The organism is Caulobacter sp. P4_E5 (assembly GCF_056401555.1).
This window is the reverse complement of the sequence record NZ_JBFUJD010000036.1, coordinates 1-45,970: the sequence shown is the minus strand read 5'-3', so window position 1 is coordinate 45,970 and position 45,970 is coordinate 1. Positions and strand designations below refer to the sequence as shown.

Annotated in this window: 31 protein-coding genes; 14 read left to right on the top strand and 17 right to left on the bottom strand. The window is 66.7% G+C overall.

Annotated elements, in window-relative coordinates; all coding sequences use genetic code 11:
• The 3 genes from AC1DSO_RS12955 to AC1DSO_RS12945 form a co-directional block, all read left to right on the top strand.
• On the top strand, nt 1-192 hold a 192-nt coding region (locus AC1DSO_RS12955), incomplete at its 5' end, for a hypothetical protein (protein WP_477069208.1).
• Between the two features lie 140 nt (nt 193-332).
• A complete protein-coding gene (locus AC1DSO_RS12950; protein ID WP_477069207.1) occupies nt 333-1,775 on the top strand; it encodes a GMC oxidoreductase in 1,443 nt (480 codons plus the stop codon).
• A gap of 9 nt (nt 1,776-1,784) precedes the next feature.
• The gene (locus AC1DSO_RS12945) at nt 1,785-2,234 is read left to right on the top strand and encodes a hypothetical protein (protein WP_477069206.1); all 450 of its coding nucleotides are present in this window, start codon (nt 1,785-1,787) and stop codon (nt 2,232-2,234) included.
• 296 nt (nt 2,235-2,530) lie between these two features.
• Here AC1DSO_RS12945 and AC1DSO_RS12940 read toward each other — a convergent pair whose 3' ends face one another.
• The gene (locus tag AC1DSO_RS12940) at nt 2,531-6,382 is read right to left on the bottom strand and encodes a glycosyl hydrolase family 95 catalytic domain-containing protein (RefSeq protein WP_477069205.1); all 3,852 of its coding nucleotides are present in this window, start codon (nt 6,380-6,382) and stop codon (nt 2,531-2,533) included.
• Between the two features lie 295 nt (nt 6,383-6,677).
• Here AC1DSO_RS12940 and AC1DSO_RS12935 point away from each other — a divergent pair, with 295 nt between their 5' ends.
• The 4 genes from AC1DSO_RS12935 (at nt 6,678) to AC1DSO_RS12920 (ending at nt 15,480) form a co-directional block, all read left to right on the top strand.
• Complete coding sequence (locus tag AC1DSO_RS12935) at nt 6,678-7,853, top strand: SGNH/GDSL hydrolase family protein (protein ID WP_477069204.1); 1,176 nt, start codon at nt 6,678-6,680, stop codon at nt 7,851-7,853.
• 246 nt (nt 7,854-8,099) lie between these two features.
• Complete coding sequence (locus AC1DSO_RS12930; protein WP_477069203.1) at nt 8,100-11,069, top strand: TonB-dependent receptor; 2,970 nt, start codon at nt 8,100-8,102, stop codon at nt 11,067-11,069.
• A gap of 123 nt (nt 11,070-11,192) precedes the next feature.
• Nucleotides 11,193-13,670, top strand: a complete 2,478-nt coding sequence (locus AC1DSO_RS12925) for a glycoside hydrolase family 3 N-terminal domain-containing protein (protein ID WP_477069202.1) — start codon at nt 11,193-11,195, stop codon at nt 13,668-13,670.
• Nucleotides 13,671-14,151: 481 nt separating this feature from the next.
• Complete coding sequence (locus tag AC1DSO_RS12920) at nt 14,152-15,480, top strand: Gfo/Idh/MocA family protein (protein WP_477069201.1); 1,329 nt, start codon at nt 14,152-14,154, stop codon at nt 15,478-15,480.
• A gap of 329 nt (nt 15,481-15,809) precedes the next feature.
• Here AC1DSO_RS12920 and AC1DSO_RS12915 read toward each other — a convergent pair whose 3' ends face one another.
• The 4 genes from AC1DSO_RS12915 to AC1DSO_RS12900 form a co-directional block, all read right to left on the bottom strand.
• On the bottom strand, nt 15,810-17,219 hold the full coding sequence (locus AC1DSO_RS12915; RefSeq protein WP_477069200.1) for a glycoside hydrolase family 27 protein: 1,410 nt from the start codon (nt 17,217-17,219) through the stop codon (nt 15,810-15,812).
• Nucleotides 17,220-17,488: 269 nt separating this feature from the next.
• Nucleotides 17,489-18,352 carry a glucosamine inositolphosphorylceramide transferase family protein gene (locus AC1DSO_RS12910; protein ID WP_477069199.1) on the bottom strand — a complete coding sequence of 288 codons (864 nt, stop codon included), beginning with the start codon at nt 18,350-18,352 and terminating at the stop codon, nt 17,489-17,491.
• A complete protein-coding gene (locus AC1DSO_RS12905) occupies nt 18,345-19,313 on the bottom strand; it encodes a hypothetical protein (protein WP_477069198.1) in 969 nt (322 codons plus the stop codon). Before AC1DSO_RS12905 ends, AC1DSO_RS12910 begins: the two co-directional genes overlap by 8 nt.
• Nucleotides 19,310-20,476 carry a glycosyltransferase gene (locus AC1DSO_RS12900; RefSeq protein WP_477069197.1) on the bottom strand — a complete coding sequence of 389 codons (1,167 nt, stop codon included), beginning with the start codon at nt 20,474-20,476 and terminating at the stop codon, nt 19,310-19,312. Before AC1DSO_RS12900 ends, AC1DSO_RS12905 begins: the two co-directional genes overlap by 4 nt.
• Nucleotides 20,477-20,669: 193 nt before the next feature.
• Between AC1DSO_RS12900 and AC1DSO_RS12895 the strand changes: the two genes are divergently transcribed.
• The 5 genes from AC1DSO_RS12895 to AC1DSO_RS12875 all read left to right on the top strand — a co-directional run bounded on the left by AC1DSO_RS12895 (nt 20,670) and on the right by AC1DSO_RS12875 (nt 27,359).
• Nucleotides 20,670-21,947: a glycosyltransferase family 4 protein gene (locus tag AC1DSO_RS12895; protein WP_477069196.1), complete on the top strand. Its 1,278-nt coding sequence runs from the start codon at nt 20,670-20,672 to the stop codon at nt 21,945-21,947.
• A gap of 13 nt (nt 21,948-21,960) precedes the next feature.
• Complete coding sequence (locus AC1DSO_RS12890; RefSeq protein ID WP_477069195.1) at nt 21,961-23,154, top strand: LptF/LptG family permease; 1,194 nt, start codon at nt 21,961-21,963, stop codon at nt 23,152-23,154.
• A gap of 152 nt (nt 23,155-23,306) precedes the next feature.
• Entirely contained in the window at nt 23,307-23,834 is a 528-nt protein-coding gene (locus AC1DSO_RS12885; RefSeq protein ID WP_477069194.1) for an RNA polymerase sigma factor, read from the top strand.
• Between the two features lie 112 nt (nt 23,835-23,946).
• A complete protein-coding gene (locus AC1DSO_RS12880) occupies nt 23,947-24,924 on the top strand; it encodes a FecR family protein (protein ID WP_477069193.1) in 978 nt (325 codons plus the stop codon).
• A gap of 2 nt (nt 24,925-24,926) precedes the next feature.
• A complete protein-coding gene (locus AC1DSO_RS12875; protein WP_477069192.1) occupies nt 24,927-27,359 on the top strand; it encodes a TonB-dependent receptor in 2,433 nt (810 codons plus the stop codon).
• Nucleotides 27,360-27,460: 101 nt separating this feature from the next.
• Here AC1DSO_RS12875 and AC1DSO_RS12870 read toward each other — a convergent pair whose 3' ends face one another.
• Nucleotides 27,461-28,342, bottom strand: coding sequence for an MlaA family lipoprotein (locus tag AC1DSO_RS12870; protein ID WP_477069191.1), 882 nt, complete (start codon nt 28,340-28,342; stop codon nt 27,461-27,463).
• 458 nt (nt 28,343-28,800) lie between these two features.
• On the opposite strand from AC1DSO_RS12870, the gene AC1DSO_RS12865 reads away from it, so the two are divergent.
• Together AC1DSO_RS12865 and AC1DSO_RS12860 are read left to right on the top strand one after the other, a co-directional pair.
• Nucleotides 28,801-29,559: a MipA/OmpV family protein gene (locus tag AC1DSO_RS12865; RefSeq protein WP_477069190.1), complete on the top strand. Its 759-nt coding sequence runs from the start codon at nt 28,801-28,803 to the stop codon at nt 29,557-29,559.
• A gap of 5 nt (nt 29,560-29,564) precedes the next feature.
• Nucleotides 29,565-30,260, top strand: coding sequence for a response regulator transcription factor (locus tag AC1DSO_RS12860; RefSeq protein ID WP_477069189.1), 696 nt, complete (start codon nt 29,565-29,567; stop codon nt 30,258-30,260).
• Here the strand turns inward: AC1DSO_RS12860 and AC1DSO_RS12855 are convergent.
• The 11 genes from AC1DSO_RS12855 to AC1DSO_RS12805 all read right to left on the bottom strand — a co-directional run.
• Complete coding sequence (locus AC1DSO_RS12855; protein WP_477069188.1) at nt 30,212-31,330, bottom strand: sensor histidine kinase; 1,119 nt, start codon at nt 31,328-31,330, stop codon at nt 30,212-30,214. The genes AC1DSO_RS12860 and AC1DSO_RS12855 overlap by 49 nt on opposite strands.
• Nucleotides 31,327-31,875 (bottom strand): ABC transporter substrate-binding protein, encoded by a 549-nt coding sequence (locus tag AC1DSO_RS12850; RefSeq protein WP_477069187.1) that lies wholly within the window; start codon nt 31,873-31,875, stop codon nt 31,327-31,329. The genes AC1DSO_RS12855 and AC1DSO_RS12850 overlap by 4 nt, the downstream gene beginning before the upstream one ends.
• A 7-nt stretch (nt 31,876-31,882) precedes the next feature.
• Nucleotides 31,883-32,671, bottom strand: a complete 789-nt coding sequence (locus AC1DSO_RS12845) for an MlaA family lipoprotein (RefSeq protein WP_477069186.1) — start codon at nt 32,669-32,671, stop codon at nt 31,883-31,885.
• Between the two features lie 240 nt (nt 32,672-32,911).
• Nucleotides 32,912-34,024, bottom strand: coding sequence for a hypothetical protein (locus AC1DSO_RS12840; protein WP_477069185.1), 1,113 nt, complete (start codon nt 34,022-34,024; stop codon nt 32,912-32,914).
• A gap of 129 nt (nt 34,025-34,153) precedes the next feature.
• Entirely contained in the window at nt 34,154-34,846 is a 693-nt protein-coding gene (locus tag AC1DSO_RS12835; protein WP_477069184.1) for a response regulator, read from the bottom strand.
• Nucleotides 34,847-34,853: 7 nt separating this feature from the next.
• Nucleotides 34,854-37,532 carry a DUF4118 domain-containing protein gene (locus AC1DSO_RS12830; protein WP_477069183.1) on the bottom strand — a complete coding sequence of 893 codons (2,679 nt, stop codon included), beginning with the start codon at nt 37,530-37,532 and terminating at the stop codon, nt 34,854-34,856.
• Between the two features lie 4 nt (nt 37,533-37,536).
• Nucleotides 37,537-38,109, bottom strand: coding sequence for a potassium-transporting ATPase subunit KdpC (kdpC, locus tag AC1DSO_RS12825; protein WP_477069182.1), 573 nt, complete (start codon nt 38,107-38,109; stop codon nt 37,537-37,539).
• Between the two features lie 27 nt (nt 38,110-38,136).
• Entirely contained in the window at nt 38,137-40,251 is a 2,115-nt protein-coding gene (kdpB, locus tag AC1DSO_RS12820) for a potassium-transporting ATPase subunit KdpB (RefSeq protein WP_477069181.1), read from the bottom strand.
• A 27-nt stretch (nt 40,252-40,278) separates the two neighbouring features.
• Nucleotides 40,279-41,991: a potassium-transporting ATPase subunit KdpA gene (gene kdpA / locus AC1DSO_RS12815; RefSeq protein ID WP_477069180.1), complete on the bottom strand. Its 1,713-nt coding sequence runs from the start codon at nt 41,989-41,991 to the stop codon at nt 40,279-40,281.
• A 1,089-nt stretch (nt 41,992-43,080) separates the two neighbouring features.
• Nucleotides 43,081-45,588, bottom strand: coding sequence for a TonB-dependent receptor domain-containing protein (locus AC1DSO_RS12810; RefSeq protein ID WP_477069179.1), 2,508 nt, complete (start codon nt 45,586-45,588; stop codon nt 43,081-43,083).
• Between the two features lie 179 nt (nt 45,589-45,767).
• Nucleotides 45,768-45,970 (bottom strand): hypothetical protein (locus AC1DSO_RS12805; protein WP_477069178.1); only part of this gene is annotated, 203 nt, incomplete at its 5' end.

The following is a 45,970-nucleotide window of genomic DNA, read 5'->3' as shown; positions in this document are numbered from 1 at the left end:
ACGCTTGATCATCAAATACTTGATTCAATGGACCTACAAGCTGCGCAATACGCCGATCATACACTTGTAGCGCTGCGTACGATTTTACCCAGAGAAGGAAGGCCAAGCCACACAGTAAACGCTGCCATTTGTGTCGAGATTTCTGCAAAAATTACAACGACTTCGGCAAAATACACCGATGTTAGTGCATAGTAAGATGCCAAGTTAAGCCGATATACCTATATGCGCCCAATTTTTGCTTCATTTTAGAGAGTCATATTCACAACATCGTAAAATCGACGGCATGATTGTTGGACTAGATCGGCCAAATTTGACCTTTCACGGAGTTCGCCATGCTATCGCGCACCGATCCGGCGACGATCGACGGACAGCATTTCGACGTCGTGGTCATCGGATCGGGATTTGGCTCGGCGTTCTTCGTAAGGAAATTGCTGCAACGCAAACGCCAGCGAATACTTATCGTCGAATGGGGCGACCACCACCCGCACGACTGGCAAATCGAGAACAACCGCAACTCGGCCATCCGGGACGACGAGACCTACGTCTCGGCCTCGGACAAGCCCTGGAACTACACCATTGCGCTGGGCGGCGGCGCCAACTGCTGGTTCGCGCAGACGCCCAGGTTCCATCCCACCGACTTCAGGCTCCAGAGCCTCTACGGCGTCGGCGCCGACTGGCCGATCGACTATGACGACCTCGACCCCTACTACGGCGAGGCCGAGGCGATCATGTCCGTGTCCGGCGATCCGGACATGACCCGCGTCCTGCCGCGTTCCACGCCCTTTCCGCAACCGCCCCACCGCCTGTCGTCGGTCGACCGGGTGATGAAAACCGCTCGCCCCGACCAGCACTTCGCGATGCCCACCGCCCGGGCGCGGGTGGCGACCGAGAGCCGACCGGCCTGCTGCGCCTCGTTCCGCTGCCAGCTCTGTCCGGTGGACGCTAAGTTCACGGCCAATAACGGGCTGATGGACGTGTTCTCCAATCCGGCGGTGACCCTGTGCCTGAAGACGCGCGCGGCGAGGTTCGAGTCCGACGCCTCCGCTGTTCAGCGCCTGGTCGTCGAGCACGCCGGGCGCGAGCACAAGGTCAGCGGCGACCTCTTCGTCCTGGGCGCCAACGCCATCCAGAGCCCCGCCCTGCTGCTGCGCTCGGACATGGGTGGCGGGCGCACGGGCCTTGGCCTGCACGAATCCTATGGCGTCCATGTCGAGGCCTTCCTGGACGGGCTCGACAATTTCGACGGCAGCACCATCACCACTGGCCTCAACTACGGCCTCTATGATGGCGCGTTCCGCAAGGACCACGCCGGCGCCCTGGTCTATTTCGATAACCGCTGGACCCATGGGTTGCGGCCCGAGCCCGGTCGCTGGCGCCAAACCCTGCCGTTGATGCTGGTCACCGAGGACCTGCCTTCGGACGCCAATCGGGTGGCGGTCGACAGCCAAGGCCAGGCCGAGGTGATCTACACCTCCGCCTCGACCTACGCCCGCGACGGCATGGACAAGGCGCTGGCGCGGCTGCCCGACCTCCTGGCGCCGCTTCCTGTCGAAAAGATCGCCTTTCGCCGCGCGCGGCCGACCGAGTCCCACCTCCAGGGCACGCTGCGCATGGGCCGAGACCCGAAAACCTCGGTCATTGACCAGAACCAGATCCATCACCGTTGGCGCAATCTGGTCGTCGTCGGCTCTTCCACCTTCGCCAGCTGTTCGTGCGCCAATCCCAGCCTGACCGTGGCCGCCCTGTCCCTCAGGGCGGCGTCACAACTCGCCTAGGAGATTCCCATGCCCCGCCCGGTCAGTCGAAGGCAGGCCCTGGCGCTCGGGGCCGGCGGCGCGGTCATCGCGGCCGTTGGCGGCGGCGTGATCGTCTCCGCGAATCTCGACAAGGCCGATCTGGCCCGCGCCGTCCTGGTTCGCCTGGTCGGCCCCTTCCGCATGTCGCCCGCCGACTTCACGGCCTTCGTCGACGCCTTCGACGCCGCGCCGGGCTTTCCGGCGGGGCTGAAGGGCGACTTCCTGACAATGGCCCAGACGCTGACGCGCGGACGCGATGTGGCCAGCCTGCTGCCGGGCCAAACCGGCGCGCGGTTCGAGACCTTCGAGCGTGACCTGCTCACGCGGTTCGTGATGACGACCGACCTGGTCCGCGGGCGCGCCACGCCGGATGACGAGGTCCGCTATCTGGGCCTCAGCCCGGCCTGCTCCAGCCCCTTCGCGCGCTTCGAGCGCTAGGGCCGGCGCCTCGAAGAGGACGAGGTCGGCGACTTCGGCCATATCCGTGAAGTCCGTTCACGAGACGCTGGTCGCCACGGTGGAAGAGTTGGACTAGCCGCCGTCTTGAGCATCCGGGTCGAAACCCCATGACCTGAGCCGCCGTGCTGGAAGCGGCGACTTAGCGGCAATATGGTCAAGGGCGCTCCTCGGCGGATCACGCATAGGCGTGATGGCTTCCGAACCGTTGCCCGCTAAACGAAGCGCGGCCTGAACGATCCTGCGAAGTGCAGACCAGCGGCGCTCATGCAAGGCGATCAATGGCCGAGACTTGGAAACACCTGCACCTCCGACAGGTTGAGCTCCTGCCGCGTCGCGCCCCACACCCTGACGTACCGACCTGGCTTTTGGACGACGGCCCTGCCGTTGGACGCGGACGTCGCCGCGAGATGATAGACGCCGACGTCGGCCCGCTTGGCGGCCTCGGCGAGATCAAGGTCGACGATCGGCGTTCGCGACACCATGACGACGAGATCGGGCAGCGCGGTGCGACAGCAGGTGTCGATTCTCGGCCACACGACGACGTCGCCGATCTGCTGCTCCGAGCCGAGATCGACTTCCCACCAGGGATGGTCCTCGACCTCGCTGCTGGTCACCGATCCGGCCTCGATCTGACCGAGGGTCCGGCCATCGACCGCACGCGCGGCCCCCTCGCCGCGCACGGTGCTGGACTGCCTGGCTGGCCGGCCGATCGCCAGGTTCGGGACGCGGATTTCGATGCTGGAGGCCGTGGTCACCGCGCCGTCGCCGCCAGCGAGGGTTGCTTCGACAGGATAGCGGCCGTCGACAACGGTTTCCGGCGGCTCGACATCGAATTTCGCCACCGAGGTTTTCCCCGGAGCGATAGGCTCCAGCTCGACGTTCGCGGGCGTCGCGCGCCAGCCGGCCGGAAGGCGTAGCGTCATCGTGGAGGCGGCGAGCGCCTGGTCGACGGCGCGAACCGTGACGGCGACCGTCACCCGACCGAATGATGGAGTCGGCTCGGTCGCGACCGTAACAACCGCTTGCGCGGCGATGCGGTAGGCTGTCCCGGCTTGCGCATCGAATGTGACGCCGTCGCCAGATCGGGCGAACGAAAGCCGTTTTCCCGACCCGTCAAGGATCTCGACGGGTCCACGAAACAAGGGCGATCGCAACCGAACCTGGCCCGAGCTCCCAGGCGTCAGACGCACCTCGGTAAGGTTGCCTTGCGTCCAGGCCAGATCAGCGCCGTAGCGGCCGTCGGACATGGAAGCGCGCAAGGCGCCGTCGCCGGCGTCGTAGGCGACAAGATCGTCATCCACGCGAAGGTATCGGACATCGCCCTGCGCGGGCCGGTCTCGGAAGACGCTCTCGCCGGCCACCATCTTTCCGGCGGCTGTCATGCCGACGATGCGATAGCGAAGATGCTGAGCCGCGCCGACCGACGGGGACTTGTCCACGTAGCGCGACTGGATGAGGCCGCTGGCGATCCGCTCGTAGGTCGCGGAATCGCCGACCGCCCGCTCGACGGCGTAGGTCTTGAACCGGGAAGCCTCGCGCCAGTTCAACAGCACGGCGTCGTAGCCGTCGACGGCGATCTTCACGTCCTCGACGGGTGAGATTTTGGGCGCCGACGGGATGGACGTCACCACATAGGTTTCGCCTGGCTTGGTGTCGAAGCTGACGTCGCCACGAGCGTCGGGGCGCTGGGAGACACGCTGGCCGTCGCGCGTGTGGAACGTCGCCTGGGCGACGCCCGGGTATCGCAGCGTCAAGGGCCCGCCGACCTTCGAGGAAATCTCCAGCCGGGTCGCGTGTCCCTTGGACCAGGCTGCGGAGACTTCGAAGCCTCCACGCGCCAGCAGGCCGCGATAACGTCCGTCGGGCCAGGCGCTCGGCAGCGCCGCCAGAGGTGCGACGACACCGTCCGCGCTCTGCAGAAGCATTTCCCCCACGCCCGCGCTCACACCGAAATTCCCGTCGATCTGGAACAATCTCGTCGTGAGGGAGTCCCTGTGATTGTTCCACAGGTTGGACATGGCGTGATGGCTCATCCAGTACCGGTAAAACTGGTAGGCCGTGTCGCCCTCGCCCAGCCGCGCCCACGTCTCGATCCGCTCGGCCTGGGCCCACCCGGTGCCCCCGACCGGTCCGCGGCCTCGCAAGGAAACCTTGGCGGCGTCCTGCCAGGCAGGCGTCTCGCTGGTGATCAGCCGCCCGGGATAGACGCCAAGCAGTTGCGAGATGTGCCTGTGCTTGGGGTCGCCGATCGAGCCGTAGGTCGTTTCCTCCCGGTATTCCTTGATCTGGCCCGACGCGCCGATGAGAATCGGGTCGAGCTTGTCTCGTTGCGCGGCGATCCTTGCGATCACCGGATCATCGGCGACGCCCAGCAGCCCCGCCGCGGCGATCGTGTCGCGGTAGTTCTCGAAGATCATCTGCTGGTCGAACGTCGTGCCGACCGACTGCAGGCTCCCGGCATTCTCCGGGGACGACGAGGGCGCGGCGAGGAGCTTGCCGTCCTTCTCGGTCAGGAAGCGTGACAGGAAGTCCGCCTGCCCGCGCATGGCCGGATAGACCACATCGCGCAGCAGCGCCTTGTCGCGGGTGAAGTCGTACCGATCCCAGAACAGCATGGTCGTCCACGGCCCGGTGCCGAAGCCCGAGTGAGCGACCTTGCCGCTGGGTTCGAAGGGACGCATGGAGTTGCCCATGGCCCAGCCATTGTCGCCATCCGGCGAGAGGCCGGCGGGATGATACTCCTTGAGGTACTGCGTGGCGCGCGCCTGATGCGCGGGCAGGTAGGCCTTGTAGAAATCGATATAGCCGTCGAAGAGCTCCGGCAGGTTGGTCACGAACGCCGGCCAGTAGTTCATCTGCTGGTTCACATTATGCCAGTAGCCCGCCGACCAGGGCGCATCCTGATAGACGTTCCAGACGCCTTGCAGGTTGGGCGGCAAGGCGCCGACGCGCGAGGACGAGATCAGGAGATAGCGGCCAAACTGGAATGCCAGTTCATCCAGATACGGCGTCGCCTCTCCCCGCCGCGCGCCTTCCAACAGGCGGTCGGTCGGGATCGCGCGCGGGGTGTCGCCCAGGTCGAACAGGACCCGCCCAAAGAGCGCGCCGTAGTCGGCCTGGTGCCGCGCCTTCAGGTCGGCGAACGACCGCTTGGCGGCGGCGTCCAGGATCGCCGTCACCTGGTCGTGGGGGTCAGGGAAACCCTTGAGCTTCGCCGACGGGTCCTTTTCGGAGAAGACCTGGGGAACGAGCCGATAATTCGTCCCGAGCGCGACAAGGATCACGGCGCTGTCGGCGCCGCGGACCGAGATGGCGCCGCCATCCTGGTCGTTGCTGGCGCTGAGGACGCCGCCTTGCGGGACGACCTTGAACTGCGCTTCGAACTTGATCCCATAGTAGTCCATCACGCCGTTCAGCGTGATCAGATCGCCCTGCGCCTTGACGGTCGCATGCTTGCCGCGCCGGTCGCCTTCGGTGCGGCGGAACGGCGTCAGGTAGGGAGCCTTGGGTCGAAGCGTGAAGTCCAGGGCGCCGGGGCGAGAGGCCGCGAGCCGGATCGCCATGACCCGATCGGGGTAGCTGGTGAAATATTCCCGCGTGAACACGACGCCGCCGTCGCGATAACGGACATGAGCGGTCGCGGTATCGAGATCGAGGTCGCGGCTATAGTCCCGCGGCGCGGCATGCGGGAATTCCAGCGCGACTTCCGCGAAGTTGTTAAGGCCGCCAATGCGGTCGCTAGGCGTATCGACCAAGCTGTTTTCGGTGATCTGCAGACGCTCGCGAGCGACGCCGCCGAAGACGTTGACTCCGAAATAGCCGTTGCCGAGCGGCAGGGACTGATCCAGCCATCCTTGGACACTGTCGGCCGCCGGGCTCTGGTACCAGAGCCGCATGGGCTTCGCGCGCGCCGCCGCCACGGAGGGATCGGCGGGCCGGGCGGCATGCGCTTGGGCGCCTATCGCTATGCCGACGGCCAAGACCACGACCCGCATCCACAGTTTCATGACTTGTCTCGCTTTCGCCGCGGCCTTCGACGTCTGGGCGGTGGTCGACGTCGCGAGCGCTGCCTGGAAGGCAGGGCTGATAACCGCCGTCGAACCGGCGAGACCCAGCTTGGTGCGCACTCCATCCCCCCGTGATTTATGTCGTTATCCGCTTGTCGCCCCGCCCTATTCACTTGTCAATTTATGTTTTACTTATAAACTAACCGACAGGTTGGTGGCGCCGCCAGCTCAGGCGCCGGCCAAGTCGATGAGCGGACGAGCCCRCCCGGGACCGCGCGCCCACCAGCTGAGATGCCGACGGTCCGACCGACCATTCCTCCCACAGGCGCATACCGCTTGGATGGAAATTTTACCTGCGACTTCCTATTTCGCATATAAATCACGACTGCGCCGCCGGGTGTGAATGGGAGAAACGATGAGGATCGCCGCCTTCGCCGCCGCTTTGATGCTGTCCGCGGGCGCGGCGCAGGCAATGGCCGCGCCCGTCATCCCGGCCTGGATTTCCTCGACCTCGTTCAAACCGACGAAGGCGAAAGAGGGAGAGGTGCTCGCCTATGACGGACAATCGGTGAGGCAAGACATCCGCCTCCAGGCGCCAACGACCCGGATTTCGCTTCGGCTGACGAATGAGCTCGGCGCCAAGCCCGTAACGCTCGACAGGGTCGAGGTTCGCCCTGTCTACCCGGACGGGGCACTCGGGGAGCCGCGACTGGCGACGTTTGGCGGCGTACAGGGCGCGACGCTTGAGCCAGGACTTGTCAGATACACCGACCTTATCGAACTGCCGCTCCCGGCGTTCAGCGATGTCGCGATTACTGTCCACTATCCCGGCCCGGCGGAGCCCGTCGCCCACCGCGCGATGGTGCGCGTCGCTCAAGGCGCCGTTACGCCGGGCCGCGACGTCAATCCCGTGCGCGGCGCGGCGATCGTTTCCGCCGTCGAAACCTTGGCCCCCAAGTCCGCCTGTCGTCGCGTCGTGGTCGCACTGGGCGACTCCATAACCGAGGGATCCGGTTCAACGCCCCACAACAATTGGCCAAGTCGCGTCGCCCGCCGCCTGTCCGGAAAACGCTGCGAGGTCGTCGTCGTGAACGCGGGGATCAGCGGCAACAGGGTTCTTTCGGACGGCGGCTCGCCCGGCCTGCTCGTGCGGCTTGATCGGGATGTCTTCGCCGTGCCGGGCTTGACCGACATCATCTTCGCCGAGGGCGTCAACGATATCCGCGCCGCCGAGACCACGACCTTTGATCCCGACGCTTTCGCCCGCCAGATATTGGAGGGCTACCGCCAACTTGTCGTGCGGGCCCATGCTCACGGCGTTCGGGTCATCGGCGGGACGCTGACGCCGTACAAGGGCACGAACAATCAGACAGAAGCAGGCCTGGCCACGGTTGAGCGGATCAACGCCGCTATAAGATCTGGCGAGGTGTTCGACGCCGTGGTCGATTTCAACCGAGCTATCGCCGATCCGACCGATCCGCAGCGCATGCGCCCTGAATTCCAGAAGGGTGATTGGCTGCACCCGAACGACAGCGGTTACGCGGCGATGGCCGCGGCCATTCCGGAAACGCTATTCGCGTCGCGCCCTTAGGCGCATCCGTCGTCGGTCGTCCCGACCGGCTGCACCCCAACGACGAGGGTTATGCGGGGATAAGCCGGGCGATCGGTCTGGCGCTTTTCGGCTGCCGAAGAAAGCGCGCGCCCCGATACCTCCGCCCTGAATCCGAAACTCAGTTGATTTTAGCAGCAAAATCCATATTCACTTATGAAGAAAATTGTTGACGAGGCGGTGCTCAACGCGCCAGCTCGATCACATATAAAACAGGGGGGAATGAACATGCGTTTGCACGAGTCGATGCTGTTAGCATCTGTCAGCGCCGCGAGTCTGATGGCGGCCTCGCCCGCCTTGGCGCGACAGAGCGCGCCGAACACCGAGACCGTGAGCGAGGTCGTCGTCACCGGCTTCAAGCAGAGTTACGCCAACGAGGTTCGCACCAAGCGCACAGCCATTGAGATCACCGACGGCATCTCGTCGGATGACATGGGTCGCATCCCGGACCTCAACATCGGCGAAGCGCTGCAGCGCGTGCCTGGCATCCAGATCAATCGCGAGGCCGAAGGCCGCGACGCGACCATCAACCTGCGCGGCCTGCCCGGTGAGTTCGCCCGCACCACCCTGAACGGCGTGGCCTTCGCCGAGCCGATCCTGCAGTCGTCGACCCCTCTGGGCGCTTTCCTATCGGACGTGTTCAGCGCCGTGCGCATCGAGAAGTCGCCCATGGCCCACGGCCAGTCCGGCGGTGTCAGCGGCAATATCGACCTGCAGATCCAAGGCGCCTTGTCGCGCCGCGACGGCGGCCGCCTGAAGGCCTCATACGACTACAACGTGCTCGGTAAGCGCGGGGAGCCCAGCTTCACGCTTGGCTACAACAAGCACATCACCGACAACTTCGCGGTCTTTGGGATCGTGGCGGTCAAGCACGAGAACTTCCGTCGCGACTCCGTGCTGTTCAACAGCTACGGCACGCTGACGACGACCCTGACGCCGGACCTGATCACCCGCTATGCCGACTACTACGCGCCGGCCGGCAGCTGCGCGACCACCTATGCCAACGTGTCCGGCTGCGTGGCTGTGGCCGGCGGCACGGGCAAGTTGGCCCAGACCGGCGTCCAGTACGTCGCCCAAAGCCGCCAATACTCGCGCGTCAACATCGGCGACCAGTTTTCGGGCGCCGGCGGCGCCGAATGGAAGGTGAGCGACGAGCTCAAGGTCGGCGTCACAGGCCTCTTCACCCGCCGCACCCAGAGCAACACCAGCCAGAACTTCAGCACGGTCAGCTATTCGGGGACCGGGGCGAGGATCACGCCGACCGGCGACCTGCACCGCGGGCCCAACGGCTCGTACTACATCCAGGGTTTCGACTTCTCCGGCGTCAATCTGGTCGAGGACTCGCGCCTCTTCCCGCAGACCCAGAAGGCCTGGGGCCTCAATCCCACGCTGGAATACAAAAACGATCGCTGGCGGCTATCGACGATCGCCACGATTTCCAGCGCCAAGAACGCCTCGGAAGAACAGTACGTCACCTTCAACCGCGTGCAGGTCGCCACTGGCAATGGCGTCAACGGCAGCTTCTCCAGCGGCGGCGGCGACTTCTCGAAGTACCGCATGGCGTTCACCAGCAGCGCGCCGATGTTCAACGTCGACGGCAATCCGACGTGGATCCAAGGTTCGGCCGCAACCAGCAGCGCCGAGTTCACCAACTGGTACAATTCGCCGGTCGGGACGCCCAACCGGCTTCGCTTCCAGATCACCGGCATCCAGGCCTACGCCAACAGCAAGATCAAGGCGATCCAGCAGGACATCGAGCGCCAGACCCAGTTTGGTCCGCTCTCGTCGATCCAGTTCGGCGGCCGCTTCGAGCGGAACGACTACGCCTCGCGCGGTTCGAAGATCAACGCGGTCGGCATCCAGTCGCAGAACCTCAAGGACAGCTATCGCCAGACCAGCCCCACCGTCGACGACTTCTTCGGCGGCTCGCTGCCCGGCATGAACACCAACTGGCGGATCACCGACGTCAAGGCGCTGTTCTCGGCCCTGCAGCCGGTCACGCCATACGAGGGCGCGCCGCTGGCGTTCAACGGGTTCAACCAGACCCTGAACGACGACGTGAACATCGGCCGCTACAATTTCACCAGCCAGACCGACGTCGCGTCCGGCTATGTCGAAAGCAAATACGCCAGTCACCTGTTCTCGATCCCGGTGCGCGGTTCGGTCGGCCTGCGCTACGAGCACACCGACAAGACGACGAACACGCTAAACCGCATCAAGACCTCGACGACCACGCTGGGCAGCCTCTCGGACTACGCCTACCGCCAGTACAAGGACAGCTACGGCCAGTGGCTGCCATCGGCGATCGCGGTATTCGACGTGACGGATGATTTCATCGTCCGCACCGCCGCCTACCGCACCTATGTGCGCCCGCATCCGCGTCAGTTCTCGCCGGTCACCCTGGTGGGCACGCCCAACGACTCCAACGTCATCACCGCCACCCTCGGCAATGCCGAACTGCAGCCCTACACCGCCACGTCGCTAGACCTGTCGATGGAGTGGTACAATCGCCCAGGCGGCCTCGTGGCCCTGACGATCTTCCAAAAGCGCCTGCACAACTTCGTCCAGCAGGTCAGCGGCGCCAAGGCGCTGTGCCCGGCGGACGGCGGCACCCTGGGCCTGGGCCCGCTCAGCCTGCAGGGCGACCTCTGCTATACAAGCGCTGGCGCCGACGCGAGTGGCGACCTGCAGACGGTGGCCCTGACCGGCTACATCAACTCTTCCACGCCCTACACCCTGCGCGGCGCCGAGTTCAACGTGCAGCAGAACCTGGATTTCCTACCCGGCTTCTGGAGCCACTTCGGCGGCGCGTTCAACTACGCCTACACGACGGTCGAAGGCGTCGGCCCGACGGGCGCCAAGGTCTCGCTGCCGGGCATCTCCAAGCATAACTTCAACGTCATCGGCTACTATGAGACCGACCGCTTCGGCATGCGTCTGACCTACAACTACCGCACCGATTACGACGTGCCGGACGCGGCCATCTTCGGCTTCGGCGGCGCGGCGCGGCGGGTCATGGCGCGCGGCCAGCTCGACGGCTCGGCCTCGTTCAACATCCGCGAGGGCGCCAGCATCTCGATCAGCGCCTTCAACATCACCAATGCGGTGCGGCAGGAGTACCAGGGCGTCGAGGACATGGCCCGGCGCCAGGACTATGACGGCCGCACCTATCGCGTCGCCCTGAACATGAAGTTCTGATCGCCGAGAAGACGTTCGCCGGGCAGACGCCCGGCGGACGGGAGGGCAGCGATCCCGCGAACAGGGGGCAGGCGTTCAGGTGACACCTTACATTTACCGGCTGTGCGCCGGGGAGGCCAACTCATGAACATTCGTCGTCGAGTAGCGGGCGTCGCCCTTTGCCTTGTCCCTGCGCTCGGAGCAGGCGCGCTTGCACTGGCGCAATCCACGCAAGACGAGGTCAAAGCCTCCAAGGAATTTCCGACCACGACGAGCCTGACCGCCAAAGTGGCGCCAGTCTTCGCACCGCGGCGTGACCTCTATCGGCGCGGATGGACTGACCTCAACAAGAACGGCGGAAAAGATATCTACGAAGACTCGACGCAGYCGACCGAGCGCCGGATCGATGATTTGCTGTCGCAAATGACGATGGACGAGAAAACGGCGCAAATGGTGACGCTGTACGGGTTCGGGCGTGTGTTGCGTGACGAGCTGCCTACCGTCCAGTGGAAGCAGAATATTTGGAAAGACGGCATCGGCAATATCGATGAGATGCACAATGGCTGGGGCCGGGGATCGCGGAGCATCTACGCGACCGATATTCAAAAGCACGTCTGGGCGATGAACGAAGTCCAGCGCTTTTTCATCGAGCAAACCCGGCTCGGCATTCCCGTCGACTTTACGAACGAAGGCAATGGCGGACTCGAAGCCGTCCACGCCACGAGTTTCCCGACCCAGATCGGCGTCGGCCATACCTGGGACGCGCCGCTTGTCCGCGATATCGGCAGAGTCGTCGGGCGCGAAGCCCGGGCGCTCGGCTACACCAATGTCTATGCCCCCATTCTCGACGTCGCCCGCGACCAGCGCTGGGGGCGCATGGAGGAAGTCTATGGCGAAGACCCGTTCCTCGTGTCGCGCCTGGGCGTCGAGATGGTCAGCGGCCYCCAAGAGGACCTGACCGTCGCGTCCACCGCCAAGCATTTCGCGGTCTATAGCGCCAACAAGGGCGCACGTGAGGGCGAGGCGCGCACGGATCCGCAATTGTCGCCGCGCGAGGTCGAGAACATCCATCTGCCGGCGTTCGAGGCCGCGATCCGCGAAGCCAAGCTGATGGGGATCATGAGTTCCTATAATGACTATGACGGCATCCCCGTCACCGGCAGTCATTATTGGTTGACCGATCGCCTGCGCACCGAGTTCGGCTTTCGCGGCTATGTCGTCTCGGACAGCCGCGCGGTCGAATATCTCTACAGCAAGCACAAGGTCGCCGCTGGCCCGGTCGAGGCGGCCGCCATGGCGGTCAATGCGGGCCTGAACGTTCGCACCGATTTCACGCCCCCCGAGCATTACGTGACGCCGCTGCGCGCGGCCGTCGCGCGCGGGCTGGTGGCGCCGTCGACAATTGACGACCGGGTGCGCGATATCCTGCGCGTCAAGTTCGCGCTCGGCATCTTCGACCGGCCCTATGTGAAAGACGCCGCCGTGACGGCTCGCCTGGTTGGCGCACCCGAACATCGCGAACTTGCCCTGCGCGCCTCGCGAGAAAGCCTGGTGCTGCTCAAGAATAAGGACGCGGCGCTGCCGTTGAGCAAGGCGACGGACATCGTCGCCGTCATCGGGCCGAACGCGGACAACGCAAGCTATGCCACCCGCCGCTACAACCCGCATGGCGGCAAGGCTATCACCGTCCTTGAAGGGATACGGGCCAAGCTGGGCGGCAGAGCCGAGGTGCGTTACGCCAAGGGCGTCGATGTGGTCAGCCCGAACTGGCCCCGTACCGAAACCTTGCCAGAGGCGCTGCCCGACGCGGCGAGGACCGGCATCGATGAGGCCGTCGCCGCCGCGAAGGGGGCCAAGGTCGCCGTCGTGGTCCTGGGCGACAACGGCCTGACCGTCGGAGAAAGCCGCAGCCGCACCAGCCTCGACCTGCCGGGGCATCAATTGGAACTGCTGAAGGCCGTACAGGCGACCGGCACACCGGTGGTGCTCGTCCTCATCAACGGTCGCCCGCTGTCGATCAATTGGGCTGACGAGAATGTGCCGGCGATCCTGGAGGCCTGGTTCCCCGGCGAGCAAGGCGGCACGGCCATCGCGGACGCGTTGTTCGGCGATTACAACCCAGGTGGCAAGCTCACGGTCACCTTCCCACGCACCGCCGGGCAGATTCCGCTTAACTTCCCGACCAAACCCAATGCGCAATGGGAGGGCGAGTTATCGCGGACGAACGGCGCCCTCTACGCCTTTGGCCATGGGCTAAGCTACACACAGTTCACCTACAGTAACCTCGCCCTTCAGCCGGCGGCTCCGAACGGAGACGCGATGGTGACGGTGGCGTTCGACCTCACGAACACCGGAAGCCGCGAAGGCGATGAAGTCGCGCAGCTTTACATCAACGACGTGGTGAGCTCGGTCATCACCTATGAGCAGCAGCTTCGCGGCTTTCAACGCGTGCACCTGAAACCGGGCGAGCGTCGCCGTATCGAATTCACGTTGCGGCGGAAGGATTTGGCGCTCCTGAATGAGAAGCATCAATGGGTGGTCGAGCCGGGCAAGTTCAAGATCATGGTCGGCGCGGGATCGGATGACATAAGGCTGACGGACATTTACAGCGTGGGTCAATGATCGCGGCTTCAGTAACGCTGTCCCATCGCCGTCACCGCCATTAGGTTTTTAGCGGCCGGCGCACTCGAGAAGCTTTTTTCTATCTTGCGATTACTTGGCGGCACGACGGGCAGGTCATTGACACGACATCGCACCCGACAACCCGGATCGGAACGCCTTTGTGGAGCGCTTCATCAGCGGCGGCCTGGCTACAACGCGGTCAGACCGCACGCTAAACTGGCGGGCGCACCCTGCCCCAGTGCGGGCTGACGGGGTCCAAGACGCGCTCGGACCAATTTGCCAGTCCGTTGGCCACCACCCTTCAGTCTCAAGGATGTAGTTTTAAGCGCTACTGGGGTCAGGACCGCCTCGCGCCGCTTCCGGACTCTCGGATCGTTCCAGGAAGCGGACCTTGAGGTCAGCGTGTCAGCACTCATTGCGGCCTTGCGAGGAGACGTTTTACCGCTACCAATATCGCAACGATAACCAGGGGGAGACCAGGATGACCGCCAGCTTCGATCGCCGCACCCTTCTTGTCGGCGGCCTCGCCGCTTCAGCCGCTACCGCGACTCCCCTCAGCGAGGCCTTCGCCCAGCGCCGCCGCCGCGTGTCCGCCAACGACAAGGTCCAGGTGGGCGTGATCGGCTGCAAGGGCATGGGCTGGTCGAATCTCACCGCGATGATCAAGGGGGCCGACGTCACGCCGGTCGCCCTCTGCGATGTGGACGCCGGGATCCTCGCCGGCCGCGGCGCCGAGTTGCAGAAGGCCTCTGGCCGCGCGCCACGACTTTACGACGACTACCGCCGCATGCTGGACGACAGATCGGTGGACGCGGTGATCATCGCCACGCCCGACCACTGGCACGCGCTTCAGCTCATCGACGCCATGTCGGCGGGCAAGGACGCCTACTGCGAGAAGCCGCTCGGCAACTCCATCGCCGAGTGCCGCGCGATGGTCGCCGCCAAGGAGCGCCACAACCGCGTTGTCCAGGTCGGCCAGTGGCAGCGCAGCAACCAGCACTGGGCCGACGCGATCGCCCACGTGCATTCCGGCGGCATCGGCCGCGTGCGGAAGGTCAAGGCTTGGGCCTATATGGGCTGGATGAAGCGTGTTGCGCCTCAGCCGGACCAGGCGCCGCCTGCGGGGGTCGACTACGACCGCTGGCTCGGCCCGGCGCCGCAGCGCGCCTTCAACCCCAACCGCTTCCACTTTAGCTGGCGCTGGTACTGGGATTACGCGGGCGGCCTGATGACCGACTGGGGCGTCCACCTGATGGACATCGCCCTGCTGGGCATGAAGGCCCAGGCGCCGAGTTCCGTCAGCGCACTGGGCGGCGCGTACGGTTATCCGGGGTCGGCCATGGAGACTCCGGACACCCAGACCGCCATCTTCGACTTCGGCGACTATTCGGTGGAATGGGAACATGCGGTCGGCATCAGTCGCGGCCCGTTCGGCGGCCATGACCATGGCGTGGCCTTCGTGGGCGAGACCGGCACGCTGGTGGTGGACCGCAGCAAGTGGTGGGTCTCGCCGGAGATGAGGGACGGCAAGGCCTTGACCCCGGAAATTCCCGTCACCAAGGCCTCGGACAACGGGCTTGATCGGCACACGGCCGACTTCATCGCCTGTGTGAAGGATCGCGCACGCACGCCGGCTTGCCCCATCGAATCGGCGGCCAACACCGCCACCGTCTGTCAGATGGGCAACGTCGCCTGGCGCACGGGCCGCAGGGTCCACTGGGACGCCACGGCTGGCCAGTTCAAGGACGACGCCGAAGCCAACGCCCTGATCACGCCCCGCTACCGGGCGCCTTACCGCCTGCCGGCGTAAGCAGCGTCGCGGGCCAGGGACGTCGCCCCTGGGCGTCGACGCACAATCCGGCGAAGCGGTTCTCGCTCTCCTGCGGCTGAACAAGCCTGCTGCCGGCGGACGCCGGTCGTCCTGCTTCTTCGTAGGGTAATCAGCACCATTTATCCCGGCCAGCATCTGGCCATACTCATTCGCGATTTTTTCTCGGTTCGGATCGCCACGTCTCGACGGGCGTAGCGCGGAATAGCGCGCCCAGCCCCTGGGTCGCATCGGGCTGTTTGGCGCCGAACGCTTCCCAGGACGGAATCTCCCGAACTGAACTCGCGAGCTGAGGCGCGCCAGCATGGGCCCTATGGCTTGACTCGAAGCATGACCACGCCATGCGACGGGACCTCGGCGGAGAAACCGCCCTTGATCCGGCCGAGATCGCGATGCGCCCACAGATCGCGCACCGTAACCTGCAGCGCGTCGGGATAGCCGTGCTCGGACCATTTCGTCGCTATGCGCGCGCGGTTGCCCGAGCGGTTGAAGAGCAGCACCGCCCGGCCGCCATCGGCGAGCGGTTTCGACCACACTTCGAGATCGCCGTCGTCGCGGACACGGCGGCCTTGCGCGCCAAGCTGGTCCTGGTCGACCGTAGTGACTTCCTTGTTGAGAAGGATGTTCTTCGTCGCATCGTCCATGATGGTCAGGTCATTGCCCGCGATCAGCGGCGCGGCCATCATCGCCCAAAGGCTGAAATGCGAGCGCTGCTCTTCCCAGGTAAGCCCCTCGTTCTTATCGACGCCGACCTCGAGCATGTCGGGGTCGTTCCAGTGCCCGGGTCCGGCATAGGGATAGAGCGGCTCGTTCCTGTCGACGATGTCGAGCACGCCGATGCCAAACCGCACGCGCCCTTGCCAGTCATTGCGGATATCGCTCGTGGTGCGCCAGAGATTGCCGATCTTCATGCCCCATTCCCAGGGCAGCGACTTGTCGAACTCGTTCGGACGGTCGACGCCCCAGTTGCAGATCGAGAAGACGATGTCGCGCCCGGTCGCACGCAAGGCGTCGGCCATCAGCGCATAGGCCTCTTCGGTGTTGCGCGATCCGGTGTGGCACCAGTCATACTTCACATAATCGACGCCCCAGGATGCGAACGACATCGCGTCCTGATACTCATGGCCCTGGCTTCCGGGCTGCTTCGCGCAGGTCAGCTTGCCCGCATCGGAATAGATGCCGAACTTCAGCCCCTTCGAGTGGATATAGTCGCCCAGCGCCTTCATGCCCGAGGGAAATTTCCCGGGGTCGGCGGTCAGGGCGCCCTGCGCATCGCGCGGCCCCGCCCAGCAATCGTCGAGGATTAGATAGGCATAACCCGCATCGCGCATCCCGTTGGAGGCCATCTCGTTCGCGGTGTCACGGACCACCTGCTCGGTGAGGGCCTTGCAGCCGAACTTGTTCCAGCTGTTCCAGCCCATCGGCGGGGTAAGAGCGAGGCCGTTGGCGGTCCGCTTGGTGTCGAGCGAAGGCCGGACGATCGTCGGATTGGAGGGCTGCACCGTGTCGTACACGCGCTTGGCCCGCGCGGCCGCGACTTCCTCCGCCGTGCGCGCAACGTAGCGCTTCTGCGCCGCGCCGGCTGGGGCGGCGTTCTGAGCCTGGGCGGCCGGCGCCACCATAAGCGTGACACCCGCCAGAGCCGCAGACACCACGCGGCCGTACGACATCATCCGCAGGACGGATCGAGATTTGCGATTGATCACCTTATCCTTCGCCATTGGTCCAAATTTTCACGGACCAAAGCAATTGCATTAACAAAACTGATATTCAAATATAAAATCACGCGATGCAGAGTCCGCATTTTGCACTGCTCTGCGCGAGCGGCCGGGGCCGCGCCCGCTAAAATCGACTGGCGCCAGTTTCCAGACCGCCACGGGAGCCTGTAGGGGTCCGCTACGACACACCCGTTCACTACGAGCGTCGCATTGGGCGGGCGAGCGCCATGGGCAGACCTCGGCGCACCGTCAGATTCCGGACATTCAGGCCCTCACCACAGGGACCGGTCGACGCGCTTAACATCGAACAGGGTCACCGGTCCGCAGGCCGACAGTGTATGCAGTCCTTGACGATAGGCGCCCGCGCTAAACGGCGGAACCAGGGGCGCACTCGCTTCGGCCTCGAAGCGGCGGACCGAGAGCTCCAGGATCTTCAGCACGCGCAAGGCCCCGCCATAGGTGCGCCTACAGTCCTGGACCGGCAGGTGTGGAACGCCATTCTCCAGCCACGCCGCGCCGCCTGGTCTGCTTGACGCCAGGTCGTTGCGCACCGGATTGCCCGGGTGCGGTCGCCACGGCCCCGTCAGCCGTTCGGCGAACGCGAAATGCAGGCGCCCCTGCTTCCAGCGCTGGGATCCGGCTGGCGCATAGGCCAGCCACCAGAGACCGTCGTGGCGAAAAGGCGTGGGGTCGATGGCCGGCGTGTCCAGTTCCAGCCGAACGACCGGCTCCCACTGATGCGGAAACGCCGCGGCGCGATAAAGCGTCAGAACGCCGGAACGGTACGCCTCCGGGATCATCCACCAGTCGCCGTCGGCCTCGAAGACCTGCGGATAGGAGAGATGCCAGGACTCGCGCAGAACCACCGAGCGCCGCACGGGCGAAAAGTCGGCGCCCAGCTCGATGAGCTCGATAACGCCATGGCGGGTCCTGTAGTCATAGGCCTCGGCGAACAGAAGGAGGCGTCCGTCGACCCAGACGCCAAACGGATCGGCCAAGAACTTCAGACGCCCTTCCTCGGGCAGCCAATGGACGGGCGCGTCGGGCGGAAAGCCGTGACGGGCGACCTCGGCGATCGGCGCCTCGACCACACCGATCCGCCAGATATCCCGCCCCGGAAGGCTCCACCTAATCATGCGCCGCGCCCGTCTCGGCGGCAGCCGCGCCCAACACCCCGCCAGAAGGCGCGCGCAGACCGCGGATCATGTCCAGCGCGCCCAGTCCGACGATAACCGCCAGATGCAGCAGAGGCATCACGAGCGCCAAAGCCGCCAGCAGCACCGCGATCGGCGCGTGGGCGCCCAGCAGCAGCAGGACAAGATTGCCGAACACCAGATCCTTGTTGGAGATCAGTGGAATGCGCGAGACCAGACAGCGGATCGCCAGGAGGACGATCCAGACGCTGGGGTGCGCGTCCGGCAGCGCCATTCGCCAGATGAGGATGGTGAGTCCGGTCCAGACAATCAGACGCAGGCAGCCGACCGCGCCGATATAGACCAGCTGGCTCAGCCTCAGCGAGAACACCCGGCGCCCGAAGAGCAGGACCCCGACCGAGATCGCCAGCGGGATGACCCCCGACCAGAGCGCCGGCCCTACCTGCCGGATGAAATCCAGTTCGCGCAGCTGCGTCGCGCTGATCGCTACCAGGACCAGGGTCAGGACATTGCCCAGCAGGGCCGAGACGATGCCGGCGTCCTTGATGGCGGCGAAGGGCGCAACCGCCTTGTCGGCCTCGCGACGCGCCCAGACATAGAAATAGGCGTCGCCGCTATAGCCGAGCACGACCTCGTTGATGACGTTCTTGCGCAGCAGCGCCTCAAGGCCCGCCGGCGGCAGTTTCCAGAGCCGCCGGTAGACCATGAAGTCGGACAGCGGCTGGCTCAAATATAACAGCATCAGGGCCGGCCAGACGAGCGGCGGCAACCTGGCCATCGTCATCAGCACAGCGCCTGTCGCGCCCCCGAGCTGCAGCACGATGGCCAAGGCCATGCCCGCCCCCAGGACCCCGCCCAGCCAGACCCAGCGCCGCGAGGTCTTGTTCCCGGGAACGTTCGACGCCGCGTGATCGGCGACATCCCGCTCGCTGATCCGCGTCACGCCCGTGCGCCGGTCGCGACCGACCGATAATGGTCGAAAAGGTCGGCGAAATGGTCGAGATCGCGCCGAACCCTGATCGCCGCCTCGATCGCGGCCGCCTTCAGTGCGATGGGATCTCGGGCCAGCAGCCGGCCAAGAGCGGCGGCGGCGGCCCCGACATCGCCGGCGCGGTAGACTTCCGAGATTTCCGGTTGGGCCAGATGGGCGAAACCGCCACGGTCGGGACCCACGACCGGCAGGCCGCTGGCCATGGCTTCAGCAGGGATCAGGCCGAAGGTTTCCGACTCGCAGCCATGGACCAGGGCGTCGGCGCTAGCCAGGTGGGCGGCGAGCAGGGCGCGGTCACGAATGGGCGGGAGGATTCGCACATTGGGATTGCCGGCAGCGGCCCGTTGGACCCGCTTGCGGTCGATACCGTCGCCGACCAGCACCAGGCCGATCGGGGCGCTGGCGCTGGCCCGCGTCACCGCCTCGATCACCATCGGCCAGCGCTTTTCGGGATGAAAGCGGCCAACGCTCAGGACCAGGCGCGCCGTGTCGGAACAGCCGCAGGCGTCGAGCAGCGCCGATCGCAGGCGCTCGTCGCGCATGGCGGGCGAGAATGCGCCGCGGTCGATGCCCAGGGGGACGCTGGTCACCAAGTCGACGCCCTGGCGCCCGAGACGCTCTGACAACCATGGGCCGCCGGTGACGACCGAGGAGAACCGCCTGGTCAGCCCGCGAAGGTACGACCAGAACCCATCGAAGAGGCGATCTATCCGTTGGGGGCTGGCCACCGGGGCCAGCCAGCGCTGAGGGTAGGACGCCACCGGATCGGCGTGCATGAACATGGCGCGGGGCGCGGCGCCAGCCCAGCTGGCGACGATCCAGGCGCCCCGCCAGGGCGATGAGGCCTCGACGAGGTCGGGCGAGAGCCGGTCGAGCCAGCCGTGCACCGGCGCGGCGTCCCAGAACATGTGATAGTTGGCGTCGAACGGCAGGCCGGGCGCGCGGACCTGGATCACCCCACCTGCCCCGCGCGCTTCGAACGCGTCCGAAGGTCCCGGCGCGATCACGAAGAGCTCGTGGCCCATGTGCGCCGCCGCCTCGAACTTGCGGTCGATATAGGTCCGCACGCCCCCGCCGGTCGGGGAATAGAATTCTGCGACATCCACTATCCGCATCGCACCTTCGCAGCTTTCCGACACGCCTCGCCGCCGCCGGAAAAGCATCACCGTGACGGCGATGAGGGGGCTGGCTTCACAAGAGGACGGCGAGGGCCGGTGCGACCCTCATCGATTTCGAAAATCCGTGTGGTGGCGCCGGCGGCGCGTCGTCTTGGTCGGCGGGACCGGGCGGCGACTTGGAAGGATAAGCATGGACATCAAGGCTTTGACGGGCGTCGAGCGCGCGCGCCTGATGCGGATCGCCCTGTTTTCGGGGAACTACAATTACACGCTCGATGGGGCGAACATGTCCCTGAACCGGCTGGTGGGTCATTTGCAGGACACCCTGGGCGCGACCGTGCGGGTCTATTCGCCGACCTCGCCGAAGCCGGCCTTCGCACCGGTCGGGGATCTGGTGTCCGTGCCCTCGGTGAAAATCCCGTTCCGGGCCGACTATCGCCTGGCCCTTGGTCTTCCCGCCGCGATCCGCCGCGACGTCGAAGCCTTCAAGCCCGATCTCATCCACCTGTCGGCCCCCGACCCTCTGGGCCGCGCAGCGCTTAAACTCGGCCGACATCTCAAGGTCCCGGTCGTCGCCAGCCTTCACACCCTGTTCGACACCTATCTCGACTATTACGGACTGGGCTTTCTGCGCCCGAAGGCCCGTCGCCAGCTCTGGAGATTCTACGGCGCCTGCGACTACGTCATGGCGCCGACCGACGCCATCGCCGACGAACTGCGCAAAGAAACCCGCTCGACGGCGGTTCGCACCTGGGCGCGCGGCGTCGATCCCGAACTCTTCCATCCTGGCCGCCGCGACGAGGCCTGGCGGCGGCGCGTCGGTTTCGATCCTGACCGTCCGGTGGTCGTGTTTCTGGGCCGGCTCGTCTTGGAAAAGGGCCTGGCGGCATTTGCCGACACGGTCGCCCGGCTGGAGGGCGCCGGTCACGCGCCGCAGGTCCTGGTCATCGGCGACGGCCCGGCCCGCGCCTGGTTCGAGGCGCGGCTGCCGCGCGCCGTGTTCGCTGGCTTCCTGACCGGAGAGGCCCTGGCCGCGGCGCTGGCCAGCGGCGACATCTTCCTCAACCCCAGCACTACCGAAACCTTCGGCAACGTCAATCTCGAGGCGATGGCCTGCGGTCTCGCCATAGTCTGCGCGGATGCGCCTAACACCCGCGCCATAATGCGCCACGAGCGCAATGCCGTGCTCTGTGCGCCCGGCCATCCGGGGTCCTATGCCGAGGCGCTCTCGAAGCTGCTCGTCGATGACGGCGCGCGGCGCAGGCTGGGGGCCGAGGCGCTCGAGCGCAGCGCCGCCTATCGCTGGTCGGAGATCCTGGACGAGGTCGCCAAAGTCTATGTCGAGGCGCGCGATCGTCATGCCGCTTCGCCGGCGCGGGTCAACCCGTCGGTCGCGGACGCCCCCCTACCCTATCCGGAACGGAGCGGTCGCGTCGAACCCCAGCCGGCCGGCCTGCCCGCGCTCTAGGCCGGATCGAACAATGATCCTGACCTACCTCGACCGGTACCTGCTGCGGCGGGCGGTGACGCCAATGCTCGCCGTGCTGATCAGCACGATGGTGGCGTTCCTGATGGAACGCTTGATGCGCTCGTTCCAGCTTCTTTCGCAAACCACCGAGGGCTTCAAGTTCCTGACCGAGCTGCTGATCAACCTGGTGCCGCACTATGTGGGGCTGACCCTGCCGGGCGGCTTTTTCATCGGCCTGTTCGTGGTGGTCAACGGCCTCAACAAGAGCTCGGAGATCGACGCGATCCTCGCCAGCGGCATTGCGCTGGGCCGCTTCGCCGCGCCGTTCGTCGGCCTGGGGGTTGTGCTCATGCTGTTCAGCGTGGCGCTGTTCGGTTTCATCCAGCCCTATAGCCGCTATGCCTATCACGTCGTGCTGCATGCGGCCGCCAATGCGGGCTGGAACGGCGACATTCGCCCCAAGGCGCTGCTGTCGGCGGGCCCGGACGTCTTCCTGACCGCAGACGACACCGACCCCAGCGGTCGCCACCTGCAGCGCGTGTTCATTCGCAAACTGGATCCGGAAGGCCGCGAGGACGTGCTGACGGCCGGCTCCGCCGACGTCCTCAAGGCGCCGGGCGCGCGCGTGGTCACCCTGGTTCTGAACGGCGGCCGGCAGGTCAGCACCACACACGAGGGGCAAGTCTATGTCACGGATTTCGCCACCTTCGCGTTCGAGCTGCCGCTCGCTCAGTCCTCCAAACTCCTGCACATGCGCGGCGACGAGGCCAGCGAGTTGACCTTGGTTGAGCTGGCCCAGCAGGGTTTTGGCGCCCCCGAACCGGCCCTGCCCCGTCAGGTCCTGCTGGCCGAGCTCTTCTCGCGGCTATCCCGGGCGCTGATGCTGCCGCTCCTGCCGCTTCTTGCCGTCCCCTTCGGGCTAAGCGCCAAGCGCTCCGGCTCGGGCCCCACGATGATGATCGGCGGACTGATGCTCTTTAGCTTCGAGACCGCCTTGATCCTGGGTCAGGCCATGGTGACGTCCACGCCCCTGCCCGCCGCGGTCACGATCGGCGGACCAGCCGCCCTCTTCGCGACCGCATGCGTGGCCACCTGGATCGCCAGCCGCAAGCGGCCGGGCCAGAACCCGGTCAGCTGGCTCTCCGAGCGCGTCGCCGAACTCTTCGCCGCGATCGCCAGGACCCTCGGCCAGCGACCGTCGCCGTAGGAATGTCGCCGCCGCCAGACGGCGTGGGCGCTTGCCTTCGCCGCTCCGGCGCTTCATGTCTCACCCTTCACCGACTCTTTCAGCGGGCCCCGCGTCCTGGCGATGACCAACGATGCCGACCGTCAGATCCCGACCACGCGCCAGAGCTGAAGATGAAGGACGCTTCCCCCGACCTCTCGCCCCTGGCGAGCGCCTATCTGGAGCGCCGCGACGACATGCGACGCTTTTTCCTGGCGCGCCTGGGCGGCCGGGGCGATGTCGAGGACCTGCTCCAGGACCTGTATCTGAAGGTCCAGGCGGTTACCGAGGCGCCGATCGAGAACCCGCCGGCCTATCTCTACCGCCTGGCGTCCAACCTGATGCTGGACCGACTGCGGCAGGCCAAGCGGTCGGGCGCCCGCGAGACGGAATGGCGGCGGACCCACCATGCCAGCGTCGGCGCCCTGGACGTGGCCGACACGCCCGACGCCGAGAGCGCGGTGATCGCCCGCCAGCGGCTGGAGAAGCTCTCTTCGGCGCTGGAGGCGCTGGCGCCGCTTACCCAAAGGGTCTTCCGCCTGCACAAGTTCGAGGGCCTGACCCACGCCCAGACCGCCGAACGCCTCGGCATCTCGCGCAGCGCCGTCGAGAAGCACGTCAGCCTGGCCCTCGGCCATCTCGTCACCAAGGTGGGGCGATGACTGTGGCACGGATGCATCGCCCCACCGGGATGTGGGGAGGGCCTTGGGGCGCAAGGGCGTCATTATGGCGACGCCCCTCCAAGGCCGGGCGCGAAGAAAGCGCAAACCGCCGATGACCGAGCCTCTTTCTCAAGATTCGATCCAGCAGGCCGCCGCCGACTGGTTCGCCAGATTGCAGGGCGACGCCGCCCTTGAGGACTGGACGGCGTTCCAGACCTGGCTGGAGGCCGACCCCGAGCACGCCGCGGCCTATGAGGCGGTCGAGGCCGTCTGGCTCGATCTGGAAGACCTGCCCGCCAACGCCCCGGAGACCGCGCCGCTGGCCGCCAATGTCGTTCCCCTGCGCCCACCCTCCAGCCGTTCGGCGAGACGCGGGCTGCTGATTGGCCTTGGCGTGGCCGCGGCGGCGGCCATCGTCGTCCTGGCGCTGACGCCGCAGCTGACGGGTCCTGCCTACACCGACTACGCGACCCGGCGCGGCGAGACGCGCGAGATCGCCCTGGTCGACGGCTCGCGCCTGACCCTGGGCAGCGCGACGACCCTGCGCGTGCGCCTGGGCCGCCAGCAGCGCGATGTGACCCTGGTCGATGGCGAGGCCAGCTTCGACATCGCCCATCTGGAGAACCGCCCGTTTGTCGTGGCCGTCGGCGCGCGGGAGGTGCGCGTGCTCGGCACGGAGTTCAACATCCTCAACCACGCCGGGCGCCTTGCCGTCTCGGTGCGCCGCGGCCTGGTGGCCGTTACGGGAGGGCAGGAAGGGACGGTCAAGCTGGCGCGCGGCCAGCAGCTGGTCCAACTTCCCGGCGCGAGCGCGCAAACGCGCGAGGTGGTCCCGGACAGGGCCTTCGCCTGGACGTCCGGCAAGCTGATCTATGACCGCACGCCGCTGGCCGAGGTGGTCGGCGACCTCAATCGGTATGTCGCCACGCCGATCCGCGTCGATCCAAGCGCTGCCTCGGTGACAGTCTCGGGCGTCCTGCTGATCGACGAGGAGGCCGCCATGGTCCGGCGCCTGGAACTGTTCGCCCCGATCGTCGCTGAGACGATGGCGGGCGAGGTCATCCTCAAGGCCAAGACGGCGCGCCGCTGATCGTGACAAGGCAGATCGACCGCGTCAGCGCCCGACTCCGGGCTGCGGCCCTGGGTGCGGGCCTGGCAAGCCTTGTCGGCGCTCCCTCCGACGCCGCGCCGCGCCTGTTTACAAGCCGCAGCTCCCCCGTCGTCCGGTTGCAGATCGCCGCCAAGCCTGTCCGTGCGGCGCTGATCGAGTTCGCGCTTCAGGCCGAGCTCTCGCTGGGCGGCGATCTCGACGCGTGCCGCGGCCAAGCCCCCGCCCTGACGGGCCGCCTCTCCGTGTCGGCCGCGCTCGACGGCATCCTGGCCGGCAGCGGTTGCGGCTACCGCCAGCCCGATCCGCGCACGGTGATCATCCACCGCCTTGCAACAGCGCCTGCGCGTCCCGTGCGGCAGGCCTCGTCGCCGATGGGCCTGGGCGAGGTGGTCATCACCGCCCAGCGCTATCCCAACCTTCCGGGCCGCACGCCCTACGCCATCTCGGTGGTCTCGGCGGATGGGCTTGAGCGCCAGGCGCTGACCAGCCTCCACGACCTGACCGGCCAGGTCGCCGGCATGACGGTGACCAACCTTGGGCCTGGCCGCGACAAGGTGCTGCTTCGCGGCCTGTCGGACGGCGCCTTTACCGGTCAGGCCCAGTCGATGGTGTCGCTCTATCTCGACGACGTGCCGATCACCTACAGCGCTCCGGATCCAAACCTGCGTCTGACCGACGTCGAGCGCGTCGAGATCATGCGCGGTCCGCAGGGCACCCTCTATGGCGGCGGCTCGCTAGGCGGAGTGATGCGGATCGCCACCCGCAAACCCGACCTCGACCGCTATTCGGCCAGCGTGCTGACCGGGGTCGACTTCACCCAGGGCGGTGGACGCAGCGGCGAGCTCGAGGCAGTGGCCAACCTGCCGCTCATCCGCGGCCGGGCCGCGCTACGAGCTGTGGTCTATGGCGAGACCCAGGACGGCTACATCGCCAACCCAAGACTAGGCCTGAGGCGCGCCAACGGCTCCGACCAGGTCGGGATGCGAGCGAGCCTGCGCGCGATGTTGACGCCGAATTGGACTTTGACGCTGGGGATGACCCACCAGTCGAATGACAACCAGGACACCCAGTACGGGCTGCGGCGGCTGGGGCCGAAAATCCGCGACTCCTTGGTGCGCGAGCCGCACGACAGCGACTTCGATCACGCGTCCCTGACCGTGGCCGGCGAAGGCGGCTGGGGCCGGGTGACGGGCGCGGTCTCCCGCCTGTCGCACAATTTCGGTAGCCGCTACGACGCCACCGCGGCCTCGACGCTCTACGGCCTGGCGGGGGTTCCGGCGGCGTTCGACGAGCACAAGGGCATCAACCTGACGGTGGCTGAAGTCACCTACTCCACGCCCAGCGAATACCGCCTGCACGGCCTGGTCGGGGCGTTCGCCTCGGATGGCTCGATCGAGCTCGCCTCCAGCCTGCACGCCCTGCCCGCCCGCTCGCCGTTGGTCTACGCCGAGCGCCGGCGCGACAAGATCAACGAGGAGGCCCTCTATGGCGAAGTGACCTTCGACGCCACCGCGCGCCTGTCGGCCACGGCCGGCCTGCGCTGGTTCAACTTCAGCTTCGACACCGACTCCACGGTGACCCAGCCGGCCGGCCAGCGCCAAGTCAGTCGATCGGCCGAAGCCACCGGCTTCTCGCCCAAGCTGCTCGTCACCTATGACGTCCGACCCGGGGTGCTGGTCTACGCCCAGGCGGCCGAGGGCTATCGGCCAGGCGGGTTCAACACGGCCGGGCGGATCGGCCAGATGTTCGATGCGCCCGAAACGCCGCCGCGTCGCTACGCGGCCGACGAGCTGTGGAACTACGAGCTGGGCGCCAAGTTTCGGGCCTTTGATGACCGCCTTCAAGGCCGGGCGGCGGTGTTCTACGCGACCTGGGAGTCTGTCCAAAGCGATCAGTATCTGGCCGACGGCACGGCCTACACCGTCAATATCGGCGACGGCGCCAACCGGGGCCTCGAGGTCGAAGCGGCCTTCCGCGTCAGCGAGCGGCTCGACCTGCGCGCCGCGGCCCTGCTGAACAATCCTGAAGTCACCAGGTTCAACGCCGCCTTCAGCACGCGCAAGGGCGCGGCCCTTCCTGGGGTCTCCCAGGCTTCGGCCAGCCTCGGCGTCGACTATCATCGGGATCTGGCCGCGGGGCCGACCCTGCGCCTGCAAGGCCAAGCCTCCTATGTCGGCTCGTCCTATTTGACCTTCGGCGCCGACAGGGCCCACGAGATGGGGGATTTGGTGAGCCTGCGCGGCGTGGCGAGTCTGACGACGCCGGGCTGGACGCTGAGCGCCATCCTGGACAATCCGCTGAACGGCCACGCCAACAGTTTCTCGTTCGGCAATCCCTACCTGATTAGCCGAGACCAGATCATCACTCCGCCTCGCCCCCGCACCGTGAGCTTTCGCTTTAGCAGACGGTTTTAGAGACACGCAGAGACGTGTGCGGGCCTGACGAGCTGACCAGCGCGAAATGGGCAAGGTGGCGAGAGGCGCGAGCGTTCATCACGGTTGTTCGGATTAGGTCATTAGGGCCCAGGCGTACTCGCCACGGCTGCGGACGGCGGGAATTCGAGGGACGCTGACGGCGCGCCGTCGAAATCAGGCAAGACCTGAATCTCGCCCGTGGCCTCGCGTACCAGGGCCGCGCGACGCTGGAGATAGGCCGATCGCACGGTCGCATAGGGATCCGTCGCGCTCTCTAGCGCCCGGACCTGAGGGTCGAGACGAGTCCGCGTGTTCAAAAGGTTGGCGCCCAGCCGGGTCGCCCCGAATGTCGTACGGAAATTGCCGCCGACCAGGGTGACGGGGTCGGTCACGATGTCGACCACCCGGCCCGCGCCTTCGCGTACGGTCAGCGGGCCAAGAACCGGAATATAGAGAAACGCCCCCGGCTTGACCCCATAACGACCCAGGGTCTGACCAAAATCTCCCCGATGGTGGGGGAGGTCCAAATCGGTGGCGACATCGAACAATCCGAGCATGCCGGCCATCGAGTTGATGGCGAAACGCGAGGCGGTCACCCCCGCACGCTTGGGATGCCCCTGGGCGATGTCGTTGAGGAGCGTGCGCGGTTCGCCGAGGTTGTCGACCGCCGCGCTTACGCGGTCACGCACTGGATCTGGCGCCACGGCCATGTAGGCATGAGCGATCGGCCCGGTCACCCAGCGGTCGAGACCCATGCTAAAGCCGTAGCTGGCGCGGTTGAACGCTATGAAAGGGTCGTTGACGGTCGTCCCGACGGCCTCGGGGCCGGCCACCGGCAGTTTCGGATTGGAAGCCTCTGTGCTGACCTGCGCCATGGCGGCGGACGTCAACACCCCTGCCGCGAGAATGCCGAGCGCCAACCGCACTTCGGGCCTACGCGCCGCGGGCGCACCGGTCGCGAGAGGAAAGCGGCGTCTGTCCATGGTGAGCTCTTCTATTCAAGTGACGCGTCACTGCGCCGTTCTGGCCAATGACGCCGCCGTCACACAGCCTCCACACTCGCTCGTTCGCTTCCTCGACGACGGCCGGCGAGCCCGCCCGTATCGAGGCCGGTCAGCCGGCTTGGTCGAGCGGCGAAATAGGTGCGCGTTCAAACCATCGAGCCGCAGGCGCGTTGACAGGCTTCGGCGGGACGGGGCCGCTGCGCTGAGTGAAATCGCCCTGGTTGCGCCATTACCGACCCTAACGAGTGTCCGGGGAACGAACCTTGGAGGCTGCTCTCACCGCTGTGGCGAGATGCGGCGGTCCGCCACTACAGTTCGCAACCGAAAGGTCCGCGCAAGCTTGGGCTCGCATATGCCGGCCACCGCGCCAAAGCGGTGTTGCTGGACCTGACGAGATGCAAACGTACCTTCCAATTCTCTGTCTAGTCGCCTCCGCCGTGGCTGGCGGGGGCGTCGCCCAGGCCGAAGACGGCGACCGCGACGGTCTGCGCCTGTCGCTCGGCGCCGCCGGGGTCTATCGGCCCGAGTTCAAGGGCTCCAAGGACTATGAGCTGAAGCCCCTGCCCTTCGTCGGTCTCCGCTATGGCCGGGGCGACTACTACGTGGCCCTGGAGGGTGGCGCGCTGCGGGCCAATGTGCTGCCCGGCGGCGTCCTGGAGTTCGGGCCGGTCGTCTCCTATGAGCGCGGCCGGAAGGACGACATCAAGAACCTCGCGATCCGACGCCTGGGCGAGATCGACGCCGCCGTCAACGCCGGGGTCTTCGCGCGTAAGCGCTTCGACGTCGCCGGCGGAACGCTGGGGATCAGCGCGGAGGCGCTGACCGACACCGGCAAGGTCCACAAGGGCGTGCTGGCCACGGTCGGCGTCGACTACGATCGCCAACTCACCGACCGCTGGAGCGTGGGCGCCAACCTGTCGACCACCTGGGCCGACGAGAAGTACATGGGGACCTATTATGGCGTCTCGCGCGCCGGGGCGCTGGCCAGCGGGCTTTCGCCCTACGCCGCGGACGCCGGGATCGAGACTGTCGAGGTCGGCGCCAGCCTGCGCTACCGGATCAGTGATCGCTGGAGCGCCCTGGCGCACGGGAGCTACGGCCGGCTCGTTGACAGCGCGGCCGACAGCCCCATAGTCGCCCGCGAAGGCTCCGCGAACCAAGGTCAGGTCGTCTTCGCCCTGCTCTACAGCTTCTGACGGCCATGCGCGCCCTGCTGATCGAGGACAATGTTCGGCTCGGCGAGGCGACCGCTCGGTCGCTGGTCAAGGCCGGATTCACGGTCGATCTCTTCGACACCGTCGAGGACGGATGGCACGCTTGGCGCAGCGTGACCTATGACGCGGTGATCCTCGACATCATGCTGGGCGACCAGAGTGGGCTGGACCTGCTGCCCAAGGCGCGCGCCGCCGGCCTGCGCACGCCGGTCCTGATGCTGACCGCCTTGGGCAGCGTCGACCAGCGCGTGCAAGGGCTGGAACGGGGCGCCGACGACTATCTCGTCAAGCCGTTCGCCATCGAGGAACTGGTGGCGCGCCTGCGGGCGCTGGGACGTCGGCCGGCTTTGACCGCCGACGTCCTGCGCTACGGGAACCTGGAATATGATCAGAACGCGCGCGAGATCAGCGTGGGCGAGGCGCGCCTGCCTCTGTCGCGCGGCGAAAGCATCGTGCTGGAACGCTTCCTGCGCCATCCCGACCGGGTGGTCACCAAGGCCCAGCTGGGCGACAGCCTGCATAGCCTGGAACAGGACTACACCGACAACTCCATCCAGGTGCATGTCCACCGGGTGCGCCGGAAGATGGCCGAGCTGGGTGCGGACGTGACGATCCGCGCGCTTCGCGGGCTCGGCTACATCGCGGTCCGGCTGGAGGGGGGACGAACCGCCGCGGTCGAGTGATCGTCCCGTCGGCCGCGCGGACGGAAGTCGAGCTCGAAGCAGGCGCCGCGTTCCGAGACCGCCAGCCGCGCCTGGCCGCCGTGTCGCTCCATGATCTGGCGAACGATCGACAGGCCAAGGCCGGCGCCCGAACCGCGCGGATCGCCACGGCTGAACCGGTCGAACACGCGATCCCGGATCGCCGCCGGCACGCCGGGACCATCGTCACTGACCCGGACTACGCCGTGGGCGTCGACGCTCACCAGGATCTCCGCGCCGGACGGGGTATGACGCACGGCGTTTTCGAGCAGGTTGCGCAGCGCGGTCTCGACCAGGCCGGCCTGGCCGTCGAGCGCGAAGGTCTCGACCGCGCTGTCGAAGCCGATGGTGCGATCGCTGGACAGGATGAAGCTGGCCATGTCGCCGGCCACGTCGCGCGACAGGGCGACCAGGTCGAAGCGCGCGCCGACGCCCGAGGCGCCGCCCTCCGCCTCGGCCAGGGCCAGCAGTTGGGCGATCAGCCGCCCAAGGCGCTCGAACTCCTCGCTGGCCGCCCGGCGCTCGTGCGGCTCCAGCAGACTCTCGACCTGGGCCCGCAAGGTCGCCAGCGGCGTGCGCAGTTCGTGGGCGGCATTGGCGGAGAAATCACGTTGCGCGCGCAGCCCCACCTCGAGCCGATCGAGCGCGGCGTTGAAGGCCTCGACCAGCGGCGCGATCTCGCGCGGCGCCGCCTCGGCGGGCAGTCGGGCCTCGATCGTGGCGGGGGCGATGCCCCCGGCCAGATGGGAAAGACGGCGCAGCGGACGCAGGCCGATGTGCAGAGTCGCGTAGACCCCGCCCATCATCAGGACCAGCAGCAGCACGATCTCCGGCGTCGCGTCACGGAACTGGGCCACGATCCACGCGGGACGCAGGCGTTCCAGTAGCGGCACGCCAAGATCTTCGGGATCCTTGCCGTGCACGGCGGCGAACACGATGGTCGTGGTCACGGCGAACAGGACCAGCGGAAACAACATGCGCATCAGCGACGGTCCGCCAAGCCCGCGCTTCAAAACCCTCCGCAAGGCGCGGATCATCGGCATATCCTTCATTCGCGACTCCGCCTCGCGGACGCCGCCCGGCGCGCGCCGACCAGCCAGACGCCGCCGCACTCTACGTCGATCAGCCGCCATCCACCCGTCGATCTCAAGACGCGCCAGGACATTTGCATCGGCGCCGACGCCCGCCCGTCGTTGATCACGAAGGTGACGATCACCTCGTCCGGTCGCGAGCTGGTCGAGCCCAGCACCGTCACCTCGTCGACGGACCCGCGCCACAGGCGCCCGTCGTAGGCGCGCGCGACCTCCAGGCCGAACGCCGCCGCCAAACCCTGCCTTTGCGCGAAGGTCGGCCTCGGCCCAAGTTCACCCAGGATCTGGTCCATGATGTAGCCGATGTCCGTCAGGCGGCTGACGGCCGAGGCGAAGGCCGTCGCCCGCCGGGACGCGGTCAGGCCCGCATCGCCCATGATGCGTAGGAGGTCCCGCACGGCGTCAGTCACGAACGCCTCGGCGTCCGGATGGCCGACCACGATCGCCCATGGCGCCGGCGCCGCGCACTCCATCAGGATCCGCCACGGGCTGCGAAGACAAGCCATAACGGGGTCAGGGCTCGATCGTGGCGGCGTCGAAATCGGGCAGGACCTGGACCCCGCCCTTGGCCTGGCGAACCATGTCGGCGCGGTTCTGCAGATAGGCCGAACGCATCATGGCATAGGGATCGGCCGCGTCGTCGAGGGCCCGAAAGAAGCCGTCGGCGTTGGCGCGCCCGTCAAGGACCGTGGCGGTCGAGCGGATCGAGCCGAACATCTTCGGACCGCCGGCCGTCGCCATGGCGACCGGATCGGTCATCATGTCGACCAATCGGCCGGCGCCGTCCCGCAAGGTGGTGGGCCCCATCAGGGGCAGGACGAGGTAGCGCCCCGGCTTCGCGCCGTAGCGGCCCAGGGTCTGGCCGAAGTCTCCTTCGTGACCTTCCAGGCCCAGCTTGCCGCCCACGTCGAACAGTCCAAGGCCGCCGGCCGTGGTGTTGATCAGGAAGCGCGACGCCGTCACGCCGGCCGCGCGGGGCCGTCCTTGCGCCAGGTCGTTGATGGCCGTGCGCGGCTCGGCGAGATTGGCCACGAAGGACGAGACACGACCGCGCACGACGCGCGGCGTCACCTTCATGTAGCCGCGGCCCATCGGTCCGATAAGAAGTCGGTCGAAGCCGCGATTGAACCTAAAGGCGCCACGGTTGAACGTTTCCCACGGATCATTCGCGATTGCTTCGGTCTCCGAGGCCAGCTCTAGAGCGGACTGGGCCGAGGCAGGACGCGCCAGGGCGCAGAGAAGGACCAGGCCAGCGAACGAGCCGACACGATCTGCTGAGCGCAAGTACGGTAGGAAGGTCATGACGTCGGGCTCCAGGAAGGAATGCCCAGCGCTATGCGCGGCGTGGCTTGCGCGAAGCTTTCGACTGAATTGGCAAAGCGCTATCCAGGCGAGCAGACGGCGGTTTTTCGACACGTCAGTCGAGTTTCCAGCGGTTCCCGCGCCACGAGCTGCCGTTGCCTCAGCTCCAGGAACTGGACGTTCGCGCCATCGGCCAACGGGGCGAGATCGACCCTGAGCCATCGACAGCTTCGGAGTTGGCTAGGGCGCGATCGACCAGCGGCGAACGGCCTGGGTAATAGCAATCAGCGTCGCACCACTGGCGTCGAAGGCGATGTCCGATTGGAACGCGTCGTCGTACGGCAACACACGGGCATTTTGCCACCCGTCGGCCGACGTGAGCACCTCTATATGGTCCGAAAAGGCGAAGGCCGCCTTTTGGCCGTCAGCCGACATTGTGACGGTATTGAGCCAATCATCATGCCACGTGGCCACCGGTTGAGCATTGGCCGCCGCTCCCAGCATGGAGGGACTGGTGATCATTGAGGCGGTGTAGACGTGTGTGTCGGGGTTCTGTTGGGCACGGAGACCAACTAGCCCGTTGGAGGCTCCAGCATAATGTTCCCCGGGCTTCAACATCGGTAGGGACGGCGCATAGGTCTTCGCCACCTCGGGAGCATCGCGCCCATCGAGACCTATCGCTCGCAAGGTGTCCGCCCGGTCAACATAAAGGAACGCGTGAGGTCCCGCTCGCCACAGCAATTTACCAAAGGCCGCTGTACTCGCGACTTTGATTTCGCCACTTCGGTAGAAGAGGAACAGGCCTTGCTCTGGCGTCTTTCCAGCCGCAGACGACAGGCGGATCAGCCAACCGTTGGGAACATCGATCTTCTCGGCGATCTGGGCCTCAAATGGCAGGTCCAATGCTGCCGCTTCGCGGATTTGGCCGCTGTCATCATAGCTCCAGACGGCTAGCCGGCGGCTTGCCGTTTGTAGCGTGTCCTTGGCCTGAGTACCGGCCCAATAGACCCGGCCCGAGGGATCAAAGCCGAGCATTCGCACGTCCAAATGAAGACCGATCGTGACCATGCGCTCGCCATTGCCCGGTTCGGACAGCACCAGCCGCGTTTCGATCGGGCCATGTGTAGGCAAACAATCGACGATCCAGCCGAAACGGCCAGCGCCCGGAGCAGCGGCGAGCGATTGAAAGCCGGGAGCGCCACAATAGGCTTGTTCGGCCGGCCTCGCAGCGGCGCTTCCAACGTCGATCGTGGATGCGACGAAGATCATTCCGATCGCGGCAAAAATACGAACAGCCGGACGGGACCTAGCGAACATGATGGCCTTCAGTTTTAGGTAGAGCTTGGGGCTCACCTAATCTCTCGGTGTCGTCCAAAGCAAGCGTGTCCGCCCCCCTCCCCGGCTCATTGGCCAGTCCGCTTCGGCGACCATGTGGCGGCGTGGGCGGACATTGGAATAACCGCCGAATGCGGACTTTCGTTATCAGTCCGCGATGAACCGATAGCCGACGCCCGGCTCGGTCTCGATGATTTTCGGGTGCGCGGGATCACCCTCCAGCTTTTGGCGTAGCTGGCCGATGAAGACCCTCAGATACTGCGTATCCATGGCGTGGGCCGCCCCCCAGACCGCCACCAGAAGGTCCTTGTGGGTCAGCAGCTTGCCGTGGCCGAGCGCCAGGCGCGCGAGCAGATCGTACTCCTTGGGCGAGACCTTCACGACCGCGCCGCCCCGGGTGACGCGACGCTTGTCCAGGTCGATCTCGACGTCGCCCGAGCGGATGGGCCCGGCCGGCGCCTTGGCCGAAGCGCGCTGGCGCAGGGCGGCGCGGAGACGGGCCAGCAGCTCGCCGACGCCGAACGGCTTTTCCAGATAGTCGTTGGCGCCGTTGTCCAGGGCTTGGATCTTCTCGGCCTCGCGGTCGCGGGCCGACAGGATCAGGATCGGCCCCTCGTAGAAGTCGCGGGCCCGGATCAGCACGTCCTTGCCGTCCATGTCGGGCAGACCCAGGTCAAGGACCACGGCGTCGGGGGACCACAGTGCTATGCCGCGCAGCCCCTCCTGCCCCGCGTCGGCGCGCAGCGGCTCGTAGCCGGCAGCGTCGAGCGCCGGCCCGAGGAAGCGATGGATCTGCGGTTCGTCGTCGATGACGAGGATGCGCGGGCGCGAGATGCTCATGGCGTGGTCATAGCAGGTGATGCGGCATGACGACCGCCTTGGGCAGGCTGATCAGGATCCGCGTGCCCTGGCCGTCGTGGATCGGGCTGGCGGCGGCGATGCGGCCGCCCATGGCGTCGATGAAGCCCTTGGAGATCGACAGGCCCAGGCCGGCGCCCTGGTTGCGATCGGACGGCTCCTCCATGCGGCGGAACTTTTCGAAGACCCCTTCCAGCTCGGTGGCCGGGATGCCGCGCCCCTCGTCCTCGATGCTGATGACCACATTGGCGCGGTCCTCGTAGGCGGCCATCTCGATCCGGGCGCCTGGCGGGCTGTAGGCGATGGCGTTCTCGAGGATGTTGACGATCGCCTGCTCCAGCAGTCCGCCGTCGACGCGCACCAGGCTGAGTTGGCCCGGATAGTCGCGGACCAGCTGACGCTCGCCCAGCCGGCGGGCGACGCGGTCGGCGGCGGCGCCAAGCACATCGCGGACGTCGGTCCAGTCGGTGCGCAGCCGCAGCGCGCCGCCTTCCAGCCGGGTCATGTCCAGCAGGTTGCCGACGTAGCGGTTCAGCCGCTCGGCTTCCTCGCGGATGCTGAGGATCAGGTCGTCGCGCACGGCGGCCTTCAGGGTCTTGCCATAGTCGATCAGCGTGCTGGAGGCGCCCAGCACCGTCGACAGCGGCGTGCGTAGGTCGTGGCTGATGGAGTTGAGCAGCGCCGAGCGGAAACGGTCGGCGCGGCGCAGGGTCTCGGTCTCGACGGCCTCGGTCGCCAGTTCGGCGCGTTCGAGGGCCACCGCGCCCTGCCCCAGCAGCGCCAGGACCAGCCGCTCGGTGTCCGATCCCGGAACCATCGCCCCCGCCTCGATCCCGGCCACGCCCGCTCGCGAGCGTACGCCGTCCAGCGGCCAGAAGGTCCAGCGCGCCTGCGGTAGCGTGCCGGTGCCGAAACCGGCGGGCTCGCCCTTCTCCCAGGCCCAGCGCGCGGCGGCCATGGGCGCGGCGTCCAGGGCTTCAAGAGACGGCGCCCCGGCCGTGGGCTCCAGTTCTCCGTTGTGCGGCAGCAACACCACGGCCTTGGCGCCGGCGGCCGCGGCGGCCTGTTCGGCGATGGCCCGCGCGGCCGCCTCGCGCCCGGCCGCGGCCGAGAACACCCGGCTGGCGGCCAGCAGGGCTGAGACCGCCGAGGCGCGGCGTTGGGCGTCCCGGCCCTGGTCCCGCACCCGCCCAGCCAAGCCCCCGGCGGCCAGGGCCACGGCCCAGAACACGACGAGCGTCAGCAGATCGATCGGCGAACCGATCGCGAAACTGTGGCGCGGCTCCAGGAACAGGTAGTTGTAAACGAGGAAGGCGACGGTCGCCGCCGCCAGCGCCGGTCGCAAGCCGTGCAGCACGCCGGCCGCCAGCACGGCGGCCAGGAAGATCATCCCCAGGTCCACGCGGTCGAACGCGATGTCCAGGCCCCAGGCGACCAGGCTGGCGATCGCGACGAAGCCCGCCCCGGTCAGATAGCCCATCCAGGGCGCCGGCGAGCGCGGCCGGGGCGGTTCGACCACGGCTTCGTGCGCGGCTTCGGTGACGACGTGGATCGCCGCGCCCCGGGCCTCGCGCAGCAAGGCGGCCGCCAGCGACTTGCCCAACAGCTCGCGCCAGCGACTGTCGGCGGACTTGCCGATGACGATCTGGGTGACGTTGTTGCGCCGGGCATAGGCCATCACCGTGGCGACGACGTCCGACCCCGTGAGCACGATGGTCGAGGCGCCCAGCTGCTCGGCCAGCTTCAGGGCGTCGCTGGCGCGCGCGGCGGCCGCCGGCCCGGGCGGCGGCCGGTCGGGACGATCGACGTGGGCGACCGTCCAGGGCGCGTCCATCATCATGTCCGACAGCCGCCGACCCGTGCGCACGAGGCCGCTGGCCATGGCGTCGCCCCCTACAAGGACCAGGATACGCTCGCCCGCCGCCCAGGGGCCCTCCACCCCCTTCTCGCGCATCGTCGCGACCAGCTGGTCGTCGACCGTCTGGGCCGCCCGGCGCAGGGCCAGTTCGCGTAGGGCGGTGAGGTTCTCGACCTTGAAGAAGTTCTCCGAAGCCAGGCGCGCGGTCTCGGGGACATAGACCTTGCCCGCCGCCATCCGCTCGCGCAGCTCGTCTGGGGTAATATCGATGAGTTCGATGGCGTCGGCGCGCGACAGGGCGCTGTCGGGCACGGTCTCGCGCTGGCGCACGCCGGTGATCCGCTGGACGACGTCGACCAGGCTTTCCAGGTGCTGGACGTTCAGGGTGGTCCAGACGTCGATCCCCGCCGCCAGCAGTTCCTCGACGTCCTGCCAGCGCTTGGGATGGCGCGAGCCGACGGCGTTGGAGTGGGCGTACTCGTCGACCAGCAGCAGCTTGGGCTTGCGCGCCAAGGCGGCGTCGAGGTCGAACTCCATGACCACCCGCTCACGATGGTCGATCGGCTTGCGGGGCATGACCTCCATGTCCCGTAGCAGGCTCTCGGTCTCGCGGCGGCCATGGGTCTCGACCAGGCCGATCACGACGTCCTTGCCCTCGGCCTTGCGGCGGCGGGCGGCGCGCAGCATCTCGTAGGTCTTGCCGACCCCCGGCGCCATGCCCAGAAACACCTTGAGGCGCCCCCGGCTCGCCTTGTTGGCGGCGGCCAGGAGCGCCTCGGGATCGGGCCGTTTGGGTTCGTCCGCCGCCAAGCGTCTAGCTCGGCGCGCGGGCGTCGAGCGCCCGGTTGACCGCCAGCACATTGACGCGCGGCTGGCCGATGAAGCCCAGCACACGGCCCTGCACGTGGGCGTCGATCACCGCTTCGACCTGGCTTTTGGCAAGGCCGCGCGCCTTGGCGACACGGGCGGCTTGGAAGTGGGCGTAGGCCGGAGAGATGTCGGGATCCAGACCCGAAGCCGAGGTGGTCACCGCGTCCGCCGGAATGGGCGCGCCGGGGTTCTCGGCTCGCAAGGCGTCGGCGTCCGCCTTGACCCGCTTGGCCAGCGCTTCGTTCGTCGGCCCCATGTTGGAGCCGCTGGAAGCCGAGGCGTCGTAGCCGGCTCCGGCCGCCGATGGCCGGGGATGCAGGTACTTGGGCGCGGCGAAGGCCTGGCCGATCAAGGTCGAACCCACGACGGTCCCCCCGGTGTCACGCACCAGGCTGCCATTGGCCTGAGCGGGAAACGCCGCCTGGGCGACGCCGGTGACGGCCAGGGGATAGGCCAGACCCAGAAGCACGGTGAACAGGCCCATCGAAACAAGAGCCGGGCGAAGATGGGAGAGCATGACTTGTGAGTCTCCGAAGGGTTCAGCTTAGGCCAAGCCGAGGGCGGATACGATCAGGTCGATCAGCTTGATGCCGATGAAGGGCGCGACGAGGCCGCCGAGGCCATAGATCAGCAGGTTGCGCGACAGCAGCTTGTCGGCCCCGACGGCCCGGTACTTCACGCCGCGCAGCGCCAGCGGGATCAGGGCGACGATCACCAGGGCGTTGAAGATCACCGCCGACAGGATCGCGCTCTCCGGGCTGTGCAGGCGCATGACGTTCATCGCGCCCAGGGCCGGAAGCGAGACCACAAACATCGCCGGGATGATGGCGAAGTACTTGGCCACGTCGTTGGCGATCGAGAAGGTCGTCAGGGCGCCACGGGTGATCAGCATCTGCTTGCCGACCTCGACGATCTCGATGACCTTGGTCGGGTCGCTGTCGAGGTCGACCATGTTACCGGCTTCCCGGGCCGCCTGGGCGCCGGTCTGCATGGCCACCCCGACGTCGGCCTGGGCCAGGGCGGGCGCGTCATTGGCGCCGTCGCCGCACATGGCCACCAGCCGGCCTCGGCCTTGTTCTTCCCGGATCAGGCGCAGCTTGTCCTCGGGCGTGGCCTCGGCCAGGAAGTCGTCGACGCCGGCCTCGGAAGCGATGGCGGCGGCGGTCACCGGGTTGTCGCCGGTGATCATCACCGTGCGCAGGCCCATCCGGCGCAGGTCAGCGAAGCGCTCCTTCACGCCGGGTTTGACGACATCCTTCAGGTGAATGACCCCAACCAGGACTCCGTTCTCGCTGACCGCCAGCGGCGTGCCGCCGGAGCGGGCGATGCGGTCGACGGCGGCGGCGACCTCGGCGGGGATCATCTTCGGATCGATGGCCAGGCTCCGGTAGACAGCGTCCACTGCGCCCTTGCGCCAGGACATCGGCCCCCCGTTTCCATTTGGGCCGTCCAGGCCCGACTGGCGCGTCGAGGCGCTGAAGGCGATCGCGGTCGCGCCGGCGGGAATCTCAACGACCAGGCCCTGGCTACGTCCCAGCTCGACGATCGAGCGGCCCTCCGGCGTCTCGTCGGCCAGCGAGGCGCTGACGGCGGCGCGCAGGGCGGCCTCGGGACGCACGCCGGGCGCGGCGATCACCTCGGTGGCCATGCGGTTGCCGAAGGTGATGGTGCCGGTCTTGTCCAGCAGCAGGGTGTCGACGTCGCCGGCGGCCTCGACGGCCCGGCCCGAGGTCGCCAGCACATTGACCTTCAGCAGGCGGTCCATGCCGGCGATGCCGACCGCGGACAGCAGTCCGCCAATGGTCGTGGGAATGAGCGTGATGAACAGCGCGCCCAGCACCAGCGGATCCAGCGCCACGCCCGAGAACTTGCCCAGGCCCAGCAGGGTGACGACCGCGATCAGGAAGATCAGGGTCAGGCCCGCCAGCAGCACGGCCAGGGCGACCTCGTTGGGCGTCTTGCGCCGGTCCGCGCCCTCGACCATGGCGATCATCCGGTCGAGGAAGGTGTTGCCCGCCTCGGCCGTGACCCTCACCTTGATCCAGTCGGAGACCACCGTGGTGCCGCCGGTGACGGCCGATCGGTCGCCGCCGCTCTCGCGGATCACGGGGGCGCTTTCGCCGGTGATGGCCGCCTCGTTGACGCTGGCCATGCCCTCGATGATCTCGCCGTCGGTCGGGACGACGTCGCCGGCCTCGACCAGGATCACCTCGCCGACGCCCAGCTTGTGGGCCGGAGTCGGGATGATGGTCCCGGTCTTTTCGTCGATGATCAGCTTGGCCTTGGTGGTGACGCGGGTGGCCCGCAGACTGTCGGCCGCCGCCTTGCCCCGCCCCTCGGCGACGCTTTCGGCCAAGTTGGCGAACAGCACCGTGGCCCACAGCCAGGCCGCGACCTGGATCGCGAAACCGGCCGACTGCTGGTTGACGATCGCCGCGACCGCCGAGACGGTCGACAGCAGAGCGACGATCCAGGTGGTGAAGATCACCGGATTGCTGGTCAGCCGGCGCGGGTCCAACTTGACGAAGGCGTCCTTGGTCGCCCGCAGCAGGACCGCGGACGAGAGGCCGCCGGCCAGGGTGGCCGACTGTCGCCGGCTTTCCCCGCTCGGCTTGTCGCCGCCCCGCTTGCTATCGAGGGAGGGTTCCAGAGTGGTCATGTCAAATCGCCTTTGCGATCAGCGGTGTCAGTGGGCGGCGGCGACCGCGGCGAGCGCTTGGAAATGCTCGACGATCGGTCCCAGCGCCAAGGCGGGGAAGAATTGCAGGCCGCCCAGGATCAGGATCACCCCGATCAGCAGGCCGATGAACAGGCCGCCGTGGGTGGGCAGCGTGCCGGCCGAGGGCGCGAGCTTCGGCTTGGCCGCCAGGGCGCCGGCGATGGCCAGCACCGCGACGATGGGGACAAACCGGCCCAGCATCATCGAGATCCCCAGCGTGGTGTTCCACCACGGCGCGTTGGCGCTCAGCCCGGCGAAGGCCGAGCCGTTGTTGGCCGTGGCCGAGGTGTAGCCGTAGAGGATCTCCGACAGGCCGTGCGGGCCGGCGTGCATCAGGCCCTTCAGCGCCTCGGGCAGAACGGCGGCGACCGCCGAAAAGCCCAGCATCGACAGCGGGACGATCAATACGGCCAGCATGGCCAGCTGGATCTCGCGCGCCTCGACCTTCTTGCCAAGATACTCGGGCGTGCGGCCGACCATCAGGCCGGCGACGAACACCGCCAGCAGGGCCATCACGACCATGATGGCGATCCCCGAGCCGATGCCGCCCGGCAGGATCTCGCCCAGCTGCATCAGGAACATCGCCACCGCGCCGCCCAGTGGCATCAGGCTGGAGTGCATGGTGTTGACCGAGCCGCTCGAGGCGCCCGTGGTCATGGCCACCCAGGCGGCCGCGGCCGGCGCGCCAAAGCGAACCTCCTTGCCCTCCATGTTGACCAAGGCGTCGACATGAGCGGCCACCAGGGCCGGTGCGGCTTGCGTCTCCGTGACATAGACCGCCGCCGCGCCCGCCGAGAGCAGGATCATGGCCGCCGCCACCAGGGCGCGGATGTCCTTGCGCGCCAGGGCCGAACGGCCGAAGGCGAAGAAGGCGGCCCAGCCCAGCATGTTGATCGACACCGCCGTGATCAGGTTGGTCAGCGGCGTCGGGTTCTCGAACGGGTGAGCGGAATTGGCGTTGAAGATCCCGCCGCCGTTGATGCCCAGTTGCTTGATCGCTTCCTGGCTGGCGGTGGCGAACAGGGCGATCTTCTGCGGCGCGCCTTCCAGCGTGGTCGCATCGACGCTGGCGGCCAGGGTCTGGGGCAGGCCCAAGGCCACGAGCACGATCGCCAGCACCAGGCTCAGCGGCAGCAGCACGTAGAGCGTGGTGCGCACCAGGTCGGCCCAGAAGTTGCCGACGCCCTCGCCCCGATTGGCGACAAAGGCGCGCGCCAGCGCCGCCGCGATCGTCGCGCCCGTGGCGGCCGAGACGAAGTTCTGAACGGTCAGCACCAGCATCTGGCTCAGCGTCGACATGGTCGTCTCGCCGCCATAGCTCTGCCAGTTGGTGTTGGTCACGAAGCTGGCGGCGGTGTTGAACGCCAGGTGCGGCGAGACGCCGGCGAAGCCTTGCGGGTTCAGCGGCAGGACGCCTTGCAGGCGCAACACGGCGTAGACCAGGACGAAGCCCACGGCGTTGAACGCCAGCAGCGCGCCGGCATAGCCGTGCCAGGTCTGGCTCTTCCTCGGATCGATCCCGCCGGCCGCATAGAACAGGGCCTCGACCGGGTTCAGCACCGGATCCAGCCAGGTGCGCTCACCGTTCCAGACCCGAGACATGTAGACACCCAAGGGCCAGGCGATCGCGACCGCCAGGCCCAGGGTCAGGGCGATTTCCGCCCATCCTTGCCAATTCATGGCCAATCCTCTTGGGGAACCCTCAGAACTTGTCGGGTCGCAGCAGGGCCGCGACCATGTAGGCCGCGACGACGATCGCCCCGGCCGCCCACAGCACGCTCACCAGCATGGTCAGACGCGCCTCAGCGCCATGGCGAAGCCGGCGAAGGCCGCGAACAGCCCTACTCCCAGCGCCAGAAAGATCAGGTCAGCCATTCGCCGCCTCCGTTCGGATAGGCGGCTTGAAGACCACGGCGGCGCGTAAGCGCGCCATGCGAGAAGGGCCTCGAGGCGTAAGGGCCGCGTAAAGGCCACGCACGCTTAGGCTCATGCGCCCGCAATCCGTCCGGCAGGACGGTTGACTATTAGGCGATGTCGGGTGAGAGTTTCCTTGTCGGCTTCCAATCGACGTCGGATTCTCTCCGAGACAAACCCGGACCTAAATGGTCCGGGTATTGGCTCCCCGCCTAAGCGGTTTGATTTCCTGAAAATTACATGGTGGAGCGCTCCCGGCTCACGGGCCTGTCGGTACAGCCGTTTCGGTGGCCGGAGCCTTGGCGCGAAGCGGCGTGGCAAGCTCATCTTGCCGTAGCCCTAGCCGGATCGCAGCGCAGGGCGCGCCTGCAAGCAATTCAGGCGCGCCAGAATACGAATTTATAATTCGAGTCTAATCAAGACCTTTGAAGAAACAATGTTTCCCGCCAGCGAAGGCGACCGCGCCCATCATGTGTACTTAGGGCCACATTTTTCATACTGCAAACATACTGCATTCTCTGGAAATTTGGCCGCGCTTTCTCCACGTGAAATGATTTGCGCGCCCTTACCCAGGAGCAACGTTGACTCATCGCTTCCCTTGGGAAGGACCGCTTCCTGGAAGCCGAGGCAAAGTGAGCGGCGAAACGGTGGAACCTGACTCGCTAGAAGCATTGGACGGGTGTGCTGGGTGCGGAGCGTGATGGCCTCTCAGTTGCAGTCCCGTCTCGGGGCGATGGAGTGCTCATTCGCGGAGCCCGACCCGGGCATGAAAAGAAGCCCCGCCGGTCTTTCGACCGACGGGGCTTTCGACTCGGCAGCGCGGTCGTGGCGAGGGGGCCGCCCGACCGTTTCGGATCAGAACGAGTACCGCAGCGTCGCCGAGGTGGTTCGCCCGGCGTAGGCGCGGCCTAGTACGACGCCGCTGGTCGGGATCGTGGCCTGCTCGACGTCGGCCAGAGCCAGCTTGTCGAACAGGTTGTTGACGTTCAGCATCAGCTGCACCCGCTCGGTCGGACGGAACTGCACGAAGGCGTTGACCAGCTTGTAGCCGGACAGCTTCAGTTGGTTGGTGTCCTGCGCGTAGCTGCTGGTGGTGCCGATCACGTTCACACCGACGGTGGCGTACTTCAGCTCGACCTGCGGCGTGACCTCGAAGATCAGGTCGGCCTGGTGGCGTGGCTTGTTGCCGACGAAGGTGGGGTGCGTGGCGTCGCTGGCGATCTTCGCGTCCGTATAGGTCGCGCCGCCGGTGACGCTGAACGGCCCGCGGCGAACCGAGGCTTCGAGTTCCACGCCCCTGGCCTTGTAGCCGCGGACGATGTTCTCGACCTGGATCGAGCCGTCGGCCTTACTGTTGACCTGAACGTTGCGCTCGCCGGTCCGCGCCGAGAAGCCCGTGACGTTGAGCGTCACGCCCGACACCCGGTACTTCAGGCCCAGCTCGGCCTGTTTGACGGTGTCGTAGGCGCTGTTCGGATCGACTAGCTTGCCGGTGTCGTAGTTGACCGCCGGGGTGAACAGGATCTTGTCGGCCGAGGCGCGACCGCCGCGGCTGTAGCGACCGAACACGGCCAGCTGCTCGGCGATGCGGTAGTTCACGCCCGTCGAATAGCTCAAGTAGTGATAGTCATAGTCGACCTTGCCGGGCGAGCCGATCGGCAGGGTGGCGACCTTGGTTTCCGGCAGGGAGATCTTGCCGTCACCGTTCATATCGACGGTCGTGACGCCCACGCGGGTCCCGCCCAGTTCGGCACCGTACAGCTTGCCCTTAACGTCGCCCATGTCGTAGCGCAGGCTGCCGCCGATCGCGACCTTGCCGATGTGATAGTTGACCGAGGCGTAGGGCGCGTTGACGCCGTAGTTCACGTCGTAGGTGCGGTGATAGAGCGCGCCGCCGATGCCATAGGAGAGATAGCCGCCCTGGGTCGTCGGGACGCCGGTCGCCGTCTTGACGTCGATCAGCGAGGCCTGGCCGCCGCCGCGCACGTCGGTCAGGACGTTCGAGAACGAATAGAATGCGTCGTAGTCCTGCGACGACGTGTAGAGGCCGGCCGTCGTGGTCAGGTCGCCGCCGCCGATCTTCCAGACACGGCTGGCGCGGAAGTCGTTGGTGATGTTGTCGAGGCTGTTGATCTTGTTGTCGATCAGCACTGTCGACGTCATCAAGCCGTTGCCGTTCAGGGTCAGCGGATTGATCGCCTGACCGGCCTGCGGGCCCGTGGCGTAGCTCAGGGTCGCGCCGACGCCGCCGCCGTAGGCGTAGGCCAGCGACGCGGCCGGCGCCACGGCGATCGGGCGGACCGAGTAGGTGCCGCCGGAGATCTTGGAGACGCGGAACTTCTCGCTGAGGGTCCAGCCGCTCACGTCGAACTGCGAGTCCAGACCCACCGACTTGACGATGGCGTGCTGGCCTTCGCGCACATCCTCGCGAGTGACCTTGTTGTCGCCGCCCAGCGTCAGGATGCCGGTGGTGTTGGGTGACAGCAGCGAGTCGGTTTTCAGGTTGAAGTTGGCCGGGCTGCTGAACTTCGGGTCGGCGTTCGTGCCGCTGACCCGGATCGGAACGAACTGATACGAGGGCGTGCGGTCGTCCAGGTACTTGGCGTAGACCCGGACGTAGCCGTTCTTGAGCTGCTTGGTGATGTTGGCCTTGATCTGGCCGCCCTTGTAGCCGGTGTAGCCGATATCGCGCGGACCTTCGCCCTGGCGATAGAAGCCGCCGACATGGAAGCGCAGGGTGTCGCTGAGCTTGGCGCCGTAGTCGGCGTCGAGGCGCTTCTCGCCGTAGTTGGCGCCGTAGGTCGCCTGAACGGCGCCGCCTTCGGTGTCACCGGTCTTGGACAGCAGGTTGATCACGCCGCCTGGCGAGTTTGAGGCGAAGGTCGAGGCCGAACCGCCGCGGATGGCTTCGATCTGCGCGAGATTGAGGTCGGCGCGCATGAACACGTCCGACGTGAACTGCGACTGGTCGCCGAATTCCATGACCGGCAGGCCGTCTTCCTGCAGCTGCATGAACTTCGAGCCAGTGCCCGACAGCGGCAGGCCGCGGATCGAGAAGTTGGCGTTGCCTTCGCCGCCCGAATATTCGACGCGGATCCCGGGGATGTTGCGCAGCATTTCGCCCAGCGAGCGGGCGCCATAGGTCTCGACCTCGGACGACCGCAGCGCGCTGGTGGAGGTAGCGCTATCGAGGCGGTCGCGGCCCTTGGCGACGCCGGTCGAGAAGACCGCTTCGCCGCTGGCCTTCCCACCAGCGCTCCTGACCACCTTCTCGGYGGGCTTGCCCGCCTCAGCGCTCTGAGCGGCCGCCGGCATGATCAGCAGAAACGGCAAGATCGCGGCGGAAAGGTACAGATGCTTCATTGAGATTTCCCCGTTCTATTTTTAGAATTATCTCTCATGAGTACCAATGACGTGCCCCATGTGATTTATGTGTAAATAAAATTTCGTATATGTCGGGTTATCTCTGCGACATTTTGTCAAGTATATTGGAATTTTTGGCATAATCGTGCGGCTGTCGCGTTTCATTGCGATCAAAATTCTTATTTCTGCTTGAGGTGTATTTCCATTTTCTCGAAAGCTAGCGCGAATGCGCGGCTTCGAATGGCCGGCCAAGGGGCGCGGCGTTCGCGACGGCGCCGCTCGGATCGCTCCGCGGCCGCCGCCTGAACGTCTTCGACGCTTATCTCCCGCCGGCGGCCATGCGCGCGCCCGGCCGCGCTCCCACGCTCGAGGCGTTGCTGGC

Excerpts from the sequence above, each read along its gene's own strand:
- AC1DSO_RS12860 (WP_477069189.1), top strand. The coding sequence starts at position 29,565 with ATGCGCGCCCTGCTGATCGAGGACAATGTTCGGCTCGGCGAGGCGACC.
- AC1DSO_RS12855 (WP_477069188.1), bottom strand. The coding sequence starts at position 31,330 with ATGAAGGATATGCCGATGATCCGCGCCTTGCGGAGGGTTTTGAAGCGC.
- AC1DSO_RS12890 (WP_477069195.1), top strand. The coding sequence starts at position 21,961 with ATGATCCTGACCTACCTCGACCGGTACCTGCTGCGGCGGGCGGTGACG.
- AC1DSO_RS12870 (WP_477069191.1), bottom strand. The coding sequence starts at position 28,342 with ATGGACAGACGCCGCTTTCCTCTCGCGACCGGTGCGCCCGCGGCGCGT.
- AC1DSO_RS12845 (WP_477069186.1), bottom strand. The coding sequence starts at position 32,671 with ATGACCTTCCTACCGTACTTGCGCTCAGCAGATCGTGTCGGCTCGTTC.
- kdpB (WP_477069181.1), bottom strand. The coding sequence starts at position 40,251 with ATGACCACTCTGGAACCCTCCCTCGATAGCAAGCGGGGCGGCGACAAG.
- kdpC (WP_477069182.1), bottom strand. The coding sequence starts at position 38,109 with ATGCTCTCCCATCTTCGCCCGGCTCTTGTTTCGATGGGCCTGTTCACC.
- AC1DSO_RS12935 (WP_477069204.1), top strand. The coding sequence starts at position 6,678 with ATGAGGATCGCCGCCTTCGCCGCCGCTTTGATGCTGTCCGCGGGCGCG.
- AC1DSO_RS12910 (WP_477069199.1), bottom strand. The coding sequence starts at position 18,352 with ATGATTAGGTGGAGCCTTCCGGGGCGGGATATCTGGCGGATCGGTGTG.
- AC1DSO_RS12945 (WP_477069206.1), top strand. The coding sequence starts at position 1,785 with ATGCCCCGCCCGGTCAGTCGAAGGCAGGCCCTGGCGCTCGGGGCCGGC.
- AC1DSO_RS12885 (WP_477069194.1), top strand. The coding sequence starts at position 23,307 with ATGAAGGACGCTTCCCCCGACCTCTCGCCCCTGGCGAGCGCCTATCTG.
- AC1DSO_RS12950 (WP_477069207.1), top strand. The coding sequence starts at position 333 with ATGCTATCGCGCACCGATCCGGCGACGATCGACGGACAGCATTTCGAC.
- AC1DSO_RS12880 (WP_477069193.1), top strand. The coding sequence starts at position 23,947 with ATGACCGAGCCTCTTTCTCAAGATTCGATCCAGCAGGCCGCCGCCGAC.
- AC1DSO_RS12850 (WP_477069187.1), bottom strand. The coding sequence starts at position 31,875 with ATGGCTTGTCTTCGCAGCCCGTGGCGGATCCTGATGGAGTGCGCGGCG.
- kdpA (WP_477069180.1), bottom strand. The coding sequence starts at position 41,991 with ATGAATTGGCAAGGATGGGCGGAAATCGCCCTGACCCTGGGCCTGGCG.
- AC1DSO_RS12835 (WP_477069184.1), bottom strand. The coding sequence starts at position 34,846 with ATGAGCATCTCGCGCCCGCGCATCCTCGTCATCGACGACGAACCGCAG.
- AC1DSO_RS12930 (WP_477069203.1), top strand. The coding sequence starts at position 8,100 with ATGCGTTTGCACGAGTCGATGCTGTTAGCATCTGTCAGCGCCGCGAGT.
- AC1DSO_RS12900 (WP_477069197.1), bottom strand. The coding sequence starts at position 20,476 with ATGCGGATAGTGGATGTCGCAGAATTCTATTCCCCGACCGGCGGGGGC.
- AC1DSO_RS12895 (WP_477069196.1), top strand. The coding sequence starts at position 20,670 with ATGGACATCAAGGCTTTGACGGGCGTCGAGCGCGCGCGCCTGATGCGG.
- AC1DSO_RS12915 (WP_477069200.1), bottom strand. The coding sequence starts at position 17,219 with ATGGCGAAGGATAAGGTGATCAATCGCAAATCTCGATCCGTCCTGCGG.
- AC1DSO_RS12920 (WP_477069201.1), top strand. The coding sequence starts at position 14,152 with ATGACCGCCAGCTTCGATCGCCGCACCCTTCTTGTCGGCGGCCTCGCC.